The sequence below is a fragment of the Thermomonas sp. HDW16 genome, assembly GCF_011302915.1.
In the GTDB taxonomy this organism is placed as follows: Bacteria; Pseudomonadota; Gammaproteobacteria; order Xanthomonadales; family Xanthomonadaceae; genus Thermomonas.
The window spans coordinates 854,257-909,601 of record NZ_CP049872.1; the positions used below are offsets into that span (position 1 = coordinate 854,257).

Sequence of the window (55,345 nt, forward strand, 5' to 3'; positions counted from 1 at the left end):
ATGACGATGTCACTGGCGGCATCGGCCGTCGTGCCGGCCGACTACGCGACGCAATGGCCGCTCACGTTGGGGCGCGATGACGGCGGCGCGTACCGGGTCGTGCTCGATGCCTCGGTCTATCGCCAGACCCAGGATCCGCAACTGCGCGACCTTGTCGTGCTCGATCACGATTCCGCCGCGGTTCCTGCCGCATTGTTCGCGCCGCAGGATGCGTTGGCCAAGCCCGCCGCGCGCATCGCGGTGCCGTGGTTCGCGCTGCCGGCCGTGCGAAACGATGGTGGGGCGCAAGGTTGGGAGCTGGTCAGCCAGGTCGATGCCGATGGCCGCCTGCGTCGCGTGGAAGCGCGCATCACCGACGAGGCCGCCACGGCCTTGGCGCGCACGGCACTGCTGGTCGACATCAGCCGCGTGCGCGAGGCGATCGTCGCGCTGGAGCTGCAATGGCAGCCACTCGATGCGCTCGATCTCGGCTATCGCGTCGAGGCGAGCGACGACCTCGAGCATTGGCAGCCGCTTGCCACGCGCGGCCGCATGGTCGATCTGCAGCGCGACGGGCGGCGCCTTCTGCATCGACGCATCGAACTGTACGGGTTGCTTCCGCAATATCAGAAGGCCCGCTACCTGCGGCTCACTCCCGATCGAAGCGATCAACCCGTTGCGATCACCGGTGTGCTCGCCGAATTGGCCGTCGCGCGCACGGCGGTCGCGCCGGAATGGATCGAACTTGCCGGGCGGCGTGCCGATGCCGGCAGCGACGTCGCCTTCGAGTTCGAACTCGATGGCCGTTTCCCGGTGCAGCTGGCCGACGTGACGCTGACCGGCAACCATGCCGTGGAGTGGCGGCTTGAAAGCCGCGACGATGGCGATGTGCCATGGCGGCTGCGCACCGGGCCGTGGATGGCCTATCGCGTGGATGCCGCAGGCGTCGGCGGCAGTTCGCCGGCACAGGCGTTGGGCGGCAATGTGCGTGATCGTTATTGGCGGCTGCATGCGAACACGGCGGTGGCCGAAGCACCGAAGCTTCGTCTGGGCTACCGGCCGGAAACCGTGGTGTTCCTCGCCCAGGGGTCGGCACCTTACGCGCTAGCGGCGGGCAGCGCCCGCGCACACCGTACCGACGCGCCGGTCCCGCAACTCGTGGCCGAACTGCGCCGCCTGCACGGCGAGGAATGGCAGCCATCGCCTGCCTACCTGGGCACGGCCAAGCCGTTGGCCGGCGAGGCGGCGCTGAAGCCCGCCTACGACTGGAAGTCTTGGCTGCTGTGGGCGGTGCTGGTGCTGGGTGCACTGGTGGTGGCCGGCTTCGCCTTCAGCCTGCTGCGCGGCAAGTCGACCGGCTGAGCCGGTTTGCGGCGGCCGCGCGTGGCCGGGACAATAGCGTCTTTCCCCTGCAGGAATACCCATGTCCATCGTCCGCATGACCGACCTCGACCTTGCCGGCAAGCGCGTGCTGATTCGCCAGGATCTCAACGTGCCGGTCGCCGATGGCAAGGTCACGTCCGACCAGCGCATCACTGCTTCCCTCCCGACCATCAAGCTGGCACTGGAAAAGGGCGCGGCGGTGATGGTGACGTCGCACCTCGGTCGGCCCAAGGAAGGCACCTGGACGGAAACCGATTCGCTGGCGCCGGTTGCCGCGCGGTTGTCGGAGTTGCTCGGTTTTGAAGTGCCGCTGCTGCGCGATTACCTCGATGGCGTGGACGTCAGGCCGGGCCAGCTGGTGCTGCTGGAGAACTGCCGAATGAATGTCGGCGAGGGCAAGGACGATGAAGCCCTGTCGAAGCAGTACGCCGCGCTGTGCGACGTGTTCGTGATGGACGCCTTCGGCACCGCGCACCGCGCGCAGGCGTCGACCCATGGCGCGATCCGTTTTGCCAAGGTTGCCGCCGGCGGCCCGCTGCTGATGGCCGAGCTCGACGCACTCGACAAGGCACTCGCCAGCCCGGCCCGTCCGCTGCTCGCCATCGTTGCAGGTTCGAAGGTTTCGACCAAGCTGGAACTGCTGTCCTCGCTGGTGGGCAAGGTCGATCAGTTGATCGTCGGCGGTGGCATCGCCAATACCTTCATCGCCGCGATGGGCCATGGCGTCGGTAAGTCGCTGGTGGAAATGGATCTCATCGGCACTGCCAAGCAGATCATGGCCGATGCCAAGGCGCGCGGCGCAGATATTCCGCTGCCGAGCGACGTGGTGGTCGCCCCGGCCTTCGCCGCCGATGCGCCGGCCACGATCAAGCGCATCGACGAAGTCGGCGCGGATGACATGATCCTCGACATCGGTCCGCAGACTGCGCAGGCCTATGCAGCATTGATCGCCAAGGCAGGAACAGTGGTCTGGAACGGCCCGGTCGGCGTGTTCGAATTCGACGCCTTCGGCCACGGCACCGAAGCGGTGGCGCGCGCCATTGCCGCATCGCCCGCGTTCTCCATCGCCGGCGGCGGCGACACGCTGGCGGCGGTGGACAAGTACGGCATCGAGGACGAAGTCTCCTACATCTCCACCGGCGGCGGTGCATTCCTCGAGTTCCTGGAAGGCAAGGAACTGCCTGCCGTGGCGGCATTGAAGGCGCGCGGCGACTGAAGTCGATTGCAGCGGCCGCGGCGTCGTTTGCGGTCGTTGTGCTGTGCTAGCGTGCGGGCAACAGGAGCCTGCATACATGACACAGCCTCACCACCGCCGCACCCGCATCGTCGCCACCCTTGGCCCGGCGACAGATTCACCCGAAGTGCTTGAAGCGGTGTTGCGCGCGGGGGTGGACGTCGTTCGTCTGAATTTCTCGCATGGCGATCCGTCCGCGCAGGTCGCGCGTGGTGATGCGGTGCGTGCGATGGCCGCGAAGATAGGCCGCGAGGTCGGCATCCTCGCCGACCTGCCAGGGCCGAAGATCCGCGTCGAGACGTTCGCGGCAGGCAAGGTGCAGCTCAAAGCCGGCAATCGTTTTGATCTCGTCGCCAGTCTCGATGCACCGCCCGGCGATGAAACCCAGGTGGGCGTGAGTTATCTCGAATTGACCGGCGACGTGAAGCCGGGCGACGTGTTGCTGCTCGATGACGGCATCGTGCAATTGCAGGTCGACGCGGTGCAGGGCGAGCGTATCGTCACCACCGTGCTCAACGACTGCGTGCTGTCCAACCGCAAGGGGCTGAACAAGCAAGGTGGCGGCCTGTCGCTGGGCGCGATCACCGAAAAGGACCGCGAGTTGATCGCGATCGCCGCCGGAATGGACGTGGATTTCATCGCGGTTTCGTTCTGCCGCAATGCAGAGGACATGCATGAAGCGCGTCGGGTGGCGAAGGCGCACGGCAGCAGCGCGGCGCTGGTGTCGAAGATCGAGCGTGCCGAAGCCATCGAGAACCTGGTCGAGATCGTCGATGCCAGCGACGTGGTGATGGTGGCGCGTGGCGACCTTGGCGTGGAAATCGGCGATGCCGAGTTGCCCGGCTTGCAGAAGAAGATCATCCGCGAGGCGGTGGCGCAGGAGAAGGTGGTGATCACCGCGACGCAGATGCTGCAGTCGATGGTCGACAGCCCGATCCCGACCCGTGCCGAAGTGCTGGACGTGGCCAATGCGGTGATCGACGGTACCGATGCGGTGATGCTCTCGCAGGAAAGTGCCGCCGGCAGTTGGCCGGTGAAGGCGGTCGAAGCGATGGCGCGGATCTGCATGGGTGCAGAGAAGCAGTTCGTCGCCGATACCGATTTCGAACAGGCGCAGCGCGGCTTGGAACGCGCCGACCAGGCCATCGCGATGGCCACCATGTTCCTGTCCGAACACATCGGCGTGCGCGGCGTGGTGGCGATGACCGAGTCCGGCGGTACCGCGCGCTTCCTCTCGCGCTTCCGCTCGGCTGTACCGATCTTCGCTTTCTCCCGGCACGCGCCGGCGCGCCGCAAGATGGCGCTGATGCGCGACGTGTTCCCGATGGATTACGACAGCCGCGGCCAGACCCCGCGCGAAGCCGCCCGCGGTGGCGTGGAGCTGCTGGTGAAAGCCGGGTTGCTGCAGCCCGGCGATCGCATCGTGTTCACCAGCGGTGAGCACATGGAGACCCGCGGCGCGACCAATACCTTGCGCCTGCTGCAGGTTGGGGCGGATGGACGGGCGGAGGGGCTGGGGGAGCTGTAAATACCTGATTGACTACGATTTCACGGCCCCAGCGGGCGGCTATAATTGCGGATCACCACCGCCACAGCCTGCAGGAACCCCATGAGCATCGAACAACTCGCCGAAACCGCCCGTGCCATGGTCGCCCCGGGCAAGGGCATCATCGCCATCGATGAGTCTGGCGCCACCTGCGCCAAGCGTTTCGCCGGCGTCGGCATCGAGAATACCGAAGAAAACCGCCGCGCCTACCGCGAGCTTTTGCTGACCGCGCCGAACGCCAACCAGTACCTGTCCGGCGCGATCCTGTTCGACGAAACCATCCGCCAGTCCACCAAGTCCGGCATCCCGTTCGCCAAGTACATGCTGGACAACGGCATGATTCCGGGCATCAAGGTCGACAAGGGCACGCACGCGCTGGCCGGCTTCCCCGGTGAAGTCGTGACCGAGGGCCTGGACGGCCTGCGCGAGCGCCTGGCCGAGTACTACAAGCTCGGCGCCCGCTTCGCCAAGTGGCGTGCGGTGATCAATATCGGCGAGGACATCCCGTCCGGCACCTGCATCGAGGCCAACAGCCATGCGCTGGCGCGCTATGCGGCGCTGTGCCAGGAGCAGGGCCTGGTGCCGATGGTGGAGCCGGAGGTCATCATGGACGGCGACCACGACATCGAGACCTGCTACGAAGTCACCGAAGTCGTGCTGCGTTCGCTGTTCGACGCGCTGTACAACCAGAACGTGATGCTGGAAGGCACCATCCTGAAGGCCTCGATGGTCGTTCCCGGCAAGGATTGCGAGGAACAGGCCAGCGTCGAGGAAGTGGCCGAAGCCACCCTGATGTGCCTGAAGTCCGCGGTGCCGGCGATCCTGCCGGGCATCGTGTTCCTGTCCGGCGGCCAGAGCGATGAAGCGGCCACCGCGCACCTCGATGCGATGAATCGGATGGGCCCGAACCCGTGGCCGCTGAGCTTCAGCTACGGCCGCGCGATGCAGCAGGCCGCGCTCAAGTCATGGTCGCAGGACATGGTCGGCAATTACGCCAAGGCGCAGCAGACCGTGTTCGAGCGCGCCAAGGCCAATGGCCTGGCGGCGCTGGGGCAGTGGGAAGGGTAAGCGTGACGGTACATTGATCGAACGAAACGCCGGCATTGGGCCGGCGTTTCGCGTTTGGACGGCAGGCGCAGTCCGTCGGGCGTAAGCTGCCGGCATGATCATCCTGCCGCCGCCACCCAGTCAGCGTCGCAAGCCGGATCGCCAGCAGGTGCAGGAAGCCGCGGCGGGTGCCGGCCTGATCCTGCCGGACGTGGCGGTGCTGGCCTTGCAACAGGGCCGCGTGATCGAGGCGATCAAGCTGATTCGTGGTGCCAATCCCGGGTTGGACTTGACGCGCGCAAAACAGGTGATGCAGCGGATGCAGGCGCAGGCACATTCCGCTGTCGCTGAGGCGGGGGTGCGTTCCATCGGCGGCAGCAAGCCGTCGTTGCAATTGCACTCGCGTCGGCCACCGACGGTGGCGATGGGCGATCCGCCTGGCCAGCTGCGCTGGCTGTTGCTGGTGGTGGCGCTGCTTGTGGCAGCGGTGTGGATCGGCTTCGGCGGCGCGATCTGATCGATGGCGTAACGCACGCATGCGGCATCGGTTGACGCTGTTCATGCGTTGATCCGCCCCAGCCGATGGCACACGGGCTTGACGCCACCGGCAGCTAGAATCGCGTATCCCCGCGACGAGCCCCATCGATGACACCGAGCTTCCGCCGTTCCCTGTTTCCGTGCCTGTTGCTGGCCATGCTGCTGTCGGCGTGCGGCAAGGATGAGGCCGCCAAGCAGGGTGGCCCTGGCGGTCGTGGTGGCGGCCCGGTGCCGGTGGTGGTTGAAACCGTACGCATGCAGGATTGGACGGACGCATTGCGCGCGCTGGGCACGGTGCACGCGCGCGAGGCGGTGACCGTCACCGCCAAGGTCAGCGAGACCGTGCAGCAGGTGCATTTCGACAGCGGCCAGCAGGTCGCGCGCGGTGCGCCGCTGGTGACGCTCAGCGGCCAGCAACAGCTGGCCTCGCTGGCCTCCGCCGAGGCCACCGCAAAAGAAGCCGAGCAGTTGTACAAGCGGCAGGAACAACTGGCGAACCAGCAACTGGTCGCGCGCGCCTCGCTCGACGCGCAGCGCGCCACCCGCGACGCCGCGCGCGCGCAGGTCGCGCAGATCCGCGCCAACCTGTCCGACCGGGTGATCCGTGCGCCGTTCGCCGGCGTGCTCGGCATTCGCCAGGTCAGCCCGGGCGCGCTGGTCACCCCGGGCACGATGATCGCCACGCTGGACGACATTTCGCGCGTCTATGTCGACTTCCCGGTGCCGGAGACCGAGCTGGCCGAGGTCGCGCCGGGGCAGGCGCTGAGCGGCCGCGTCGGCACCTATGGCGATCGCGTGTTCAACGGCACTGTCGATACCGTGTCCGCGCGGCTCGACACCGCCTCGCGCGCGGCCACCGTGCGCGGCGATTTCCCGAATCCGGAGCGCGCGCTGAGACCGGGCATGTTGGTCGAAGTCAGCGTGGCGCGCGGCACCCGGCCCGCATTGGTGGTGCCGGAAATCGCGGTGCAGCAGATCGGCAGCGAGACCTTCGTGTGGCGGGTGAAGGCCGACGACACGGTGGAGAAGGCGAATGTGGTGGTCGGTGGTCGCGTGCCGGGCAAGGTCATGCTCACCGGCGGCGTGCAGGTCGGCGAGCGCATCGTCACCGAAGGCGTCGGCAAGCTGCAGGCCGGGGCGAAGATCGCCGCAGGCAAGGCCGATGTCGCACCCGCGACCGGCGCGACAAACATGCCGTCGAAGAGCTAAGCGATGAAGCTCTCCGATCTCTCGATCAAGCGGCCGGTGCTGGCCGTGGTGATGAGCCTGCTGCTGATCGTGCTCGGCACGATGTCGTTCCTGCGCCTGACCCTGCGCGAACTGCCGGCCATCGACCCGCCGATCGTCTCGGTGCAAGTGGACTATCCGGGCGCATCGGCCAGCGTGGTGGAAACCCGCATCACCCAGACGCTGGAGGATGCGCTGTCCGGCATCGAGGGCATCAACACCATCGATTCCAGCAGCCAGAACGGCGCCTCGCGGATCAGCATCGAGTTCTACGCCAGCCGCGACATCGAGGCCGCCGCCAACGACGTGCGCAACGCAGTCAGCCGCGTCGCCGACCGCATGCCGGAAGAAGCGGATGCACCCGAGATCAGCAAGGTCGAAAGCGATTCCGACCCGATCATCTGGCTCAACCTGCGCTCGGCCAACATGGACCAGCTGCAGTTGTCCGATTACGCGCAGCGCTACCTGGTCGATCGTTTCTCCAGCCTGCAGGGCGTGGCACAGGTGCGCCTGGGTGGCAGCCAGCGCTATGCGATGCGGGTGTGGCTCGATGGCGACGCGATGGCTGCGCGCGGCCTGACCACCGCCGACATCGAAAGCGCGATGCGCGCGGAAAACGTCGAGCTGGGCGCTGGCCGCATCGAATCGAAGGATCGCGATTTCATCCTCCGCGTGGCGCGCGACTACACCACCGACGCGGCGTTCGCGCAGATGCCGATCGCCAAGGGCGCGGATGGCTACGTGGTGCGCCTCGGCGACGTGGCCAAGGTGGCGCTGGAGTCGTCGGAACGCCGCGCCTACTACCACAGCAACGGCGAACCCGCGCTCGGCATCGGCATCGTCAAGACCTCGACCGCGAACAGCCTGGACGTTGCCGACGAAGCCAAGGCCGAGGCGGATCGGATCCGGCCGACCCTGCCCAAGGGCACCGATATCTACGTCGCCTTCGATACCACCACCTTCATTTCCGCCTCGGTCGAGCGCGTGTACGAAACGCTGCTGGAAGCGGTGGTGCTGGTGCTGATCGTGATCTGGTTGTTCCTCGGCAGCGTGCGCGCCGCATTGATTCCGGCGGTGACGGTGCCGGTGTGCGTGATCGCTTCGTTCATCGCGCTGTACGCGTTCGGCTTCTCGATCAACCTGCTGACCTTGCTCGCGCTGGTGCTGTGCATCGGCCTGGTGGTGGACGATGCCATCGTGGTGGTGGAGAACATCCAGCGTCGCGTGGACCTCGGCGAGCCGCCGCTGGTCGCCGCGCGTCGCGGCACCGCGCAGGTCGCGTTCGCGGTGCTGGCGACGACGGCGGTGCTGGTCGCGGTGTTCCTGCCGGTCGGCTTCCTGCAGGGCAATACCGGCCGCTTGTTCCGCGAGTTGTCGGTGGCGCTGGCGGCGGCGGTGGTGATCTCGGCCTTCGTCGCGCTGACATTGACGCCGATGATGGCGAGCAAGCTGCTGCGTCCGCATACCGGGCCGCATGCGGTCCACGGCAATCGTGTCAGCGAATGGCTCAACGCGCGCTTCGAGCGTTTCGCCGCCGGCTATCGCGGGGTGCTGGATCGCCATGTGCATCGCATCTGGTTGTTCGGCGGGCTGATGCTGGCGGCGGTAATCGCGCTGGTGCTGCTGTTCAAGCTGCTGCCCAGCGAACTTGCGCCCGCCGAGGATCGCGGTTCGTTCCAGTTGATGATGGAAGGCCCGGAAGGTGCGGGCTTCGACTACACCGTCGCGCAGATGAAGCAGGTGGAGGCGATCCTGGCCGGCGAGATCGGCCCGGGCAAGCTGATCGAACGCGCGAATCCGCGCGTGCCCGGCGGCTTCGGCGCCAGCGAGGAAATGCATACCGGCCGCGCCAGCATCTTCCTGGTGGATTGGGACAAGCGCACGCAAAGCACCGCGGAGGTCGCGGCGGACCTCGAGAAGAAATTCGCCGGCCTGACCGGGGTGCGCGTGCGCACGCAAGTCGGCGGCGGGCTGGTGCGCACTCGCGGCCAGCCGTTCCAGATGGTGCTGGGCGGGCCGGATTACGCCGAACTCGCGCAGTGGCGCGACATCATGCTGGCGAAGATGGCGGACAACCCCGGCTTCGTCGGCCCGGATTCGGACTACAAGGAAACCCGGCCGCAGATGCGCGTGGTCGTGGACAAGGCGCGCGCTGCCGACCTGGGCGTGTCCGCCACCGCGATTGGTACTGCGCTTGAAACCATGATGGGCGGCCGCCGCGTGACCACCTTCGTCGACAACGGCGAGGAGTACGACGTGATGCTGCAGGCCGACCGCAAGGGCCGCGCGTCCACGGCGGATCTCGATGCCTTGCAGGCGCGCGCGAAGGACGGTTCGCTGGTGCCGCTGTCCAACCTGGTCACGCTGAAGGAAATCGCCGAACCCGGCACCTACAACCGCTTCAACCGCCTGCGTTCGATCACGCTGAGCGCGCGACTGGCGCAGGATTACCCGCTTGGCGAGGCCGTGGCATGGGCGCAGCAGACTGCGGACGCAAGCCTGCCCGACTATGCGCAGATCAGCTGGAAGGGCGAATCGCGCGAGTTGCAGCAATCGGGCGGCGAGGTGCTGATCACCTTCGCGCTGGCGCTGCTGATCGTGTACCTCGCGCTTGCCGCGCAGTTCGAGAGCTTCCTGCATCCGCTGGTGATCATGCTGACCGTGCCGCTGGGCGTGCTCGGTGCGCTGCTCGGGTTGTGGGTGACCGGCGGCACCATGAACCTGTTCTCGCAGATCGGCATCGTGATGCTGGTCGGGCTCGCGGCCAAGAACGGCATCCTGATCGTCGAGTTCGCCAATCAGTTGCGCGATGCCGGCCGCAGCGTGCATGACGCGATCATCGAAGCCGCAAGCGTTCGCCTGCGCCCGATCCTGATGACCTCTATCGCCACCATCATGGGTGCGCTGCCGTTGGTGATCTTCGGCGGGCCAGGCTCGGCCAGCCGCGGCACCATCGGCGTCGTGGTGGTATTCGGCGTGGCGTTCTCGACGTTGTTGTCGCTGTTCGTGGTGCCGGCGTTCTACGCCTTGCTGGCGAAATACACGCGTTCGCCGGAGGAGCTGGCGCACCAACTGGATACACTGGAAGCCACGACGCCGGAGGCAGGTGGCCATGCATGATTCGGGTTCTCCGTGGAAACCGCGCCCCCGTGGCCAGGTTCCTTCAACCCCGCGTCCGCGAACGGAGCGCGTCGAGCAACCGATGGACGCGCCTGCGAATCCGCAGCGCGAACGTCGCGACATCGAGTTGCGCCTGTATGGCCTGAACGCCGTGCGCGCGGTATTCGCCAAGCGCCCGCAAGCGATCCGCAAGTTGTACCTGCTCGAAGCGCGTATCCCGCAATTGCAGCCGCTGCTGAAGTGGTGCGTCGCCAACCGCGTCGGCTACCGCGTGGTGGAAGAGGGTGATCTGCAGAAGCTCGCCGCCAGCGCACACCACGAAGGCGTGGTGGCCGACGTGCTGCGCGAGGAAGCACAACCATTGACCGCATGGCTGCGCGACTTGCCCGAAGGGCCGCTGTGCGCGCTATGGCTGGATGGCGTGGGCAATCCGCATAACCTCGGCGCGATCCTGCGCAGTGCCGCGCATTTCGGCGTGAGCGCGATCCTGCTGCCCAAGCAATCCACGCTGGCCCTGTCCGGTGCGGCGGCGCGGGTGGCCGAAGGCGGCGCGGAAGCGGTGCCCTTCGTGCGCCTGGGCCGCGACGACAATGCCATCGCGCAATTGCATGGTGCGGGTTTCCAGCTGGCCGCCACCGTGGTGCGTGGCGGCAGCGACCTGTTCAAGGCGAAGCTGCCGGAACGTATCGTCTACGTGCTGGGTGCGGAAGACGAGGGCATGTCTAGCGAACTCGCCGCCGCCTGTGATCTGCGCGTTTCGATCCCGGGCAGCGGCGCGGTGGAAAGCCTCAACGTCGCCTCGGCGACGGCGGTGTTGCTGGCGCAGTGGGCGCGCGATCGATGAACTAAATGCCGCCATCCCGGCGCGTGCCGGGATGGCGATGCCGCCTTACTTGCCGGCTTCGAGCGCCTTAGCCTCGCTGCCGAATCCGCCTTGCGCCTGCGCGGCGAGGTAGGTGAACACCGCATACGCGGCCACGTTCTGCGCCAGGTCCTTCGGGTCGATCTTGTCCAGGGTGTCGTCGGCGTTGTGGTGCAGGTCGAAGTAGTGGGTGCCGTCGTGGCCCAGCCAAGCCCATGCCATGCCGCGCTGGGCCATCGCGCCGATATCGGATTCCGGGTCGCCTTCATTCGGCTTCCATTCGATCCCCAGCGGGGCCAGCACCTGCATGAATTGCTGAATCGCTTCCGGTTGCGCGTCGCGCGCGCTGGAATCGAAGCCGTAGATATGGCCCGCGCCGAAATCGCTTTCCGCGGCGATGACGTGGTTCACCACGTCGCCAGCGTGCTTGTCCGCATACGCGCGGCCGCCGTACAGGCCTTGTTCCTCGTTGGCGAACGCGACCACGCGGATCGTGCGCGCCGGCTTCAGCGGTTTCAGCAACGCGCCGGTGGCCATGGTGATGGCGATGCCGGCGCCATCGTCGATCGCACCAGTGCCGTGGTCCCAGGAATCCAGATGCCCTCCGATCAGCACGACTTCCTTCGGATGCTTGCTGCCGGTGATTTCGCCGATGACATTCTGCGAGGTGTATTCGCCGTCGAACCCGCAATCCAGCGCCAGTTTCACCCGCGTGGGGCCAAGCGCGACCAGACGCGCCAGTTGCGCGGCATCGATGGTCGAAAGCGCGGCGGCGGGAATCGGCGTCAGGCCCCGTTCGTAACGCGTGTTGCCGGTATGTGGCAAGCGCGAGGTCTCGGTGCCGGCCGAACGCATCAGGAAGCCGATGGCACCCTTGTGGATCGCCACCGACGGGCCACCGCCGCGGATGCCGCCGCCGTTGCGGTAATCGTGCCCGTCGCGGAACGGCTGCATCTGGTAATCGACGAAGGCGATCTTGCCGGCCAGCGAGCCATCCGGTGCCGCCTGCAATGCGGCGAGGTCGGGGAAGCGCATGACCTCGCCCTCGACAGTGCCGCCGGCGCTGCCACCGAGTGCGGTCAGCACCAGCTTCTGCGCATGCGTGCCCAGCACTTCGCCGTGCTCGCTGCGGCGCTCCCATTTCGGGAAGGTCACCGGCTCGGTCCACACCTTGTCGTAACCGAGCTGCTTGAACTTGGCTTTCGCCCATGCGACCGCGCGGGCATCGGCCTCACTGCCGGCCACGCGCGGGCCGACTTCGGTGGTCAGCGATTCGACCACCTTCCAGCCGGTGTCGTCCTTCAGCGCGGCATCGCGTAGCTGCGCGGCGCGCGTCATCGAGGCATCGTCAACACGCGTTACAGAGGCGTGGCTGGCCTGTTGCGCCTGCAGCGGAAGCGCAACCAGCAGGGACAAGGCGAAGGCGAGGGCAGTACGGCGCATCGTGCAGTCTCCAGTCGCCAGAAATGACGAAGCCGCAGCGTAGCAGGCTGCGGCTTCGGGTCATGTGCCAGTGGTTGGCCTATTTCTTGAGCGAATCGCGGATCTCGCGCAGCAACAGGACGTCTTCCGGGGTCGCGGCAGGCGCTTCCACGGCAGGCGTGCGCATGCGATTGACCGCCTTGACCACCAGGAAGATGGCGAAGCCGACGATCAGGAACTGCACCACCGCATTGAGGAACGCACCGTAGCCGATGACCACGGCGGGGATTTCCTTGCCGGCGGCATCAAGCGATGCGGCCTTCAGGGTGATCGCCAGCTTGGAGAAGTCGATGCCGCCGATCAGAAGGCCGATGGGCGGCATGATCACGTTGTCGACCAAGGTGGTGACCACCTTGCCGAACGCGGCGCCGATCACCACGCCCACCGCCATGTCGATCACATTGCCCTTGGCGATGAATTCCTTGAACTCGCTCATCATGCCCATCGTGCACTCCTTAGGTATGAGGATTCCCCGTGGGCCGAAGCCTACACCGCCGCAGGCACGATGTGGCCGTCCAATTGCAGCAACGCACCCAGCGTTGCGCGATAGTGATCGCCGGGCCGCAGCGGTGCCACGCCGGCCGGCGTGCCCATGAACACCAGGTCGCCTGCGCGCAGCGCGTACAGCTTCGACAGTTCGTGGAGGATGTCGGCCACGTTCCAGATCAGGTCGCCAAGATCGCCTTGCTGGCGGGTGTCACCATTCACCTGCAACGCGATCCGCGCATGCCCGATATCGCCCGCTTCGGCGATGGGCAGCAATGCGCTGACCGGTGCGGAATGGTCGAAGCCCTTGCCGGTATCCCACGGCAGGCCCTTGGCCTTGGCCGCGGCCTGCAGGTCGCGACGGGTCAGGTCGAGGCCGATGGCGTACCCGAACACCAGCGACATCGCATCGGCGGCATCCAGCACGCCGGCGGGTGCATCGCGGCCCAGCGCGACCACTAGTTCCACTTCGTGTTGCAGGTCGGTCGTACCGGGCGGATAAGGCACCGTGCCATCGACGACGACGGCATCGGCCGGTTTCATGAAAAACACGGGCGTGCCGCGTTCGGCCTTCGATGCAGGTGCCGTGGCCCCCATCTCGCGTGCGTGGTCGGCGAAGTTGCGGCCCACGCAATAGATGCGGCGCACCGGAAACTGGCCGAGCAAGCGGCTGGTGCGATCGCGGACGGGAATGCGCGGCGCGGGTGTGACGGGAACCAAGTCGCCGGTGGCACCTGCCACTTAGCGTGCCAGCGGCAGTTGCGCCTTGCCGACCACGCGGTACGTACCATCGATGCTGCCCGCGCGTGCGCTGCGGGTGATCGGCTTGCCGCGCTGCGACCACAGCCGCCACAGCATGCCGGCGGCAAGCATGGCCACGCCGACGAACAGGCCGAGGAACAACAGCGCCAGCAGCAAGCCGACGCCTACCACGCCCAACACGATGCGCAGCATCGGATGACGCGGACGGCGCGGTGCGGCGAACGAAGCGAAGCGGATGTTGCGGAAAAAAACGGGGCGACGGAATGCGGACATATGCGCGTGGATTCCTGCGGCGTGCGAGCGCCATGACACAATGCCGACAAGTATCCCGGCAGTGCGAGCACGAGTTGTGAGCAGATCGTTAAACCGTGATGGCGACGACCGTTTCCCGAGCACCCTGCTGCGGTTGGACGCCATGCCGACGGACAGCCTGCATGAGGTCGAGGCGATGGTGGACGGCGATGGCGAGTCGCTGATCCTGCATCGCGATGCGGCCGGCAATGTGCGTGCCTGGCTGAACGTGTGCCCGCACGCGGGGCGTCGCCTGGATTGGGCGCCGGGGCAGTTCCTGCGCAGCAAGGACGGCCTGCTGGTGTGCGCGGTGCACGGCGCCAGCTTCGAGCTGCGGGGCGGCGGTTGCGTGGGCGGCCCGTGTCGTGGCGAATCGCTGCGCGAGGTCGCGGTGGAGGTGCGCGATGGCGAAGTCCGCCTGCGCGAAACCCGCACCTAGTACAACAGGTTGATCACCACCACGATCACCGCGAGGTAGATCAGCGACATCGGCCCGCCAACGCGCCACAGGTCGCGGCTGGTGTAGTTGGCGGGGCCGGTGATCATCGACATCACTGGGTTGGAGACGGTCATCAGGTTGTTGGAGGCGGACAATGCCACGATCAATGCAAACGCGGTGGGGTCGCCTCCGGCGGCCAGCGCGATATTGATCGCGATCGGCACCATGATGATGGTCGCGCCGACATGGCTGATCGCCAGCGAAAACGCGGTGGTCAGCAAACCGATCAATATTTGCAGCAGCCATAGCGGAATGCCGTCTGGCAGCTGCTGCAAGCTATGGCCTGCCACCCATGCAGCGGCACCACTGGAATCCATCGCCCAGCCCAACGGGATCAGGCAGGCCATCAGGAATACGGTCTTCCAGCTGATCGCGGCGTAGGCCTCGTCGATGTTGATCACGCCGGCCACCAGCATGCCGGCCACGCCGGTCATCAGCGCGATCGGCACCGGGATCTTCGAGCTCAGCGCCAGCAGCATGGAAATCGCGAAGATCGTCATCGCGATCTTGAATTTGTGCGGGCGCTGCTCGCCCTTCGGGTAGTCGGTGACCACCACGAAGTCCTTGCCCTTGGCGGCCTGCGCCAGGTCGGTCCAGATGCTGTGCAACACCAGCATGTCGCCAGCGCGGATCGGCGTGCTGCGCACGTCCGCGCGCAGCACGTCCTTGTCGCGGTTGATCGCCAGCAGGCTGATGCCGAGCTGTTTGCGCAGGCGCAGTTGCGCGGAGGTCTTGCCGATGAAGCCGGAGGTCGGCGGCACCACGGCTTCGGAAATACCCGCTCGGCTGGGGTTGAACAGGTCGCCGAAGGTGCGCAGCCGCGACGACAGTCGCAGGAAATTGTTCTGCGCGAAGTCGGTGACTTGCTCCTTCGCACCCATCATGCCGAGTACGCTGCCGACCCAGATCCGCGCGTCCGCCGGTGGCGACAGCCGCGATTCCTCGCCCGTGCGCAGCGCCAGCAGCAACGGCGCGCCCGGCATGGTTTCGGTATCGCCCACGCTCATGCCGACCAGCGGGCTGTCGGCGGTGACCGTGAGTTCGTACACGTCACCGTCGATGCCGTAGGCACGAGCGAAATAACTCTGCGTGCGCGACGGAGTGACCGCGTCGCCTTCGTCCTCGCGCAATCGCCTGCTACCGAAGAAGTGGAAGTAGGCCAGCGAGGCGGCGAGCAGGCACAAACCGATCGGCATCGGCGCGAACATGTTCAGCGGTTCCAGCGTGGCCGCGCCCGAGGGCAGGTTGGCATTGGCGGCCACCAGCAAGTCGTTGAGCAGGATCAGCGGCGAGTTGCCGACCATGGTCAGGCCGCCGCCCATCACGATCGCCGCCGCCAGCGGCAGCAGCATGCGCGACAGGGTCAGGCCGGTGCGCGAGGACAGTCGCGAGGCCACCGGCAGGAACAGCGACATCACCGAGGGATTCTGCATGATCGAGCTGGTCAGGCCGGCCATGCCGGTGGTCAGCAGCAGCAGGCGCGATTCGACGCCATGCGCGCGCCGCAGCAGCCAGCCGGACAGCCGGTTGAGTGCACCGGTGCGATCCAGCCCCGCGCCCAGGATCATGGTGGCGATGATGCTCATCACCGCGTTGCCGGAGAAACCGCCGAACAGGTCTTCGCGCGGCACCAGCCCGGTGAGGCCCAGCACCACCAGCACCACCAGCGCGACCACGTCGGCGCGGATGCGCTCGAACAGGAACATCACCATCGTGAAGAACACCAGCCCGAGCACCAGCTCCATGTCGGTGGTGAGCGTCAGCGTGGTATCCATGTCGTGCCGTGCGTTCCTTTGCTGTCAGCAGCGGTCGTACAGCAGGTCCCAGACGCCGTGGCCCAGCTTCTGGCCGCGGGTTTCGAAATGCGTCTGCGGGCGCCAGTCCGGCCGTAGCACCGTCCCGCGCAAGCCTGCGCGGTTGGCGATGCCGACGGTCGCGTCCAGTACGTCCCACATCTGCTCGGCATAGTCCTGCCAATCGGTGGCGAGGTGCAAGCGCCCGTCCGCGGCCAGCTTGCGCACCAGCAACGCGGCGAACTCGGCATTCACCAGCCTGCGCTTGTTATGGCGCTTCTTGTGCCAGGGGTCGGGGAAGTAGATGCGGATCTCGTCCAGCGCGCCATCGGCGACTTCGCGCTCCAGCACTTCCACCGCATCATGGTGATAGAGCTTCGCATTGCGTGCATCGTCCGTCGCCAGCGCGTTGAGCAGGCGGCCGACGCCGGGGGCATGCACTTCGATGCCGATATGGTCGCGATCCGGATCGCGCTGCGCGGAGTAGCGGAACGCTTCACCGTTGCCGAAGCCGATTTCCAGGATGCGCTTTGCCTTGCGCCCGAACGCGGCATCGAAATCGCGCGGCGTGCCGGTGTAATTCAAACCGAAACGCGGCCACAGTTCGTCGAACGCACGCTGTTGCGCCTCGGTGAAGCGGCCCTGGCGCAGCACGAAGCTGCGCACCTTGCGGTGGCCTTCCTCGATGGTGAACGGCTTCGGCGGTGACTTGGCGCCGGCGCTGGAAAACGGATCGGACATCTCAGCCGATCAACCCGTCGACCGGCGACGAGGCACTGGCATAGCGTTTGCGCGGAATGCGTCCAGCCTTGAACGCGGCGCGGCCGGCTTCCACCGCCAGCTTCATCGCATGCGCCATCAGCACCGGATCCTTCGCGCCGGCGATCGCGGTGTTCATCAGCACGCCATCGCAGCCCAGCTCCATCGCGATGGCCGCGTCCGAAGCAGTGCCCACGCCGGCATCGACGATGATCGGCACCTTCGCGCTTTCGATGATCTCGATCAGGTTGTACTTGTTCTGCACGCCAAGACCGGATCCGATCGGCGCCGCCAGCGGCATCACCGCCACGCAGCCGATCTCCTCCAGGCGCTTGCACAGGATCGGATCGTCGCTGGTGTAGACCATCACCTCGAAGCCGTCCTTGACCAGCGTTTCGGCGGCGGCGAGTGTGGCTACGACATCGGGGTACAACGTCTTCTGGTCGCCCAGCACTTCCAGCTTGACCAGGTTGTGGCCGTCGAGCAGCTCGCGCGCAAGACGGCAGGTGCGCACCGCGTCGTCGGCGGTGTAGCAGCCTGCGGTGTTGGGCAGGATCGTGTAGCGATCCGGCGGCAACACGTCGAGCAGGTTGGGCTCGCCCGGGTTCTGGCCGATGTTGGTGCGGCGGATGGCGACGGTGACGATCTGCGCGCCGGCGGCATCGGTGGCGCGGCGGGTTTCGTCGAGGTCCTTGAACTTGCCGGTGCCGGTGAGCAGGCGCGAGGCGTAGGGCTTGCCGGCGATGAGGAGGGTGTCGGAATTGGGCGATGCATTCATCGCATTAGTTTAGCCGCCACCCAGCGCATGCACGATCTCGATCTTGTCGCCATCGCGCAGTGCGTGTTCGGCGTGTCGGCCGCGCGGGACGATCTCGCCATTGACCTCCACCGCGACCCGGCGTTCGGCCAGGCGTTCGGCTTCGAGCAAAGCGGTGATGGTGGCACCGGGTTCAAGGCGGCGGGTTTCGCCGTTCAACTGCACGTGGAGTGTCTCGCTCATCTCGGCATTTTCGCCCGTTTTGCCGCAGTTGCGTCGTGCGGCGGCGCAGCTTGTTGTTGTTACTATTTCGTGAAACCATCGGCACCATTCGCCGTCGTACTGTCGGCGACCACCTGAGGAATCCACGATGAAAGCCAAGTTCCGCCGTTCCCTGCTGACCACTGCGCTGGCTCTGGCTGTTCTGCCGGCTGCCGTTCAAGCGACCGACTCGCCGTTCACCAAGACCGTCTTCTTCGGCGACAGCCTGACCGATGGCGGCTTCTTCCGCCCACTGCTTCCCGCCAGCGTGCAGTCTGTGACGGGTCAGTTCACCACCAACCCGGGTTATGTGTGGTCGCAATACCTGGCGGATTACTACGGCAGCAATGCGCAGAGCGCATGGTTCGGTACCGGCGCTGGCACGCGTGACGGTGCTGGCAACAACTGGGCTGTGGGTGGCGCTCGCGTCGGCACGAATTCCGCAGGCGCACTGGGCTACACGCCGTCGATGTCGTCGCAGCTGACCAATTACCTGTCGCGCAATGGCGGCCATGCCGATTCGGGTGCGCTGTACACCGTTTGGGGCGGCGCCAACGACCTGTTCACGATCACCAGCCCGGCGCAGGCCCCGACCGTGATCGGCGCGGCAGTGACCGCACAAGTCGGCATCGTGGGTGCACTGACCCAGGCCGGTGCGCAATACATCCTGGTGCCGACCCTGCCGGATCTCGGCCTGACCCCGTCCTCGCGCGCGGGCGGCGCGGCGGCAATGGCGCAAGGCACCGCGCTGTCCACAAACTACAACACGGCACTGTTCGGGGGGCTGGCCTCAGCCAACCTGCGAGTCATCCCGTTGGATACCTTCCACTTCCTGCAGGAAGTGGTGGCCAACCCGTCGGCGTTCGGCATCACCAACGTCACTGGCACCGCCTGCCAGCCGCAGATCACCGCGCAATCGCTGACCTGCAATCCGACCTCGCTGGTGAATCCGTCCGCACCGAACACCTACCTGTTCGCCGATGGCGTGCACCCGACGAGCGGTGCACACAAGGCATTGGCCGATTACGCCGTCTCGGTGATTGAAGGCCCGCGCCAGATCGCGATCCTGCCGCATTCCGAAGTGGTGGTCGGCCGTGCGCGTGCGGAGATGGTCGATCTCGCCATTACCAGTTTCGACAAGGAAGACGGCATGCGTTGGTGGGCTGACGTGCGCGGCGACCAGCAGCGTTACGACGCCCCGTTCAACTACGACGGCATCGGCCCGGCCGCTTCGTTCGGCATCGGCTGGACCCGCGGCAACCTGGTCTACGGCGGTTTCGCCGGTTATGGCCAGCAGAAAAACGATTTCGGCAACAGTCGCGGCAAGTTCAAGCAGAAGGACGCCGGTCTCGGCGGTTTCGTCGGCTGGCGCAGCGGCGCGTTCTGGGCGAACGGCCAGCTGGGTTGGACCAAGGTCAGCTACGACGTCGATCGCGTCGTGCACCTCGGCCAGGCCACCCGTGTCCACACCGGTTCGCCGGATGGCGACAACCTGAGCGTCGGTGCCAGCGCCGGCTGGAACTTCGAGCATGGCGCGCTGACCCACGGCCCGGTGATTTCGGTGCTGTCCCAGCAGGTCAAGGTCGACGGTTTTGCTGAAAGCGATCCCACCCTGTCCACCTCGCTGGCCTATCCGGAACAGAAGTTCGATTCGCTGATCGGCAGCGCGGGTTGGCAGGCCAGCTACGCGATCAACGACCATGTCCAGCCCTACGCCAAGCTGACCTACGACCGCGAGTTCGAGGATCAGCCGGCGCATGCCTACGCGCAGTCGCAGTCGATGCCGACCACGCTGCCGTACGCGGTGCCGGGCCTGCCGTTCGACGACAGCTACGGCACCCTGGTGTTCGGCGTGCGCAGCAAGCTGCTGGGCCTGGAGACCAACGGCGGCGCCAGCCTGACCGTGGGTCAGAAGGGCGGCAACGATGCAACCTTCTTCCTCAGCGTGGGCCGCAAGTTCTGATCGGCTGATCGCCGCATCGACGCAACGCACGCCATGCGTGCGTTGCGTCGCCCGCGCGGGGCGGCATAGACTTGCCGCGAACGCGGGTGTAGTTCAATGGTAGAACTGCAGCTTCCCAAGCTGCTAGCGTGGGTTCGATTCCCATCACCCGCTCCATATTCGGCAAGCGACGGTAACGGCGGTGTTCCTCGGGATGCCGCCGTTCCTGTCTGGCGGCGACGGAGCGAAGGATGACGGCGATCGCGGTCGGTTGGCGCGAGTGGGTGCTCCTGCCGGAGCTGGGCCTGCCGCGGCTGCGCGCCAAGGTGGATACCGGCGCGCGCAGTTCCGCATTGCACGTCGAGCGGCAGTGGCGTTTCGTCGAAGGCGGCGTGCCGTGGGTCGGCTTCGTGCTGGTGCCGCGGCGGCATGCGGTTGCGGTCGCGGCCAGCGCGGCGGTCGTCGATGAAAGGATGGTGACCGATTCCGGTGGCCATCGAACTTTGCGCGTGTTCGTGCGCACCAAGTTGCGATTGGCCGGGGTCGAACGTGAAATTGAAATCAACCTGGCGGATCGTTGCGGGATGCGCTTCCCGCTGCTGCTGGGGCGCACCGCGCTGGCGGATGCGTTCGTGGTCGATCCCGCCGGTTCGTACCTGCATCGCCGCCGCCGTCGCAGCGCCGAAACCTTGCAACACGCCTGAAACACCCAAGAGCACGCACGCATGAAATTGGCGATCCTCTCCCGCAACGGCAAGCTGTATTCGACCCGGCGCCTGGTCGAGGCCGCGCGCGAACGCGGGCACACGGTGCGCGTGCTGGACCCCTTGCGTTGCTATATGCGGATCAGCAACGACGGCTTCGAGATGCATTACAAGGGCGCGCACATCGCCGGCTACCACGCGGTGATCCCGCGCATCGGTGCGTCGGTCACCCGCTACGGCTGCGCGGTGCTGCGCCAGTTCGAACTGATGGGCAGCCACACGCCGAGCAGCGCCGCGGCGATCGCCCGCGCGCGCGACAAGTTGCGCTGCCACCAATTGCTGGCGGCCGAAGGTATCGGCTTGCCGGTGACGGTGTTCGGCGACAACCCGGACGACACGGTCGACTTGCTGTCGATGCTGGGCCCGCCGCCGCACGTGATCAAGCTCAACGAAGGTACCCAGGGCACCGGGGTGATGCTGACCGAGAAGCTGTCGGCCTCGCGCGGGGTGATCGAAACCCTGCGCGGCCTGTACGCGCATTTCCTGGTGCAGGAATTCATCGGCGAAGCAAAGGGCGCCGACTTGCGCTGCTTCGTGGTGGGCGGCCAGGTAGTCGCGGCGATGCGCCGGCAGGCACCGAAGGGCGATTTTCGCTCCAACCTGCATCGCGGCGGCACCGCCAAGGCGGTGCGCGCCAGCAAGGCCGAGATCGAGACCGCAGTGCGCGCGGCGCAGGTGTTGGGCCTGGGCGTGGCGGGCGTGGACCTGATCCGCAGCAAACGAGGGCCACTGGTGCTGGAAGTGAATTCCTCACCGGGGCTGGAGGGGATCGAATCGGCGACCGGCATCGATGTCGCCGGCCGCATCATCGAACACATCGCCACCGCCATCACGGCCCGGAAACATCATCGCAACACGGATTTGACGGATTCTTAATCGCGGCCTGCGTAGTGTGAACCTGCGGCGCGTCCCCATTCCCCCGGATCAGCGCCGCGCAGGGCAGCAGTGACCTCGGCCCAGGCGTTTCCCCCGCCTGGGCCTTTCTTTGTCCGTGGATCGTTGCCATCGGGTTCCGTGACCGCAACGTCGCTGTGCCAGAATCCCGGAACCCTCACCCCGACCAGCGGTCACAATGAGACCGCGGGAAACCGCAAGGATCAATGCATGCGCATCCTGGTGATCGAAGACAATCCGGACATCGCCGCCAACTTGGGCGACTACCTGGAGGATCGCGGCCATACCGTCGATTTCGCCGCCGACGGCGTGACCGGCCTGCACCTGGCCGTGGTGCACGATTTCGATGCCATCGTGCTCGATCTCAACCTGCCCGGCATGGACGGCCTGGAGGTCTGCCGCAAGCTGCGCAGCGAGGCGCGCAAACAGACCCCGGTGCTGATGCTGACCGCACGCGATTCGCTGGACAACAAACTGGCCGGCTTCGATTCCGGTGCCGACGACTACCTGATCAAGCCGTTCGCGCTGCAGGAAGTGGATGTGCGCCTGGGCGCGCTGGCGCGTCGCGGGCGCGGTCCGCAGGCGCGCGTGCTCAACGTCGGCGATCTGGAATACAACCTGGACACGCTGGAAGTGCGGCGCGAAGGCAAGCTGCTGCAGCTCAACCCGACGGCGTTGAAGATCCTACAGGCACTGATGGAAGCCTCGCCGGCAGTGGTTACCCGGCAGGAGCTGGAAACCCGCGTGTGGGGCGAGGAACTGCCGGATTCTGACTCCCTGCGGGTGCATATCCACGGCCTGCGCGCGATGGTGGACAAGCCGTTCGCCACGCCGATGATCCAGACCCGCCATGGCATCGGCTACCGGATCGCGCCGCCCGATGCCGACGGCTGACGCGTCGCCGGACACGCGCGTTGCGCCCCGTCCTGTGCCGCGCGCGCGGCGACGGCTGCGCACCCGCATCATCCTGTCGTTTGCCCTGCTGGGCCTGAGCCTGACCCTGCTGCTCGCATTTGCGACCAACTGGGTCCGCGGCAAGGTCGAGGAGGACATGATCGCCGACGTGATGAACCGCAATATCAATGCGTACTCGCAGCGGTATTACAACAGCGGCGGGCGCGATATCGGCCTGCCCGTGCAGCAGATGTACGGGCGCGTGGTGTCCAGCGCCAAATTCGAATCCCTGAAGGAAGACCAGCCAGATTGGTACAGCCTGGGCGATGGCATCTGGCCCATGGCCGGCCGCAACGAGGACGGCACGCCCTTCGCCTACAAACTTGCCGTGCGCAAGACGCCGGACACGTGGTTCTTCCTGGCCTACGACATGCAGGAAAGCGTGCGCAGGACCGAGAAGTTCGAGAAGGCGTTGTACATCGTGGTACCGGTGTTCACCCTGTTTTCGCTGTTGCTGGGCTGGTGGTCGGCATCGCGGGTGATGGCGCCGGTGTCCGAGCTTGCGCGCAGGCTGCGGCGCAGCGGCACCAACTCCGACCCGGAAGCGCTGGCGCCGCATTTCGCCGGAGACGAAGTGGGCGAGTTGGCCAAGGCGCTGGACGATTATTCCGATCGCCTGACCGACGTCGTGCAGCGCGACCGCGAATTCAACGCCGACGTCAGCCATGAATTGCGCACGCCGCTGGCGGTGATCCGCGGTGCCGTCGAGCTGCTGCTGTCGAAGCCGGAGCTGGACGAACGCACGCGCACTCGCCTGCAGCGCATCCAGCGCGCGGAGCAGCAATGCACCGACCTGATCAGCGCGTTGCTGCTGCTGTCGCGCAACGAACGAGCAGTGGGCGAATGCGACGTGGCCAAGGTGGCGCAGCAACTGCTCGATAGCCATCGCGCGCAGCTGGCAGGCAAGCCGTTGCAATTACGCCTGGATGGCGAACGCAAGCTGGTGGTGGATGCGCCGGAGTCGGCGGTATCGGTGGCGCTGGGCAACCTGATCGGCAACGCGGTGAAGTACACGCAAAGCGGCGAGGTAATCGTGCGCATGCATGGCAACGCGGTGGACGTCATCGATTCCGGCCCCGGCCTGAGCGCGGAAGACGCCGCCAAGCTGTTCGAGCGCGGTTACCGCGGCACCCATGCCGGCCATTCGCAGGGCGGTGGTATCGGCCTGTCGATCGTGCGCCGGTTGTGCGCGCTGTACGGTTGGGACGTGCAGGTGCGCCCGGGCGAAGAACGTGGGGTGGTGGCGACGCTGCGGTTCTTGCCAGCGTCCTGATGTGGCAGCCCGGATAAGGCCGAAGACCGCATCCGGGGGCGCAGAACCGATTCCGGATGCGTTGTGCTTGTCCGGCTACCGCGGCTTCGACGGCATAATGTGCGGGCATTGTTTTCGAAGGATGTCCGCATGAACACCCCTGCAGCGCTGGCCTACCAGGTCGCCCTTTCCGACCATGTCCGCAGTGATGCGCAACGCATGGCGATCCTTGCCGGCGAACTCGGCTTCGGCAAGGTCTTCACCGACCACATGGTCGCCATCCAGTGGGACAAGGCGAAGGGTTGGCATGACGCGCAAGTTCGCGCCTACGGCCCGCTGGCGCTGGATCCGGCCGCGTCGGTGTTGCACTACGGGCAAGAAATTTTCGAGGGAATCAAGGCCTATCGCCATGACGATGGTTCGATCTGGACGTTCCGTCCCGATGCCAACGGCGCGCGCCTGCAGCGTTCGGCCGCCCGCCTGACCTTGCCGCAGCTGCCGGTGGCCGAGTTCACCGAATCGCTGCGCCGGCTGATCGCCGTCGACCACGCCTGGGTGCCGTCGGCGCCGGAAAGTAGCCTGTATTTCCGCCCCTTCATGATCGCCACCGAAGCGTTTCTGGGCATGCGTGCGGCGCAGGCGGCGGCGTACTACGTCATCGCGAGTCCAGCCGGCGCGTATTTCGCCAAGGGCGTGGCGCCGGTATCGATCTGGCTGTCCGAGGACTATGCGCGCGCCGCCAAGGGCGGCACCGGCGCGGCGAAGTGCGGGGGCAATTACGCCGCTTCGCTGCTGCCGCAGATGGAAGCCCAGGCGCTTGGGTGCTCGCAGGTGCTGTTCCTCGATCCGGTCGAAGGCAAATACCTGGAGGAACTCGGTGGCATGAACGTGTTCCTGGTCTACAAGGACGGCCGCATCGTCACCCCGGAACTCTCAGGCAGCATCCTCGAGGGCATCACCCGCGAAAGCATCCTGCAGCTGGCCCGCGACCGGGGCCTGAAGGTGGAGGAGCGCAAGGTGTCCGTCGACGAGTGGAAGGACGGCGTGGCGTCTGGCGAGATCACCGAGGTGTTCGCCTGCGGCACCGCGGCGGTGATCACCCCGATCGGCGAACTGAAGGGGAATGGCTTCGCGGTGGGCGACATCAACGCACCGGCCGGCGAAGTCACCATGGCGATCCGCAAGGAGCTGACCGACATCCAGTACGGCCGTGCGCCCGACCGCCACGACTGGCTGGTCAAGCTGCGCTAACGGCTCCGTTTACAGGCGCACCCACCAGCAGCCGAGGTTCTTGCGCAGGGCGAACACGGTGCGTGATGGCGTGCTGTTGTTGCCCAGCGTCTGCTCCACGCGCAGGCCGATCAGGTGCGGCTTGCGTGGCGGTTTGCTGACCACGGCGCCGGTGTCCGCGTCGAATTCGACCACGGCGTAGCCGTATTCGTTGGTGCCGCCCGCGTACATCGGTTGCACGTCCACCAATGGGCGCTTGGCGATGGCTTCCAGCCGCGACATCAACCGGTACGCATTGCCGGTCGACATCCCGGCCCAGTCGTATACGCCGGCGATCTGGTTGGCGTCGCCGGACTGGATCGCACTGCTCAGCGAATAGACGAGATCTTGCACGCTGCGCGAACAGCCGCCGCGATACAGGCGTTGCCCGCTGATGCCGACCGCGGCCTGCGAGGCTGGGCGTTCGGTACCGCCGATGTCCGCGCATTGGCGGTCGGTGTACACCAGCGAGCCATCGCTGGCGATGCATTGGCGGACTTGCGCATCGGCCGTGCGCGGCCAACAAGCGCAGGCGAGCAGGAGCGACGCGATAGCGAGGAAACGCAGCATGCATGCAGCCTACGCGCGCCGCATCGATGAAGAAAGTGCGGTCAGCGCAAACGCTGCAGCACGGACAGCGTCGGTTTCGACAGGTTCAGGGTGTAGAAATGCAGCGCGGGCGCGCCGCCGGCGACCAGGCGTTCGCACAACTTGGCGACGAAGTCTGCGGCGAATTCGCGGATGCTGACGGCATCGTCGCCATACGCGCGCATGCGCTGGCCGATCCAGCGCGGGATCTCCGCGCCGCAGGCTTCCGAGAAGCGCTTCAGTTGGCTGAAATTGGAGATCGGCATGATGCCCGGGATGATCGGTACGTCGATGCCCAACGCGCGCGCGTCTTCTACGAAACGGAAATACGCATCCGTGTTGTAGAAATATTGAGTGATTGCGCTGTCAGCACCGGCATCGACCTTGGTCTTGAAGTTGCGCAAATCCACATGCGCGTCATCGGCTTGCGGATGCGTTTCCGGATAGGCCGCGACTTCGATCTTGAAGTGGTCGCCGTGTTCGGCGCGAATCAGGGCGACCAGTTCGCTGGCGTAGCGCAGGTCGCCGCTGCGCACCATGCCGGAAGGCGTGTCGCCACGCAGGGCGACGACGCGATCGCAGCCGAGTGCGCGATACAGCTTGAGCAACTGGCGGATTTCCTCGCGACTGCCCCCCACGCAGGTGATGTGCGGCACGCCGGCAACGCCGTGCTCGCTGCGCAGGCGCTGCACGGTTTCCGGGGTATGGCTGAGGGTGGAGCCACCGGCGCCGAAGGTCACCGACATGAACTGCGGCGCATGCGTCTTCAGCTTCTGCACGCTGCGGTCGAGCTGTGCGCGCTGCTCGTCGGTCTTGGGCGGGTAGAACTCGAAACTGATCGGCAGCATGCGCATGACCTGTGTCGTCGATGCAGTCATTGTATCCATCTCTTCATCCGGATGAAAGAATTAATTCATTTCCGGGTTCGATCCGTCTTGACCATGCGATTGGCTTATCGCATGGTTGAGCGAGGGGGGAACACATGCAGGAACGCACGGGCGGCGCGGCACCGACAGTGATGGCGGCGCCTCGCTTGTCGCAGGAGTTGGCCGACACACTGCTGCGCCTGCGCCTTGGTGGTCCGTTCTATGTGCTGTTGTGGTTGCTGGCGGGGAGCGCAAGTGGCCTATGGCACCAGGCCCGTGGGCCGTTCCTGCTGATAGCGGCCGTGTTCGCCGTGTTGGTGGCCGTTCGCTTCCGCATCCACGGGCTTCCAGCGGAGGCCGGCGAAGTGGCCGTGCGCCGACGCCTGGATCGGATCTGGGCGTTGTTGTTGATCAATGCAGGGGTCTGGGGTGCCGCCAGTGCGTGGCTGCTGATGGTCACTCCGAACGAGAGCGCACGCACGGTCGCCGCGATCAGTTCCTATGCCTTCTCGACCGCCTTCGCCCACAACTATTCGATGCGGCAGGGGCGGGCATTGCTCGCCGTGCTGCTGACCTCCCTGCCCACGCTGGTCGCCTTCATCGCCAATGGGTCGCGCTACCAGCTGGTGGCGGTCAGCGTGCTGTACCTGCTTTACATCTTGCTGGCGCTGCGCCGCAGCCATGGCGAGTACCTGCAACGACTCGACCTGGAGGACGAGTTGCGCGAGCAGCGCGACCTGTTCGAACAGCAGAGCCGGCGCGACGGTTTGACCGGCCTTGCCAACCGGCGCCGGTTCGCCTCGGTGCTGGTGGAATGGATGGCGCTGGCGCATGCCGGACAGGCGCGTCTTGCGCTGCTGATCTTCGACATCGATCACTTCAAGGCGATCAACGATCGCCATGGGCATGCGGTGGGCGATGCCTGCCTGACCGCGCTTGCCGACGAGCTGCGGCAAGCGTTTCCCTTGGCGGAAACCGAGCTGACGGCGCGGCTGGGCGGCGAGGAGTTCGGTGTGCTCCTGCGCGATGCCGCGCCAGGCGATGCGATGAGGCGTGCGGAGCAGTTCCGTCGCCGGCTTGCGGAACATGCACTTGCCATGCGAGCGGGCGAAGTCCGTATCCGCGTCAGTGCCGGCGTGGCCGAATACGATCCGCGGCGCGATGTCGATGGCGACGCGTTCTACCACGCCGCCGACATCGCGCTGTATCGCGCCAAGGCAAGCGGGCGCAACGCGGTGGAGGTCGCGGAAGCCGGCTGAACGCGCGATGCCGAACGAAAACGGGCGCCTTGCGGCGCCCGTTTTCGTATCGCCCGTGTTGCTGCGATCAGTAGCGGTAGTGCTCCGGCTTGTACGGGCCTTCGACCGCCACGCCCAGGTAGTCGGCCTGTTCCTTGCTGAGCTTGGTCAGCTTCACGCCGATCTTCTCCAGGTGCAGTCGCGCCACTTCCTCGTCCAGCTGCTTCGGCAGGATGTAGACCTTCGGGTCGTAGAAGTCCTTGTTCGCCCACAGGTCGATCTGCGCCAGCGTCTGGTTGGAGAAGCTGTTGCTCATCACGAAGCTCGGGTGGCCGGTGGCGCAGCCCAGGTTCACCAGGCGGCCTTCGGCGAGCAGGAAGATCGCGTTGCCGTTGGCAAACGTGAACTTGTCCACCTGCGGCTTGATGTTGGTCTTCACCGCGCCGCTGGCATACAGCGCATCGACCTGGATCTCGTTGTCGAAGTGGCCGATGTTGCAGACGATGGCCTGGTCCTTCATCACCTGCATGTGCTGCAGGGTGATGATGTCCTTGTTGCCGGTGGTGGTGACGTAGATGTCGGCGCGGCCGAGGGTGTCCTCGAGCGTGGTGACTTCATAGCCTTCCATCGCCGCCTGCAACGCGCAGATCGGGTCGATCTCGGTGACGATCACGCGGGCGCCGTAGGCACGCAGCGAGGCCGCCGAACCCTTGCCCACGTCGCCATAACCGCAGACCACCGCGACCTTGCCGGCCAGCATCACGTCGAGCGCGCGCTTCAGGCCATCGGCCAGCGATTCGCGGCAACCGTACAGGTTGTCGAACTTGGACTTGGTGACCGAGTCGTTGACGTTGATCGCGGGCACCAGCAGCTTGCCTTGCTCGGCGATCTGGTACAGGCGGTGCACGCCGGTGGTGGTCTCTTCGGAAACGCCCTTCCAGTCCTTGACCACACGGGTCCAGAAGCCGGGGCGCTCGGCGGCCACGCGCTTGAGCAGGTTCTTGATGATCTGCTCTTCATGGCTGCCCGAAGCGGAATTCACCCAGCTGTCGTCGCCCTGTTCCAGCTCGTAACCCTTGTGGATCAGCAGGGTGACGTCGCCGCCATCGTCGACCACCAGTTCCGGACCGGTCTGGGTGCCGTCGGCCAGGGTGAAGGTCAGCGCGTCCAAGGTGCAGTCCCAGTATTCCTCCAGCGACTCGCCCTTCCAGGCGAATACCGGGGTGCCGGTGGCGGCGATGGCCGCGGCGGCATGGTCCTGCGTGGAGAAGATGTTGCAAGAGGCCCAGCGCACGTCGGCGCCGATGTCCTTCAGCGTCTCGATCAGCACGGCAGTCTGGATGGTCATGTGCAGCGAGCCGGTCACGCGCACGCCCTTGAGCGGCTTGGTGGTGGCGTGCTTCTTGCGGATCGACATCAGGCCAGGCATTTCGTGCTCGGCGATGTCGAGTTCCTTGCGGCCCCAATCGGCCAGGGTGATGTCGGCGACCTTGTAGTCGCCTTCGGTGGAGAAGGTCTTGAGTTGTGCGTTCATGGTGTTGCTCCGTTGTCGGGAGTCCGTGTCGGGACTCGCAGTAACGGGCGCCGTTGCATCGTTCGCTGCCATCGAGCCTGTTCCCTTGCATCGCGTGCCGGGCTTGCAGCGCCCCTCGATGGAGCAGGGCGCGCGGCATTGCACCGCGCGCCCGATTTCGTGTCGCTTGTTACAGCTTCGCGGCCTTCTTCAGCTCGGCGGCCTTGTCGGTCTTCTCCCACGAGAAGGTGGTGGCCTTGTGCTTCTTGCCGGCGCCGTCGGTGTAGCTGATTTCCTTCGGCTTGCGGCCGAAGTGGCCGTAGCTGGCGGTCGGCTGGTAGATCGGGTGCTCCAGATCCAGCATCTTGGTGATGCCGTACGGGCGCAGGTCGAAGTGGGCGCGGATCAGCTTCTCGATGGTGTCGTCGCTGACCTTGCCGGTGCCGAAGGTGGTGACCGAGATCGAGGTCGGCTCGGCCACGCCGATGGCGTAGGAAACCTGCACTTCGCACTTGTCGGCCAGGCCGGCGGCGACGATGTTCTTCGCCACGTAGCGCGCGGCATAGGCCGCCGAACGATCCACCTTGGACGGATCCTTGCCGGAGAACGCGCCGCCGCCATGGCGGGCCATGCCGCCGTAGCTGTCGACGATGATCTTGCGGCCGGTCAGGCCGCAATCGCCCACCGGGCCACCGATCACGAACTTGCCGGTCGGATTGATGTGTACCTTGTTCTTCGGCAGCGCTTCCAGCCACTTCTTCGGCAGCACCGGCTTCAGGATTTCGTCGTAGACGGCTTCGACCAGGTGCTTCTGCTTGACGTCCTCGTCGTGCTGGGTGGACAGCACCACGGCGTCGAGGCCGACGATGTCGTGGCCGTCGTAGCGCAGGGTGACCTGCGACTTCGCATCCGGGCGCAGCCACTTCAGCTTGCCGTTCTTGCGCACCTTGGCCTGTTGCTCGACCAGGCGGTGGCTGTAGTACAGCGGCGCGGGCATGTGCTCCGGCGCCTCGTTGCAGGCATAGCCGAACATCAGGCCCTGATCGCCCGCGCCCTGTTCCTCGGGCTTCTTGCGGTCCACGCCCTGGTTGATGTCCGGCGACTGCTTGCCGAGCATGTTGATGATCGCGCAGGTATGACCGTCGAAGCCGACGCTGGAATTGTCGTAGCCGATGCCGTTGATCACGTTGCGCGCCAGCGCCTCGATGTCCACCCATGCGGAGGTGGTGACTTCACCGGCGACGATGGCGGCACCGGTCTTGACCATGGTTTCGCATGCGACGCGCGCGCGCTTGTCCTGCGCGAGGATCGCATCGAGCACCGCGTCCGAGATCTGGTCGGCGATCTTGTCCGGATGGCCTTCGGAGACCGATTCGGAGGTGAACAGGTAGCTGGACATCGACTTTATATCCTTCAATCTGGATGAAAAGATGGCCGCGCATGATACAGCCTTGCGGGCAGGCGTGCATCTTGCGGCAAAACGGCGTAGCGGGGTGTTGATCTGGCGTTAAGCGGGTGTCGTCATGTGGCTGCAACAGCGGTGCAATCCGGACGTCGCATGCGCCATGCAGGCTGCCGGCCAACCCGGCACGTAGCGCCCGCGATGATCCAGCTAGAGCAACGCCTGCAGCAGCGATTCCCGCAATGGTTCCGTGGTCGCCGGGCCGCCATCGCCAAGCCGTTGCTGCGCGGGATCGAGCGCTGGTCGCGGCTGGACGTGATAGACGCCTTCCTGGCCGCCAACCGGACGGTGCGCGGCTTCGCCTTAATCGCGGCGGCGTTGCAGTTCCTCGGTGCCCGCTATGAGGTGGACGACGCCGCGCTGGCGCGAATCCCCGCGCAGGGCCGCCTGCTGGTCATCGCCAACCATCCCAGCGGCGCGCTGGATGCATTGGCTTTGCTGGATGCGGTTGGCAAGGTGCGGCGCGACGTGCGGATCGTGGCCAACGATGTCCTGTCGGCGCTCGACAACATCGGCGAGCTGTTGCTGCCGGTGCGCATCCTCGGTGGGCGGCCGAGCGCGGACAGCCTGCGCGCGGTCGACGCGGCGCTGGCGCGCGGCGAGTGCGTGATCGTGTTCCCGGCCGGCGAGGTCTCCCGGCTCGGGCCGCGCGGCGTGCGCGATACCCGCTGGCGACGCGGCTTCCTGCGCTTCGCCCGCGCCTGCGATGCACCGGTGCTGCCGGTGCGCATCCAGGCGCGCAATTCGGCGCTGTTCTATGGCGCGTCGGCCCTGTTCAAGCCGGCCGGCACTGCATTGCTGGCGCGCGAGATGTTCGCCCGCCGCGCGCGGCGGATCGTGTTGCGGGTCGGGCAGCTGCGACGCATTCCAAGCGATGTCGATGGCGCAGCCGTGCTCAAGGCCATCCGCCGCGAGCTGTACGCGATCGGCACCCGCAACGAACGCAGCGTGCCCGTGAACGAAGCTGGGCCGGAGCCGATCGCCGATGCGATCGATCCCGCCGTGGTGCGTGCCGGCATCGATGCGATGCATTCGCTCGGCGCGACCAGCGACGGCAAGCAGATCCGTGTCGGTGCGCTGTCAGCCGATGCGCCGTTGCTGCGCGAGATCGGCCGCCTGCGCGAGCTGACCTTCCGCGCGGTGGGCGAGGGCACCGGCCGCAGCCTGGACGTGGATGCCTGGGACAGCTGGTACGAGCACATCGTGCTGTGGGACGACGCGGCGTCGAAGATCGCCGGCGCCTACCGCATCGCCCGCGGCGCGCCGGTGCTGGCGGCGCACGGCATCCGCGGCCTGTACACGGCTTCGCTGTTCGACTACGCGGATGACGCGATCGCGCGCATCGCGCAGGGCATGGAACTCGGGCGCAGTTTCGTCGCGCCGGAGTACTGGGGCGGCCGCAGCATCGACTACCTGTGGCAGGGCATTGGTGCTTACCTGCGCGCGTATCCGAAGGTGCGTTACCTGTTCGGTGCGGTCTCGATCAGCGCCGCATTGCCAGTTACTGCTCGCGAGCAGATCGCCGCGCACTACGCGCATTACTTCGGTGCCTCCGGCGAGGCGATCTCGAAGCGGCCATTCGCCTACGGGGCCACGATGCCGCACGACGCGGCGATGGACGCGGACACTGCGTTCCGCGTACTGAAGGCGAACCTGGATGCGCTCGGTGCGCAGGTGCCGATGCTCTACAAGCAGTACACGGAGCTGTGCGAACCCGGCGGCGCGCGTTTCCTCGCGTTCGGCGTCGATCCCGATTTCAGCGATGCGGTGGACGGCCTGATCGAAGTCGACATCCAGCGCATGCGGGCGAAGAAGCGCCAGCGTTACCTCGGCGAGACGCCGCACGGCATCGAGGCGGTGGCATGAGCCCGCTCGCCGCGTCGCCGATGCGTCGCGCGGTGTTCATCTCCGACGTGCACCTGGGCTCGCGCCACTGCCATGCGGCGGAACTCGCGGCGTTCCTTTCCACCCTCCGCTGCAAGCGCCTGTACCTGGTCGGCGACATCATCGACCTGTGGTGGATGGCGCAGCGGCGCGCGTTGTGGGGCAGCACGCAGAACGGCGTGGTCGAGGCGCTGCATGCCTTGCGCCGCGCCGGCGCCGAGATCATCTACATCCCCGGCAACCACGACCGCCCGATCCGCAGGTTCTGCGGCCTCGCCCTGCCGGCGATGCAGGTGCGCCGCCGCGCGATCCACGTCACCGCCGATGGCCGCCGCCTGCTGGTCGTGCACGGCGACGAGTTCGACAACATCACCCACTTCGGCACCTTGCAGGAAAAGTTCGGCGACTGGCTGTACTACCGCATCCTCACCGGCAACAAGCTGCTGAACTTCGTCCGCGCCCGCTGCGGTTTGCGCTACTGGTCGCTGTCGGAATTCCTCAAGCGGCGCAGCGGCGCGGCGGAGCGCTACATCGGCCGCTTCGTGCAGGCCTGCCTGGACGATGCGAAGCGCCGCGGACTGGACGGTATCGTCTGCGGCCATATCCACCGCGCCGCGCTGGTGCAGCGCGATGGCCTGGTCTACGCCAACGACGGCGATTGGGTGGAAAGCCTGAGTGCGTTGGTCGAGGAAGCGGACGGCACCCTGCGGCTGCTCACGCATGGCGGCGAAGTGCTGGCGGAGCTTCCGTCGTGCCTGCGCCTGTTGGCGGACGAACCATTGCAGTGCGCAGCGTGACCCGCGGGATTCAGGCTGCAACGGACAGCGCGGGCGGAGCGCCGGCGATCAACGCATCGAAATAATCGCGGGTCAGCTGCAACTGTTCCTGCGCGGTCTGTGCGCGATTGACCACCGCGCGGAACGCGGTGTTCTCGGGCCGGTCCTTCGCATACCAGCCCAGGTGCTTGCGCGCGATGCGCACGCCGGAGACTTCGCCATAGAACGCATGCAGCTGCTCGAGGTGGCCGAGCAGGATGTCGCGCACCTCAACCAGCGAGGGCTCCGCCAGCAGTTCACCGCACGCGAGGTAGTGTGCGATGCGCCCGAAGATCCACGGCCGCCCCTGCGCCGCGCGGCCGATCATCACCGCGTCGCAGCCGGTGGCATCCAGCACGGCCTTCGCCTTTTGTGGCGAATCGATATCGCCATTGGCGATGACGGGAATCTTCAGCATCGCCTTGATCGCGGCGATGGTCTCGTATTCGGCAATGCCGGTGTATTGCTGGTCGCGGGTGCGTCCATGCACCGCCAACGCGGCGATGCCTGCGTCTTCGGCGATGCGGGCGATCTCGGGCGCGTTTTTGTGGTCCGCATCCCAGCCGGTGCGGATCTTCAGGGTGACCGGCACGTCGACCGCCTTGACCACCGCTTCGACGATGCGCGCGACCAGCAGTGGCTCGCGCATCAGCGCAGAGCCGGCCCAGGCGTTGCACACCTTCTTGGCCGGGCAACCCATGTTGATGTCGATGAGTTGCGCGCCGTGGTCGACGTTGTAGCGCGCGGCCTCGGCCATCACCTCCGGCACGGTGCCGGCGATCTGCACGCTGATCGGGTCTGGCTCGTCGACATGATCCATCCGGTGCAGCGATTTCACCGTGTTCCAGAAGCGCGGATCGCTGGTGGTCATTTCAGACACCGCCAGTCCCGCGCCCAGCCGTTTGCACAGCAACCGAAACGGCTTGTCGGTCACCCCCGCCATCGGCGCCAGGAGTACCTTCGGTTCGATGCGGTAGGGGCCGATCTGCATGCGCCGCATTCTACCGGCCAACAAGCGAAAGGCCCGCCGGAGCGGGCCTTTGTGCATTCACATGCGATGGCATCAGGCGGTGGTATCGGCCACGCTGGCGCTTGGTGCGTTCTCCATCACCGAGCGGATGCCGTTGTCGCGCGCGGCGTCTCCGCTGTACATCTCGCTCTTGCCGATGATCTGGCCGTTGCTGGCCTTGAGGTTGAAATAGGGGCTGCCGTCCTTCGCGGACTTGCGCTCGAAGTTGGCATCGTCCTGTGCGTGCTTGCGCACGGAGTCGATCCCGTTCGTGCAGCCGTCCTTGTCGCCGTAACCCTCGCTGGTCAGGATGACCTGGCCGTTGCCGGCCTTGAGGTTGAACTGGTAATCGCCATTGCTGCGCTTGCTGATCTCGAACTTGCCGGCCATGCTGCCTCCGAGTGAGTGACGTGAGCTTCCTGAGCCCACGGCGAGGGTAGGACAGACGAAGTGAGCGCGAAGTTAAGAGCCGTACTTCGCCAGCAATTCGTCTTCGCGAGGCATCGCCAGTGCGGCACCGGCGCGTTCGGTGGAGAGCCCGGCATAGCGGCTGGCGAAGCGCGTGTGTTCGGCGAATGCGCGTTGCGGCCGCTGTGCGAGCGAGGCTGCCAGCGAACCGTTGAAAGCGTCGCCGGCGCCAGTGGTGTCGATCGCGCGCACCGCTTCGGCAGCGATGCGGTAACACGCGGTTTCGTCGCCCCGCAGGTTGGTTTCCGGGTGCGAAACGAAGCAGCCGCTTGAGCCGAGCGTCACGACTACGGTGCTGTCGTGGCCCAGCTGGCGGCACAGGGCATGCAGCCGGGCCTGGTCGATGCCGGCAACCGCATCGGCCTCGATCCGTTCGCCGACATGGCGGCCGAGCAGGGCAACGAACTCGGTTTCGTTCGGGGTCAGGATGTCGGCGAGTTCGAGCATCGCGCCGGGCGCGGCGACATTCGCCGGTGCCGGGTTGAGGATGGTTGTTGCGCCCAATGCACGCCCCCGTTCGAGTGCCTGGGCAATCGCGTCGATGGGCGACTCTAGCTGCGCCAGCACTACGGCCACATCGTCGAACGCCGCCAGCGATGCGGCAACGAACTCCGCGCCCAGCGCCGCGTTCGCGCCTGGCCCGATCACGATGCTGTTGCGGCCTGCGGCATCCACGTAGATGCCGGCAGTGCCAGTGGGTGCGCTGCTTTCGGCATCGCGCAGGTCGATGCCGTCCGCTACGCACAGCGCACGCGCGAGCTGCGCGCCGAGGTCGCCACCAAGGGCGCAGATGAAGCTGGTCTTCGCACCGGCGCGGCGCGCGGCCATCGCCTGGTTGAAGCCTTTGCCGCCCGGGCCGCTGGCGTATTCGCCGCTGAGCGTGGCACCGGGTTGCGGCAATGTCGCCACGCGCCAGACATGGTCGACATTGAAGGAGCCGACGACAGTGACGCGTGGCATGCGATCAGCCGCCGAACGAGCTCAGCACGCCGGCGATCGTCGCGGTCATGAAGGTGGCGATGGAGCCGCCCAACACCGCGCGCAGGCCGAACTTGGCCAGGTCGCCACGACGTTCCGGCGCAAGGCCGCCGATGCCGCCGATCTGGATCGCGATCGAGCTGAAGTTGGCGAAGCCGCACAGCGCATAGGTCGCGATCAGGCGGCCCTGGTCGGTCAGTGCCACGCCGGCGACCTTGCCGTTGACGATGTCGGCCAGCTGCAGGTAGGCGACGAACTCGTTGATCACCACCTTTTGGCCGATCAGCGAACCGACGGTGGTCGCGTCCTGCCACGGCACGCCGATCACCCACGCCAGCGGCGCGAGTATCCAGCCGAAGATCGCGGCGAGGTCGGTCGGCTTGCCCAGCGCGGCCGACAGGCCGGTGACGTCGCCCAGCCAGGTCAGCGGCGCGTTGAGCATCGCGATCAGGGCGATGAAGGCCAGCAGCATGGCGGCAATGTTCAGCGCCAGCTTCAGGCCGTCCGCGGCGCCGCCAGCGGCGGCGTCGATCACGTTGCTGGCGGTTTTCTCGACTTCCATCTTCACCGTGCCGCGGGTCAGCGGTTCGCCGGTTTCCGGGATCAGCAGCTTGGCGACCACCAGCGTCGCCGGTGCGGCCATGATCGATGCGGCCAGCAGGTGCTTGGCGTAGAACGCCTGCTGTTCGGGATCGCTGCCGCCTAGCATGCCGACGTACGCGGCCAGCACGCCGCCGGCGATATGGGCCATGCCGCCGATCATCATCGTCAGCAATTCGGAATTGGTCATCCGCGCGATGTAGGGGCGCACGGTCAACGGTGCCTCGGTCTGGCCGATGAACACGCTGGCGCAGACGCTGGTGGTCTCCGCGCCGGACACGCGCATCACCTTGGTGATCGCCCAGGCCATGATCCGCACGATGAACTGCATCACCCCGAGGTGGTACAGCACGCCCATCAGCGCGGCGAAGAAGATGATCGTCGGCAACACCTGGAAGGCGAAGATGAAGCCGAACTTGCTGGTGTCCATCAGGCTGCCGAAGATGAAATTCGAGCCTGCGGCGACGAAGCTGAGGATCTTCACGAAGCCATGGCCGAGGGCATCGAACACCTCGCGCCCACCCGGCACCAGTAATACCAATGCGGCGAAACCGATCTGCAGGGCGACGCCGGTGGCCACCAGCTTCCAGTCGACCGCGCGCTTGTTGTTGGAGAACAGCCATGCGATGCCAAGCAGCACCGCAAGGCCGAACAGGCCGAAGCCGATCCGCCCGAGAGCTTCCATCCGAATCCCCGCCTGCATTCATCGATAAGTCGGTGCAGGGTAGGTCAGGCCCCGCGACCCGGCAAGCGCCGCGGTGGTTCAGGGGTCGCGTGCCAGCACCCGGTTGCGGCCTTCCTGCTTGGCATGGCGCAGGCGCAGGTCGGCACGGCGCAGCAATTGCGAGAGGTCGGCACCGTCCTGCGGCCAGCTGGCCACGCCGGCGCTGAAGGTCAAGCGCATCAGCTCGGCACCGTGCTCTGGCAGGAACGGTTGCGATGCGACCGTGCGGCGCATCGTCTCCAGGCGCTCCCAAGCACGACCGGTCGGCAATGGCAGCAGCAACGTGAATTCCTCACCGCCCAATCGAGCCAGCCAATCGCCGTCCTGCATCTGCTGGTTCAGCACGTCGACCACGTGCTTGAGTGCCCGGTCTCCAGCGAGGTGGCCGAGTTCGTCGTTGATCCGCTTGAAATAATCCAGGTCGATCAGGCACACCGACAGGGAGCCGCCGTTGCTGCGGGTGGCGTCGAGCATGCCCGGGAAACGGTGTACCAGCCACGTCCGGTTGGGGAGTCCGGTCAGTCCGTCGGTGCCGGACATGTCCACCAGCTTCTGCATGCGGTAGACGATCGTGGCGGTGATCGCGGTCATCAGCGCCAGCAGCACCAGCCGCTGGATCTGGTTGGATGCAGTCGCGGTGCCGTAGTCGATTGAAGCCAACTGATCCGGGTTGCGCACCAGCGCGAAGACCGTGACCGACAGCAGTGCATATTGCGCGAGGGCCAAGGTGCCGCTGTACAGGGTCAGGCGGCCGTCGTTGCGCAGGGCGGTCATGCCGATGGCGATCAGGTAGAACACCCAAACAACCATGCTGTTGAGCCCGGTGACGGGCGAATCGAGAGCGAATCCCGCCAGCACCAGGGTCGTCAGGCTGATGTCGTAGGTAGTCGTGGCCCAAGGCAGCCAGCGATAACGTTGCGGCTGCCTCGCGAGCGCCAGCCAAACTTGCGACATCACGATCGCCATCACCGCACCGACCAGGCCGATCATGGTCTCGCCGTACTTGCCGCCGCCCACCAGGTTGATCAGCGGCAGCAACAACAGGAACAGCGACAACGCCGCTCGCAGCCGCGCCACCAGCAGCTCGCCGCCGGCACCCAGTTCCAGCATCAGCGCGTCAGGTCGTGCCAGCAGGCGACACCAGGAATCGCGCAGATCGGAGAGCGTGTGAGTCTCGAAGTCACCCATGCGCGCGGAGCATAGCGTGCCCGGGATGTATCAGGTCGGCAGACCGGAAAAAGCAGCCCACAGTCCCAGCGCCAGGAACACGCAGGCTGCGGTGATGCGCGCGGCTTTCAGCGGCAGTTTGGCGGCGAACTTGCTGCCTAGTGCGACCACCGGCACATTCGCCAGCAGCATGCCGATGGTGGTGCCGGAGACCACCTGCCACAGCGAGGAATACTTCGCGGCCAGCAGCACGGTAGCGACCTGGGTCTTGTCGCCGATCTCGGCGATGAAGAATGCGATCACGGTGGCGATGAAAGCGCCATGCGCCGGCAGTTTCTCGTCCTCGTCCAGTTTGTCCGGCTTCAGCGTCCACAGGGCGATGCCGATGAAACTGGCGGCGACGATCCAGCGCAGCGTCTGCGCAGTCAGCCAACTGGCGGCGAGCTGGCCGATCCACGCGGCCAGCGCGTGGTTGAGCAGGGTGGCCACCAGGATGCCGGCGATGATCGGCCACGGTTTGCGGAAACGTGCGGCCAAGAGCAGCGCCAGCAACTGGGTCTTGTCGCCGATTTCGGCGAGCGCCACGGTGCCGGTGGAAACGAGCAGTGCATCCAACATGGGAACTCCGGGGCCGGGCGTTGCGGATGGACGCGAAAGCAAACGCCACGTCGCCCGGCCGGGTGCGCGGCGCCTGCCTTCGGTCTTGCCCTGCCGGCATCGCTGCCGGAATCGTGCGCCATGGCCTGCCGACCAAGTGTGTTGACGCACGGGCCGCGACATCGCATCACGGCGGGCTACTCCCCGGAGGAAGAGTCCGCACATTATAGAGGAAGTACGTGAATGCGCCTCGACGTGTTGCCGGCGCTGCCTACAATGCGGGTTCCGCACCATTTGGATCATCCGCCATGCAGTATCGCCGCCTCGGTTCCTCCGGCCTGCAACTCTCGGCGCTGTCGTTCGGCGCCTGGGTGACCTTCGGCAACCAGGTCGGCCGTGGCGCGGCGCGCGAGATGATCGCCGCCGCCTGGGATCATGGCGTCAATTTCTTCGACAACGCCGAGGGCTATTCCAACGGCGAGGCGGAAAAGGTGATGGGCGATGTGCTGGCCGACCTGCGCCTGCCGCGCGATGGCTGGTGCGTGTCGAGCAAGGTGTTCTTCGGCTCCGCCGTGGATCCGCGGCCGACCCAGAAAGGCCTGTCGCGCAAGCATGTGCACGACGCGTGCCACGCCGCGCTGAAGCGGCTGCGGGTCGATTACCTCGATCTGTATTTCTGCCATCGTCCGGATCCGCAGACGCCCATCGCCGAAACCGTGTGGGCGATGGACACCCTGATCCGCCAGGGCAAGGTGCTGTACTGGGGCACCTCGGAATGGAGCGCCGAGGAAATCCGCGAGGCGCACCGCGTCGCGCAGGCGCACAACCTGGTCGCGCCGACGATGGAGCAACCGCAGTACAACCTGCTGGATCGTCAGCGCGTCGAAGTGGAATACGCGCCGCTGTACGCCGACTACGGCATGGGCACCACCATCTTTTCGCCGCTGGCGTCGGGCCTGCTCACCGGCAAGTACAACGATGGCATCCCGGCGGATTCGCGGCTCGCGCAGGATGGCTACGAGTGGCTGCAACGCAACCTGCGCGGCGACCGCATCGAAAAATTGCGCGCTTATTCGGCGCTGGCGGCGGAGCTTGGCGTGGCGCCTGGCACGCTGGCCATTGCCTGGTGCCTGCGCAATCCGCATGTCTCCACGGTGATGCTGGGCGCATCGAGGTTGTCGCAGCTGTTGCAGAACTTCGAAGCGCTGGAGGTTTCGCAGCGTTTCGATGACGCCACATGGCAAAGGATCGCTGCATCGGCAGCCTGAAGCAGGGCGCTTGACTCGATAATGAGAATCATTATCATCAATGCGACTGTCAATGGAGTGCCGCCGTGTCCGCCATTCTCGAATCGGTTTCGATCCGTCATCGGTTGCAGCTGGTCAAGCCTGCCGCGAAGCAAGCGGTTGCGACCCCCGAACTAGCCGTCGACAGCCGCGGCCTGTTGCAAGGGCGCAACGAAGTCCTGATCCGCCACGGCAACGAAACCTATCGCTTGCGGCATACCCGCAACGACAAGCTGATCCTGACCAAGTAGGGAGTACGTCCCCTGCTGGAATACGAAGCCCCGTGATGCGGGGCTTCGTCATTCCGGAGATCACCCGCCCTTCGGTGGCGCAGGCGGTGGCGGCAGCGGCAGTCCGTCACCCTCGATGATGGTCTTGTTGCCCTTGTCGTCCACGATCACCTGCACGCGTTTCTCGACGCGCTTGCCATCCTTCGGCATGGCCTGCACCCAGGCGGGTGGTGTGTCATCGGCATCGCCTTCCCATTCGCTGCGCTTGCCGTCCTTGTCGACCATCACGAACCTGCGCTTCTGGATGCGTTCGCCATCCTTCGACATCGACGCGGTACGGGCACGGGGCGCATTGCCGTCGCCATCTTCGAAGGTCTGCACCTTGCCGTCTTCGCCCACGAAGATCATCTTGCGATGCTCGATGGCACCCGGCATGCCGGGTGCGCGCGGTGCCGCGATTCGCGGCACCGCGAACGGCAGCGCTTTCGGCACGCTGACGTGTGCAGTGGCGCTGTTGCGGTCGCGCAGGTAGTCCACTGCGACCTTGGCATCGGCGGGTTGCGCACGCAGCGCTTCCATCGCTTCGCGTGGGTTGTTGACCGACTTGCCACCGATCCTGCGGATCACGTCGCCGGCCTGCAGGCCTTCCAGGTCATTGCCGGTGCTGAGCACCAGCACGCCTCCGCTGGTGCCGAAATAGCGGCCCAGTTGTGCATCGACCGCGGCGAGGTTGAGGCCGTTCCAGCGGAAGGCTTCGGCCAGCACCGGGAACTTGCAGTTCTCGCCTCTGCAGTCATTGCCCAGGCGAATGACTTCGGTGCGCACGTCGGGTGCGATCATCGCCCAGTCGGCACGCGGCCCGTCACCGATACGAACAAACTGCAGGTGCCTTTCGGAGCGGGGCTGATGTTCGGTGATGCGGTCGGCTTCGACATCGATCCGTCCATCGGGCGTTTCGATGATGTGCACGTCGTCGTCGAAGTTCGGAACAGCATCGGCATCGAGGCCGGGAAACACCACCAGGCGGTCTCCCACTTTTGGCGTCAACGCCACGACTTGCGTCTTGCCATCGCGTTCATAGCCAAGCTTGATCATGGTCTTGGCATCGAGTGCCGCCAATCGTTCGCGTACTTCGTCGACGCGTGCCGTGCCGTTGGCGGCCTTGATCGCCATGCCGTCGATGCTGACGATGCGGTCGCCGCTCTTCAGCCCGCCCGCGGCGGCGGCGCTGTCCGGGGTGACGCCGGCGATGCGCACGCCGGCTGCGTCATCGGGCGCCAGCAACACGCCGATCACCGGCTTGCGCAGTACCCGCTTCTCGATGCGGATTGGCGCATCGGCACCGCCGTATTCGCGTTGCAGTTCGGCGAAGCGTTGCGCGGCCTTGTCGAGATCGGCGCGGGCGGCATCGAGTTGTTTCTGCTGCGCCGGCGTTGGCGTGGATTGGGCGATGGCGGCCCCGGACAACGCCACGCCCAGTGCAAGCGCGAGCAGGGTGGGTTTGGACAGCCATTCGGCTGTTGGACGCGGGGTCGAAGTGTTCATGCGGGCCTCGTGGCGATGAAGAAGAATTGGCGGATTAATCGATGCTGACCAGTGCGGCGTCGTAGGTCTGGCCACGGGCGGCGTACAGGCGGTTGGTGGTTTCGATGCCGACCAGTTGTTGCAGTGTGTCCACCCGCTGGCCCCACAGGTTGGCGCGTTGCGCATCGCTGAGTCCGGGCTGGATCAAGGTGGCATCGATGGCGGCGACTCGGCCGTCGAGTTCGTCGCTCAGTGCGGCGCTGGTGCCGCTGGCAACGCGGTCATCCCGCGCCATCGCCAGCAGGCTTTCCAGTTGCGCGGACTGTGCGTAAAGCGGTTCCATGTCGATGGACATCGATGTGCCTGGTGTATCCGTTCCGGCGACGCGGCTGGCATCCGTTGGTTGTTCGGCGCTGCGGATCGGACGCTGCGAAGGTGATGGCTGGCTGGCGCGGCGCGGCCGGTCGCGGTTGGCGACAGGTGTCGATACCGTTTGCGCTGCACTGGCGATGGAAGGCGGTGGCGTGATCGGTGCGATAGCCGTGACGGTGGACGGCGTTGCTGCCGCTGCAACGGCTTGAGGCGTAGGCGCGAGCGCGGGTTCCGCTTGCCGCAGCATCCGCAACGGGATCAGCACGACCAATGCGAGCGTAGCCGCCGTCGCCAGCCACAGTGGCCAGCGCGTGCGCGGACGTGTTGCGGGCGATGGCAGGCGCGCTTGCACGCGTTGCCAGCCGCCGTTGTCAGGCGCTTCCTGCGGGAGGGCGGCGAAGGCGTCGCTCCAGCTGCGGGTCTTGTTTCGATCGAAGTCTCCGGCATCAGGCATGTGCCTGCTCCTTCCTATCAATATGTGCAGCCGCAGGTTCGGTCACCTGCAGCAAGGCACGCAGGCGGCGGGTGCCGCGCGCCAGCTGCGATTTCGAGAAGCTCACGCTGCGCTCCACCGCGGCGGCGATCTCTTCGTGCGTATAGCCTTCTGCGTGGTACAGCCAGAGCACGCTGCGGGTGGCGGCCGGCAATTCGCCTAGCGCGCGCTGCAGCAGCACGGCATCGGCGGCAGCCGGCGGTGGCGGTGCATGGTCTTCGGCGATGTCGTCGGTCTCCACGCCACCCAGTTCCAGCGACAACCGGCGCTCGCGCCGTAGCCGCTGCAATGCTTCGTTCACCGCGACCTGCCGCAGCCAGCCCCAGAACGGGCTGCCGCCGTCGCCACGGAAGCTGCCGATGCCGGACCATAGTTTCAACATCGTCTCCTGCAGGATCTCGTCGGCCTCGTTGCGGCTGCCGCAGATGCGCAGCGCCAGGGTGAACACCGGCCGTTCGAACCAGCGGTAGAGCTGCTCGAACGCGGCCGGATCCCCGGCCCGCGCACGCGCGAGCAGGGAGGCGGGGACGTCGATCGCGAAGCTCGAACGGGTGGTCATCTAACTGTCTGGATGCTGCCGGAGGTAAAAAGGTCGCAAACGGGATGAAATATCGTCCGCCAACGGCGACGCCTATACTCGACACATTCTTCGGGGAGAAAATTCCATGGGCTCGATTCTCGCGCTGATCCTGCTGTTCGCCGGCATCGTGATCCTGTTCAAGACCGTGCGCATGGTGCCGCAGGGCTACGAATGGACGGTGGAGCGCTTCGGCAAGTACACCCACACCATGAGCCCCGGCCTGCACTTCCTGGTTCCGGTCGTGTACGGCGTGGGCCGCAAGATCAACATGATGGAACAGGTCATGGACGTGCCCAGCCAGGACGTCATCACCAAGGACAACGCGGTGGTGAAGGTCGATGGCGTGGTCTATTTCCAGGTGCTGGATGCGGCCAAGGCGGCGTATGAAGTCGCCACGCTGGAAATCGCGGTGCTGAACCTGGTGATGACCAATATCCGCACCGCGATCGGGTCGATGGACCTGGACGAGTCGCTGTCCAAGCGCGACGAGATCAATACCAAGGTGCTGCATGCCGTCGACCAGGCCACCCATCCGTGGGGACTCAAGGTCAATCGCATCGAGCTGAAGGACATCCAGCCGCCGCGCGACCTGGTCGATTCGATGGCCCGGCAGATGAAGGCCGAGCGCGAAAAGCGCGCCAACATCCTCGAAGCCGAAGGCTTCCGCCAGGCCGCGATCCTCAAGGCCGAGGGTGAGAAGCAGTCGGTGATCCTGGAAGCCGAAGGCGGCCGCGAAGCCGCGTTCCGCGAAGCCGAAGCGCGCGAGCGTCTGGCCGAGGCGGAAGCCAAGGCGACCCAGATGGTGTCCGACGCGATCGCTTCGGGCAACGTGCAGGCGATCAACTACTTCGTGGCGCAGAAGTACATCGAGGCGTTCAAGGCGCTGGCCGAAGCGCCGAACCAGAAATTCGTGATGATGCCGATGGAGTCGGCCGGCGTGATCGGTTCGCTGGGCGGCATCGCCGAGCTGGCGAAGGAAGCGATGGAGCGTCAGCCGAGCGGCAAGCTGCCGAAGGCGGGAGGCTGAGCCATGCGTTGGGACGTATTCGCCTGGGCGGCGTTCGCGCTGCTGCTGTTCGCCGCCGAGGCGTTGGCGCCCGGTGCCTTCATGCTGTGGCTGGGCTTCGCGGCCGTGGCCGTGTTCGTCGGCGTATTGCTGATCCCGGGCATCCCGGTGTTGGCGCAGGCCGCGGCGTTTGTCGTGCTCGGTTTCGTGTCGATCCAGGTCTATCGCAAGTGGTTCCGTACGCGCGAACGCCAGAGCGACCAACCCGCGCTCAACCGCCGCACGGCGGCGCTGGTCGGGCGGGTGGTGTCGCTGGAACGGGCGATCGTCGATGGCCGCGGCCGTGTGCAGATCGCCGATGCGTATTGGGACGTTACGGGGGCTGATTTACCCGTAGGAGCCGCGGTGCGGATTGTCGGTGGCGATGCGATGAGCCTGCAGGTCGAGGCGGCCTGATTTGATCGCGAGCGCCGTTGGCATGGGCATGAAGCGAATCATGTTCGGGTTGGTGGTGATGCTTGCGGTAGGCGGTGCCCCGGCGCAGGAGCGCGCGCACGGCTGGATCGGCAAGGCGGTACCGCCGTATCCGGAAGGCGTGGAGCAGCAGCAGGGCAGCTGCATCGGCGACGGTGCGGGCGGCGGGCCGGAGCGCATCTGTCATCACATGGTGAGCGTGGTGTTCGACCCGCAGTCGAAGCTGCGCACCTTGCTGGTTGTGCAGGAACTGCCGCACTTCGGGAAAAACAGCATTGGCATCGTGACCGATGCGTTCGAGCCCGAGGAACTTGACGATGCCGCATGGCAGGTATCGGTCGGTGCCTGCCAGCAGACGGGGCAGGACGACGGGCGCATCGTCGCCATCGTCAAGCCGCATGACGTCGAGTGGCTTGGCGCACGGCGCGCCTGGCGCGTGGATGGCGAAGGCCGGATGCAGACGCTGCCGGCCAAGGGCGTGCGTTGCCGCAACGAAGGCTACGGCTACGACGGCTGACGGGCGGGGAAATCGCCGGTGCGGTACTGCATACCGGCGCGTAGGGCGCACCCAGTCTGGGATAATGCCCGCCCCACGCAGGCAGGCAGCCCGATGACCCAGAAGACGATCCTCAATGAGACCCATCGTGCGCTCGGCGCCAAGATGGTCGACTTCGGCGGCTGGGACATGCCGATCCACTACGGCTCGCAGCTCGACGAACACCATCTGGTGCGCACGGCTGCCGGCATGTTCGACGTCAGCCACATGACCGTGGTCGACCTCACCGGCACCAAGGTGCGCGAGTTCCTCCGCCACCTCGTCGCCAACTCAGTGGACAAGCTGCAGAAGCCCGGCAAGGCGTTGTACACCGCGATGCTCAACCCGCAGGGCGGGGTGATCGACGACCTGATCGTCTATTACATGTCGGAAGACTGGTTCCGCCTGGTGGTGAACGCCGCTACCCGCGAGAAGGACGTCACCTGGATCACCGAACAAGCCAAGGCCTTCGATGTCAGCGTGCGCGAACGCCCCGAGTTCGGCATGGTCGCGGTGCAGGGCCCGACCGCGCGCGAGAAGGTGGTCGGCCTGCTGCGCGAGGAAGACCGCACGCCGGTGTCCAAGCTGCTGCGTTTCTCCGCACGCGAGGCGAAGACCATTGGTGGCGTCGAGGTATTCGTCGCCCGCACCGGTTACACCGGCGAGGATGGCTTCGAGGTGATCGTGCCCGAGGCGCAGACCGTGGCGTTCTGGAATGAACTGCTGGCCGCAGGCGTGAAGCCGGCTGGCCTGGGCGCACGCGACACGCTGCGTCTTGAGGCCGGCATGAACCTGTACGGCCAGGACATGGACGATACGATTTCGCCATACGAGGCGGCATTGGGCTGGACCGTGGTGCTCGACGAGGGCCGGGACTTCATCGGTCGCAGCGTGCTGGAAGCGCAGCAGGCCGATGGTGTGCCGCGGCAGATGATCGGCTTGGTGATGGACGAGAAAGGCGTGTTGCGCCACGGCCAGAAGGTGGTCACCGCCAATGGCGAGGGTGAGATCCTGTCCGGTACCTTCTCGCCCAGCATCGGCAAGGCGATCGCTTTCGCCCGCGTGCCGGCCGGCGAGCCCGGCGACGTGCGCGTGGATATCCGCGGCAAGGAAATCCCGGTGCGCGTGGTCAAGTTCCCGTTCGTCCGCGAAGGCAAGATCCAGGACGGCATCCTCTGATTGCGTCATGGGTGAATTTTCACCCGCAGCTTCGCTAGACTTTCCCCAGCCCATCCCCCGCAACGTTCCACTGGAGCCACAGCAATGAGCGAAATCCCCGGCGACCTCAAGTTCCTCAAGTCCCACGAATGGGCCCGTGTCGAAGGCGACGGCAAGGTCACCGTTGGCATTTCCGATCACGCCCAAGGCCTGCTCGGCGACCTGGTCTACGTCGAACTGCCAAATGTCGGCGATACCGTCCAGGTCGGCACCGCATGTGCGGTGGTGGAGTCGGTGAAGGCTGCGTCCGACGTGTACGCGCCGGTCAGCGGCAAGGTGGTCGAGGTCAACGCCGCACTGGTCGACAAGCCGGAAACGATCAATGAAGACGCCTACGGCGACGGCTGGTTGTTCACGATGGAGATCGATGATGCCGAGCAGCTCAACGAGCTGCTGAGTCCGGACGACTACGCCGAATTGCTGGAAGACGAAGACCACTGACATCGCCTCCTGCCCCTGGAAGCGGCATCGGAACCCGCGGCTAACACCGCGGGTTTTTCGTTTCCCGGGTTGCAAAAAACCGCGAACGAGACGCGTCGGCGGTTCGCGATTCGCGAAAAAAGTTCGCGCAGTTTTGCGCAATCGGGCTTGTGCGACGCGCAAAGGTGAGGTTGTGCGTGCTGTGGCGAACGCGGCGTGGCGAGCTTGTTCGCGCGCTCGTGCATGGGTAATCGATGACGCGTGATGTCATCCGTGCGCGTGCATGCGCGAACGATGAGTATCGAAGAAAGTCGCTTTTTTCCCTGCGTTTTTGCATTTGCTTCCCAATGTCCGCGTATCGACGCGCGTGCACTGCATGCTGCGTGCGAGTGGCCGCGACGAGGCGCGCGGCACCCGGCGCACAAGCGAGGCGAAAAAAAATTGCGACAGGTTGTTGACAGTCGGAAAAACCGTGATTAGGTTTCGCCCAAGCAGACGTTCCCTGCAGAAGCGAGTGAGAAAACAAAACGCGATCACCGGCCGCATCACATGCACCTCCACCAGCAGCATCAAATGGTGGACGCCGGCATCGCCATCCCTCGCGGAAACGGGAAGCGCCCATGATCGAAACCTGCAGCGTCAGCCGCCGCAGGTTTTTTATTGGGTGCGGGACGTCGTCAGCGGCATTGCAGTGGATCGCAGGTCGCCAACCCATCCGACCGGTGCGCCTGGCGCGTCGGCGGTCGCTCGCGGGTCCGATACCCGTGGTGTTTTTTGAAACTGGGCTTTACCGAAATACCCATTGACGAGGAGCCATACCATGGCCGTTAAGAAAGCTGCAAAGAAGGCTGCTAAGAAGCCGGCCGCCAAGAAGGCGGCGAAGAAAGTCGCCAAGAAGCCGGCGGCGAAGAAGGTAGCGAAGAAGAAGGTTGCCAAGAAGCCGGCCGCCAAGAAGGCTGCCAAGAAGGTCGCGAAGAAGCCGGCCGCCAAGAAGGCCGCCAAGAAAGTAGCGAAGAAGGTAGCGAAGAAGAAGCCAGCCGCCAAGAAGACTGCCAAGAAGGCCGTCAAGAAGGTCGCGAAGAAGGCTGCCAAGAAGGTAGCGAAGAAGCCGGCCGCCAAGAAGGCCGCCAAGAAGCCTGCTGCGAAGAAGGCTGCCAAGAAGCCTGCTGCGAAGAAGGCTGCCAAGAAGCCTGCTGCGAAGAAGAAGGCTGCCAAGAAGGCCAAGCCGGTTGCAATGCCGGCGATGCCCGCTCCGATGATGTAAGACGCACTGGTCGGGATCACCCGATCAGGCAGTCGCTGCACCCTGAAGACCCTTCCCGTTGCCCAGGCGGGAGGGGTTTCTTTTTTGCTGCCGTGTGCGATGCACGCCGGCGGATCGAAGCGTCGGGAATGCCGACTTTTTTGCCGAACCGTTCGAATGCTTCAGTTTATTCCGGCGATGCGGTTGCGGCGGAGGCATCCACGCCAGCCGGTCCGGATTCATCGGCATACATCGTCGGTTCCGGTGCCGTCACGTCGTCATCCAGCCACTGGCCGCCGGTCAGCCCCAGCACGTTGTCGATGATGGTCGGCAGCAGCCCGGAAGGCAGGGCGCTCTCGCTGTTCCACAGGATCGCGATACCGATGTCGTGGTCGGGCAGGAGGGCCATCGCGCCGCGATAACCCTGCACCGCGCCGCCGTGGAAGACCAGGTCATGGCCCGCGTAGTTGAAGGCACGCCACCCCAACGCATACCCAGCGGAACTCAGGCGCGTGCGGCGCCACGAGGAGCCACGCAATTCGCTTGGAGTGGAGATCACCGGCGCGTGCAGCGTGGCCAGCAGCGGGGCAGGCAATACATCCGGACGATGGCCTGTCTGCGCGATCAGCCACTGCGCCATGTCGCTGATGCTGGCGTTGACGCCTGCGGCAGGTGCGACGCGGTAGTAGTTCGGCTTCGGCATCAGCGGCACCCAGCCGCCACGGCCGCGTACATGCGGCTTGGCCCAGCGCGCACTGGCTTCGATGCCTTCCAGTCCGTAGCTGGCGTCGTGCATGCCCAGCGGCTTGAAGATGCGGCGCGCGACTTCTTCGCTGTAGAACTGGCCGGTGGCGGCAAACACCACGTCGCCGACCAGGCTGAATGCCACGTTCTGGTAGGCGTAGCACTGGCCAGGCGCGCAGGTCATCGGCGCATTCGCCATCTTCATCGTCAGCGCATGGAAATCGGCATTGCCTTCCAGGTCGCGGTCATAGGCGTTGCGTGTGAGACCCACGCGATGGCTGAGCAAGTCCGCCACGGTGACCTGTTGCGCGGCATTCGGTTGCGACAGTTTGAAATCGGGGACGTAATCGGTCAGCTTGCTGTCCCAGCGCAGCACGCCGTCGTTGACCAGGATGCCGGTCACGGTGCCGGCGAAGGATTTCGACAGCGAGGCCAGGCGGAACACGGTATGCGCATCCACCGGTTCGCCGTTGCGCGCGTCGGTGACGCCGTAGCCGCGCGCGCTCAGCACGCGGCCGTTCTGCACGATGGCCACGGCAAGACCGGGGATGCGGCCGCCGGCGACCATCTGCTGCGCCATCGCCTCGAAGCTGCGCACGTCGATCGGATGCGCTGAGGCCTGCACCGCGTTCGATGGGTAGGTGGGCGCGTTGGCGGAGTGCGCGATTGTTGGGGATGCTGGTGGGCTGTGCCACTTCAGCCCGCTCTGCGCGGCTGAGCCCAAGGCCATTGGCAGCAGTGCCGCCACTAGCCCGATACGCCAAGCCTGCCGAGTGCTGTTGTCTTTCATCGGCCTTGCCCCCTGCGTATGCTGCGAACTGCGCCTGATTCTAGCGCCTGTTTCCACGATTGCATGAATGAGGGGAGCTTTGATGCTTACGCTTTTGATATTGCTGGTGATTGTGGCCGCCGTCGCATTCTGGGGCGTGGGTATCTATAACGGACTGGTGACCGCGCGGAATGCGTTCAAGAATGCCTTCGCGCAGATCGATGTGCAGTTGCAGCGGCGCTTCGACCTGATCCCGAACCTGGTGGAAGTCGCCAAGCAATACATGAGCCACGAGCGCGAAACGCTGGAAGCCGTGATCGCCGCGCGTTCAGCCGCACAATCCGGTCTGTCCGCAGCGAAGGCGAAGCCCGGAGATCCGGAGGCGATGGCCACGCTTGCCGTCGCACAGGGTCAGTTGAATGCTGGCCTGGGTCGTCTGCTGGCAGTGGCCGAGGCCTACCCGGATCTCAAGGCCAACCAGAACATGATGCAGCTCACCGAGGAGCTGACCAGCACCGAGAACAAAGTCGCGTTCGCGCGGCAGGCGTTCAACGATGCGGTGATGGCCTACAACAACAAGCGCGAAGTGTTCCCCAACAGCATCTTCGCCGGCATGTTCAATTTCGCACCGGCCACCCTGCTGGAGATCCCGGCGGACAAGCAGGTCGAAGTGCGCGCCGCGCCGAAAGTGCAGTTCTGATCCAAGTTAACGCCGGCCGCGCGCGCGCGACTGGCGTCGTTCGGGGGCGACACGGATGAATTTCTTCGAACAACAGGCCGCCGCGCGGCGCCACTCGTCGCGGTTGGTACTCCTGTTCGCGCTGGCGGTGGTCGGCATCGTGATCGCGGTGGACATCGCCACATGGGCGACCACCGGCTCCACCGGCGCGTTGGCGTTCAGCACCATCGCCACGCTGGCGGTGATCGGGTTTGGCTCGATGTACCGCATCGCCAGCCTGCGCGGCGGCGGCGAGCCGGTCGCCTTGCAGATGGGCGGAGTGCCGGTGTCGGAAGACACCACTGACTTCAATTTGCGCCGGTTGCGCAACGTGGTGGAGGAAATCGCCATCGCTTCCGGCGTGCCGGTGCCGAAACTCTACGTGCTGGAGCACGAGGCCGCGATCAATGCCTTCGCCGCCGGCTACTCCACGTCCGATGCCGTGGTCGCGGTCACCCGAGGCGCATTGGACAAACTCAATCGCGACGAACTGCAGGGCGTGATCGCCCACGAGTTCAGCTACATCCTCAACGGCGACATGCGCCTGAATATCCGCCTGATCGGCGGACTGTTCGGCATCCTGATGATCGGCTTGATCGGTCGCAAGATCCTCTGGCACGGGCGCTTCAGTGGCCGTAACAAAGGAGCCGGCGCGGTGCTGGGGGCGGCGATCGTGGCGATGGCGGTCGGCTACGTCGGCCTGTTCTTCGGCCGCATGATCAAGGCCGGCGTAAGTCGTTCGCGCGAGACCCTGGCCGATGCCAGTGCGGTGCAGTTCACCCGACAGGCGCAGGGATTGGCGGGTGCGCTGAAGAAGATCGGCGGCCTGCACGAAGGCGCGAAATTGAACGACCGCAGCGATGCCGAGGAAGTCAGCCACATGCTGTTCGGCGACGGCGTTGGCTTCTCCGGATTGTTCGCCACCCATCCGCCGCTGCTCAAGCGCATCCAGGCGCTGGAGCCCGGCTTCAACAGAGAAGCGCTGGAGCACCTGCAGGCGAAGTGGCTGGCGTCGCCGCCCAGTGGCCTGGACGAAGACGTGCAGCTGGGGTTGAACGGGGCGAGCGGCTCGTGCCTGCCCGGCGTATCGCAACAAATCGATGTGACACCACCGATGGTCGCCGCGCAGGTCGCCTCACCGGCTGCCGACGACTACAAGCGCGCCGACGCCATCGTTGGCAGCATTCCCGAAGCGCTGCGCGATCTTGCCGGGCAACGCGATGCGGTGATGCCGTTGCTGCTGGCCTTGTTGCTGGCCGACGATGAGGCGCTGGCGTCGTTGCAGCAAGAAGAGGTCGCCGCGCGCATGGGCGCTTCAGCCGCCGAGCACGCTATGCGCATCCACCAGCAACTGACCGCCGACCTGCATCCGATGTTGCGCTTGCCGCTGGCGGCATTGGCCTTCCCGGTGCTGCGGCTGCGCCCGCGACCGGAACTGGGGACATTCCTCGATGCCGTGCATGCGGTGGTGAACGCCGACGGGCAGGTCTCGCTGTTCGAGTACTGTCTGGGCCGGTTGCTGACCGTGCAGGTGGTGGAATCGCTGGATCCGTCGCGTTATGCACGCTTCGGCCGGAGAAAGCCCGGTAACGTGCGCAACGAATTCGCCACGCTGCTGGCGGTCGTCGCGCAGGCCGGCCATGACGATGCCGCGTCCGCGCAACGCGCCTACCTTGCAGGCTTGCAGCGCGTGCTGCCGCGCGACCACCTGCCGTACGCGCCGCCGGCCAACGGCGTGTTGGCGCTCGACGCCGTGTGGGAGCCGCTGGATGCGCTGGATCCGCTGGCCAAGCAGGCGATGGTGGAAGCCGTCACCGCCTCCGTCAGCCACGACGGCCGCGTCAGCGTGGCCGAATCCGAACTGCTGCGCACCATCTGCGGCGTGTTGCATTGCCCGTTGCCGCCGATGCTGGAAAGGGGGTGATATCCCGATTCCGCTGGTTGTCAGACGCAGCCAGCGTCGCCCGGGTAGAGCCAAAGGCGAAATCCGGGATTCTTTGCGTCATCCAAGAAACGACGGTTCGATTGCGGTGCATTCCCGGGTTTCGCTGTGCTCTACCCGGGCCATGTGTTGGATCTCGCGTTGATCAACCCGCATTGATCAGATCCGCCGCACGCTCCGCGATCATGATCGTCGGCGCGTTGGTGTTGCCGCCGATCAGGCTTGGCATCACCGAGGCATCGACTACACGCAGGCCATCGACGCCACGCACGCGCAGGCTGGCATCGACCACCGAAGCCTCGTCGTCGCCCATCCGGCAGGTGCCGACCGGGTGGTACACGGATTCGGCCTTGGCGCGGATGAATTCGATCAATTCGGCATCGGACAGGTCGTTGCGCTTGGGGAAGATCGGCGCGCCGCGGTAGGGGTCGAACGCGCGCTGGGCAAAGATCGAGCGGCTGATCTTGGCGCACTCCAGCATCATCTTCAGGTCGAAGCCTTCGGCGTCGCTGAGGTAATTCGCCTGGATGCGCGGCTTGTCGCTGGCGCGGTTGCTGGCAAGCGTCAGCCGGCCGCGGCTGCGCGGGCGCAGGAAGCAGGCGTGCAGGGTGTAGCCGTCGCCCGAGAGACGGTTGCGGCCGTGGTCGTCGAGCATCGCCGGCACGAAGTGGAACTGGATGTCGGCGCGTTCGTCCGGTGCCAGTGGCGAGCGGAAGAAGCCGCCGGCCTCGGCGAGATTGCTGCTGCCCGCGCCCTTGTGGCCGCGCAGGAAGTAGTCGAACGCCATCTTCGGTTCGTTGATGCGGTCGTAGGTGATGCGCCGGGTCGAGTGCTGCAGCGTGCAGACATCGAGGTGGTCTTGCAGGTTGCCGCCAACACCTGCTGCATCGTGCACCACGTCGATGCCGAGCCGGCGCAATTCATCGGCCGGGCCGATGCCGGACAGCATCAACGTCTGCGGCGAATTGATCGCGCCACCGCACAGGAGGATTTCGCGCGCGGCGGGCTGGTGGAAGGCCTTGCCCAGCATCGAATAAGTCACGCCGTTGGCACGGCGACCGTCGAAGGTGATGCGGCTGACCAACGCGCCGGTATGCACGGTCAGGTTGGGCCGCGGCTTGGCCGGATCGAGGTAGGCAACCGCGGACGAGCAGCGCGCACCATCGCGCTGGGTGACCTGGTACAGGCCGGCGCCCTGTTGTTGCGGGCCGTTGAAATCGTGGTTGGCGGGGATGCCGGCCTGGCCTGCGGCATCGATGAACACCTGCGACAAAGGATTGCTGTGGCGCAGGTCGCTGACGCTGAGCGGCCCATCGCCGCCGTGCAGCGCATCGCCGCCACGCGTGTTGCCTTCGGAACGCTTGAAGTAGGGCAGCACCGCGTTCCAGTCCCAGCCGGTGGCTGTCTGCGCCCAGTCGTCGTAGTCGCGCGGCACGCCGCGGATGTAGCACATCGCGTTGATCGAACTGGAACCACCCAGAACCTTGCCGCGCGGCCACCACAACGTGCGGTTGTCGAGCTGCGGCTCCGGCGCGGTGTCGTAGTCCCAGTTCACGCCCTTGCGGTTGACCAGTTTGGCCAGCCCGGCGGGCATGTGGATGAAGGGATGCCAGTCGCGCGGGCCGGCTTCCAGCAGCAGCACCTTGACGTTGGGGTCTTCGCTCAGGCGATTGGCGAGCACGCAGCCGGCGGAACCGGCGCCGATGATGATGTAGTCGAACACTGACCGTCCCGCAACGATGACCCGTGGACGCTATGCGCCATCGCTAGAGCAAATGCTCGGTGGAATGCAAGGGTGGTGCGGTTGCGTGCGCCGGGTTACCGTTGCGCAACGCCGCGTTCGGGTTCGATGCACGCCATGACGGAAGCCACCGCCACGACCGGACGATTCGGCCGTTTTCGCAACGCGCTTGGCGAATCGCCGCCGCTGCTGTGGTCGTTCCTGTATTTCTTCTGCCTGCTGAGCGGCTATTACGTGCTGCGCCCGGTGCGCGAGGCGATGGGTGCCTCCAACGACGTCGCCACCGTGTTTCCGCCGGCGATGATCGAGTTCTTCACCGCGCGCGGCATTTCGCTGAAAGACCTCACCCTGCAGATCCTGTTCACCTGCACCTTCCTGATCATGCTGGTACTGCAGCCGGTCTATGGCTGGCTGGTCAGCCGCTATCCGCGCCGGATCTTCCTGCCGGTGGTGTACGGCTTCTTCATCGTCACACTGCTGGGGTTCTACGTGATGTTCGACAGCGGCGTGCCTGGTCGCGGCATGGCGTTCTTCCTGTGGATCACCGTGTTCAACCTGTTCGCGGTGGCGGTGTTCTGGAGCTTCATGGCCGATGTCTACGACAACGTCGAGGCGCGTCGCTACTACGGCTACATCGGCGCGGCCGGCACCATCGGCGCGATCGTAGGTCCGATGCTGACCCGCGCATTGGTCGAGCGCATCGGCATCGCCAACCTGATGTTGGTTTCGGCCGGGTTCCTGCTGATGTGCATCGTCTGCCTGCTGCGACTGCGCGCGCATGCAGTGCAGCGCGAGGCGCAGCGCAAGATCACCAGTGGCGAAGTACCGATGGGCGGCACCGTGTGGGCCGGCCTGAAGTTGGTGGTCAAGGAACCGCTGCTGCGCTGGATGGCGGTGCTGACCCTGTTCGGCGTGGGCGTGGGTACGCTGCTGTACAACGAGCAGGCGGCGATCGTGCGCCAGTTCTATCCGGATCCGGAATTGGCGACCGCGTACTACGCCAACATCGACCTAGCGGTGAACGCGCTGACCCTGTTCGTG

At 65.8% G+C, this 55,345-nt stretch carries 53 protein-coding genes, 1 tRNA gene and 1 riboswitch (2 of these 55 running past the window's edge); of the genes, 30 read left to right on the forward strand and 24 right to left on the reverse strand.

Annotated features, from left to right (window positions below; all coding sequences use genetic code 11):
- From G7079_RS03810 to G7079_RS03845, 8 genes are all read left to right on the forward strand, one after another.
- Window positions 1–1,341 carry the 3' portion of a DUF3999 domain-containing protein gene (locus G7079_RS03810; RefSeq protein ID WP_166055716.1) on the forward strand. 39 nt of this gene lie to the left of the window's left edge, so only the last 1,341 of its 1,380 coding nucleotides appear in the window; its start codon lies off the left edge, out of view; its stop codon occupies window positions 1,339–1,341.
- 61 nt (window positions 1,342–1,402) lie between these two features.
- The gene (locus tag G7079_RS03815; protein WP_166055718.1) at window positions 1,403–2,578 is read left to right on the forward strand and encodes a phosphoglycerate kinase; all 1,176 of its coding nucleotides are present in this window, start codon (window positions 1,403–1,405) and stop codon (window positions 2,576–2,578) included.
- A gap of 76 nt (window positions 2,579–2,654) precedes the next feature.
- Window positions 2,655–4,124, forward strand: coding sequence for a pyruvate kinase (pyk, locus tag G7079_RS03820; protein WP_166055721.1), 1,470 nt, complete (start codon window positions 2,655–2,657; stop codon window positions 4,122–4,124).
- An 81-nt stretch (window positions 4,125–4,205) separates the two neighbouring features.
- Window positions 4,206–5,210 (forward strand): class I fructose-bisphosphate aldolase, encoded by a 1,005-nt coding sequence (locus G7079_RS03825; protein ID WP_166055723.1) that lies wholly within the window; start codon window positions 4,206–4,208, stop codon window positions 5,208–5,210.
- A gap of 94 nt (window positions 5,211–5,304) precedes the next feature.
- The gene (locus G7079_RS03830; RefSeq protein WP_166055726.1) at window positions 5,305–5,706 is read left to right on the forward strand and encodes a hypothetical protein; all 402 of its coding nucleotides are present in this window, start codon (window positions 5,305–5,307) and stop codon (window positions 5,704–5,706) included.
- Window positions 5,707–5,834: 128 nt separating this feature from the next.
- The gene (locus tag G7079_RS03835; protein WP_166055728.1) at window positions 5,835–6,935 is read left to right on the forward strand and encodes an efflux RND transporter periplasmic adaptor subunit; all 1,101 of its coding nucleotides are present in this window, start codon (window positions 5,835–5,837) and stop codon (window positions 6,933–6,935) included.
- Between the two features lie 3 nt (window positions 6,936–6,938).
- Window positions 6,939–10,073, forward strand: a complete 3,135-nt coding sequence (locus G7079_RS03840; protein WP_166055730.1) for an efflux RND transporter permease subunit — start codon at window positions 6,939–6,941, stop codon at window positions 10,071–10,073.
- On the forward strand, window positions 10,066–10,917 hold the full coding sequence (locus G7079_RS03845) for a TrmH family RNA methyltransferase (RefSeq protein ID WP_166055733.1): 852 nt from the start codon (window positions 10,066–10,068) through the stop codon (window positions 10,915–10,917). The genes G7079_RS03840 and G7079_RS03845 overlap by 8 nt, the downstream gene beginning before the upstream one ends.
- A 45-nt stretch (window positions 10,918–10,962) precedes the next feature.
- Here the strand turns inward: G7079_RS03845 and G7079_RS03850 are convergent, their stop codons facing one another.
- The 4 genes from G7079_RS03850 to G7079_RS03865 all read right to left on the reverse strand — a co-directional run bounded on the left by G7079_RS03850 (window position 10,963) and on the right by G7079_RS03865 (window position 13,938).
- Window positions 10,963–12,378: a M28 family peptidase gene (locus G7079_RS03850; protein ID WP_166055735.1), complete on the reverse strand. Its 1,416-nt coding sequence runs from the start codon at window positions 12,376–12,378 to the stop codon at window positions 10,963–10,965.
- 79 nt (window positions 12,379–12,457) lie between these two features.
- Window positions 12,458–12,862 carry a large-conductance mechanosensitive channel protein MscL gene (gene mscL, locus G7079_RS03855; protein WP_166055737.1) on the reverse strand — a complete coding sequence of 135 codons (405 nt, stop codon included), beginning with the start codon at window positions 12,860–12,862 and terminating at the stop codon, window positions 12,458–12,460.
- 41 nt (window positions 12,863–12,903) lie between these two features.
- The gene (locus G7079_RS03860) at window positions 12,904–13,644 is read right to left on the reverse strand and encodes a fumarylacetoacetate hydrolase family protein (RefSeq protein WP_166055739.1); all 741 of its coding nucleotides are present in this window, start codon (window positions 13,642–13,644) and stop codon (window positions 12,904–12,906) included.
- Window positions 13,645–13,938, reverse strand: a complete 294-nt coding sequence (locus G7079_RS03865; RefSeq protein ID WP_166055741.1) for a hypothetical protein — start codon at window positions 13,936–13,938, stop codon at window positions 13,645–13,647. It abuts the gene before it with no gap.
- Window positions 13,939–14,080: 142 nt separating this feature from the next.
- Here G7079_RS03865 and G7079_RS03870 point away from each other — a divergent pair, with 142 nt between their 5' ends.
- Complete coding sequence (locus G7079_RS03870) at window positions 14,081–14,395, forward strand: Rieske 2Fe-2S domain-containing protein (protein WP_206203263.1); 315 nt, start codon at window positions 14,081–14,083, stop codon at window positions 14,393–14,395.
- Here G7079_RS03870 and G7079_RS03875 read toward each other — a convergent pair.
- Genes G7079_RS03875 through thiS form a run of 4 tightly spaced genes read right to left on the reverse strand, consistent with a single transcriptional unit; the run spans window position 14,392 to window position 18,007 of the window.
- Window positions 14,392–16,230 (reverse strand): SLC13 family permease, encoded by a 1,839-nt coding sequence (locus G7079_RS03875; RefSeq protein ID WP_166055745.1) that lies wholly within the window; start codon window positions 16,228–16,230, stop codon window positions 14,392–14,394. The genes G7079_RS03870 and G7079_RS03875 overlap by 4 nt on opposite strands.
- Before the next feature lie 24 nt (window positions 16,231–16,254).
- Window positions 16,255–16,989 carry a tRNA (guanosine(46)-N7)-methyltransferase TrmB gene (gene trmB / locus G7079_RS03880; protein ID WP_166055747.1) on the reverse strand — a complete coding sequence of 245 codons (735 nt, stop codon included), beginning with the start codon at window positions 16,987–16,989 and terminating at the stop codon, window positions 16,255–16,257.
- A 1-nt stretch (window position 16,990) separates the two neighbouring features.
- The gene (locus G7079_RS03885) at window positions 16,991–17,785 is read right to left on the reverse strand and encodes a thiazole synthase (protein ID WP_166055749.1); all 795 of its coding nucleotides are present in this window, start codon (window positions 17,783–17,785) and stop codon (window positions 16,991–16,993) included.
- Between the two features lie 9 nt (window positions 17,786–17,794).
- Window positions 17,795–18,007 (reverse strand): sulfur carrier protein ThiS, encoded by a 213-nt coding sequence (gene thiS / locus G7079_RS03890; RefSeq protein WP_166055751.1) that lies wholly within the window; start codon window positions 18,005–18,007, stop codon window positions 17,795–17,797.
- Window positions 18,008–18,161: 154 nt separating this feature from the next.
- Between thiS and G7079_RS03895 the strand changes: the two genes are divergently transcribed.
- From G7079_RS03895 to G7079_RS03925, 7 genes are all read left to right on the forward strand, one after another.
- A complete protein-coding gene (locus G7079_RS03895; protein WP_206203264.1) occupies window positions 18,162–19,988 on the forward strand; it encodes an autotransporter domain-containing protein in 1,827 nt (608 codons plus the stop codon).
- A gap of 82 nt (window positions 19,989–20,070) precedes the next feature.
- A tRNA-Gly gene (locus tag G7079_RS03900) sits at window positions 20,071–20,144 on the forward strand.
- 74 nt (window positions 20,145–20,218) lie between these two features.
- Window positions 20,219–20,671: a RimK/LysX family protein gene (locus G7079_RS03905; RefSeq protein WP_166055755.1), complete on the forward strand. Its 453-nt coding sequence runs from the start codon at window positions 20,219–20,221 to the stop codon at window positions 20,669–20,671.
- Window positions 20,672–20,692: 21 nt separating this feature from the next.
- Window positions 20,693–21,607 carry a 30S ribosomal protein S6--L-glutamate ligase gene (gene rimK / locus G7079_RS03910; protein WP_166055757.1) on the forward strand — a complete coding sequence of 305 codons (915 nt, stop codon included), beginning with the start codon at window positions 20,693–20,695 and terminating at the stop codon, window positions 21,605–21,607.
- A 228-nt stretch (window positions 21,608–21,835) separates the two neighbouring features.
- Window positions 21,836–22,519, forward strand: a complete 684-nt coding sequence (locus tag G7079_RS03915) for a response regulator transcription factor (RefSeq protein ID WP_166055759.1) — start codon at window positions 21,836–21,838, stop codon at window positions 22,517–22,519.
- The gene (locus G7079_RS03920) at window positions 22,506–23,852 is read left to right on the forward strand and encodes a HAMP domain-containing sensor histidine kinase (protein ID WP_166055761.1); all 1,347 of its coding nucleotides are present in this window, start codon (window positions 22,506–22,508) and stop codon (window positions 23,850–23,852) included. The genes G7079_RS03915 and G7079_RS03920 overlap by 14 nt, the downstream gene beginning before the upstream one ends.
- A gap of 129 nt (window positions 23,853–23,981) precedes the next feature.
- Window positions 23,982–25,082 carry a branched-chain amino acid aminotransferase gene (locus G7079_RS03925; RefSeq protein WP_166055763.1) on the forward strand — a complete coding sequence of 367 codons (1,101 nt, stop codon included), beginning with the start codon at window positions 23,982–23,984 and terminating at the stop codon, window positions 25,080–25,082.
- A 9-nt stretch (window positions 25,083–25,091) separates the two neighbouring features.
- Here G7079_RS03925 and G7079_RS03930 read toward each other — a convergent pair whose 3' ends face one another.
- On the reverse strand, window positions 25,092–25,670 hold the full coding sequence (locus G7079_RS03930; RefSeq protein WP_166055765.1) for a hypothetical protein: 579 nt from the start codon (window positions 25,668–25,670) through the stop codon (window positions 25,092–25,094).
- A 41-nt stretch (window positions 25,671–25,711) separates the two neighbouring features.
- Window positions 25,712–26,536: a methylenetetrahydrofolate reductase [NAD(P)H] gene (gene metF, locus G7079_RS03935; RefSeq protein WP_166057826.1), complete on the reverse strand. Its 825-nt coding sequence runs from the start codon at window positions 26,534–26,536 to the stop codon at window positions 25,712–25,714.
- 134 nt (window positions 26,537–26,670) lie between these two features.
- Between metF and G7079_RS03940 the strand changes: the two genes are divergently transcribed.
- Complete coding sequence (locus tag G7079_RS03940; protein WP_166055767.1) at window positions 26,671–27,813, forward strand: GGDEF domain-containing protein; 1,143 nt, start codon at window positions 26,671–26,673, stop codon at window positions 27,811–27,813.
- Between the two features lie 67 nt (window positions 27,814–27,880).
- Here the strand turns inward: G7079_RS03940 and ahcY are convergent, their stop codons facing one another.
- Entirely contained in the window at window positions 27,881–29,326 is a 1,446-nt protein-coding gene (gene ahcY / locus G7079_RS03945; RefSeq protein WP_166055770.1) for an adenosylhomocysteinase, read from the reverse strand.
- Between the two features lie 38 nt (window positions 29,327–29,364).
- Window positions 29,365–29,449, reverse strand: a riboswitch (S-adenosyl-L-homocysteine riboswitch).
- Between the two features lie 46 nt (window positions 29,450–29,495).
- Window positions 29,496–30,704 (reverse strand): methionine adenosyltransferase, encoded by a 1,209-nt coding sequence (gene metK / locus G7079_RS03950; RefSeq protein ID WP_166055772.1) that lies wholly within the window; start codon window positions 30,702–30,704, stop codon window positions 29,496–29,498.
- A gap of 204 nt (window positions 30,705–30,908) precedes the next feature.
- On the opposite strand from metK, the gene G7079_RS03955 reads away from it, so the two are divergent.
- The gene (locus G7079_RS03955) at window positions 30,909–32,633 is read left to right on the forward strand and encodes a lysophospholipid acyltransferase family protein (protein WP_166055773.1); all 1,725 of its coding nucleotides are present in this window, start codon (window positions 30,909–30,911) and stop codon (window positions 32,631–32,633) included.
- On the forward strand, window positions 32,630–33,448 hold the full coding sequence (locus tag G7079_RS03960; RefSeq protein ID WP_166055777.1) for a UDP-2,3-diacylglucosamine diphosphatase: 819 nt from the start codon (window positions 32,630–32,632) through the stop codon (window positions 33,446–33,448). Before G7079_RS03955 ends, G7079_RS03960 begins: the two co-directional genes overlap by 4 nt.
- Window positions 33,449–33,458: 10 nt before the next feature.
- Here G7079_RS03960 and dusB read toward each other — a convergent pair whose 3' ends face one another.
- The 6 genes from dusB to G7079_RS03990 form a co-directional block, all read right to left on the reverse strand.
- Window positions 33,459–34,457, reverse strand: a complete 999-nt coding sequence (gene dusB, locus G7079_RS03965) for a tRNA dihydrouridine synthase DusB (protein ID WP_166055779.1) — start codon at window positions 34,455–34,457, stop codon at window positions 33,459–33,461.
- Window positions 34,458–34,529: 72 nt separating this feature from the next.
- On the reverse strand, window positions 34,530–34,865 hold the full coding sequence (locus G7079_RS03970) for a YegP family protein (RefSeq protein WP_166055781.1): 336 nt from the start codon (window positions 34,863–34,865) through the stop codon (window positions 34,530–34,532).
- Window positions 34,866–34,937: 72 nt separating this feature from the next.
- On the reverse strand, window positions 34,938–35,903 hold the full coding sequence (locus tag G7079_RS03975; RefSeq protein WP_166055782.1) for a ribokinase: 966 nt from the start codon (window positions 35,901–35,903) through the stop codon (window positions 34,938–34,940).
- 4 nt (window positions 35,904–35,907) lie between these two features.
- Window positions 35,908–37,206: a nucleoside transporter C-terminal domain-containing protein gene (locus G7079_RS03980; RefSeq protein ID WP_166055784.1), complete on the reverse strand. Its 1,299-nt coding sequence runs from the start codon at window positions 37,204–37,206 to the stop codon at window positions 35,908–35,910.
- A gap of 78 nt (window positions 37,207–37,284) precedes the next feature.
- Window positions 37,285–38,433, reverse strand: a complete 1,149-nt coding sequence (locus G7079_RS03985) for a GGDEF domain-containing protein (RefSeq protein ID WP_166055786.1) — start codon at window positions 38,431–38,433, stop codon at window positions 37,285–37,287.
- Between the two features lie 30 nt (window positions 38,434–38,463).
- On the reverse strand, window positions 38,464–39,030 hold the full coding sequence (locus tag G7079_RS03990; protein ID WP_240906234.1) for a TMEM165/GDT1 family protein: 567 nt from the start codon (window positions 39,028–39,030) through the stop codon (window positions 38,464–38,466).
- Between the two features lie 287 nt (window positions 39,031–39,317).
- Between G7079_RS03990 and G7079_RS03995 the strand changes: the two genes are divergently transcribed.
- Window positions 39,318–40,277: an aldo/keto reductase gene (locus G7079_RS03995; protein ID WP_166055788.1), complete on the forward strand. Its 960-nt coding sequence runs from the start codon at window positions 39,318–39,320 to the stop codon at window positions 40,275–40,277.
- 104 nt (window positions 40,278–40,381) lie between these two features.
- Entirely contained in the window at window positions 40,382–40,546 is a 165-nt protein-coding gene (locus G7079_RS04000) for a hemin uptake protein HemP (RefSeq protein ID WP_240906263.1), read from the forward strand.
- 60 nt (window positions 40,547–40,606) lie between these two features.
- On the opposite strand, the gene G7079_RS04005 is transcribed toward G7079_RS04000, so the two are convergent.
- The 3 genes from G7079_RS04005 to G7079_RS04015 are packed head-to-tail and all read right to left on the reverse strand — an operon-like array spanning window position 40,607 to window position 43,473.
- Window positions 40,607–42,070, reverse strand: a complete 1,464-nt coding sequence (locus tag G7079_RS04005) for a PDZ domain-containing protein (RefSeq protein WP_166055790.1) — start codon at window positions 42,068–42,070, stop codon at window positions 40,607–40,609.
- A gap of 34 nt (window positions 42,071–42,104) precedes the next feature.
- Complete coding sequence (locus tag G7079_RS04010; protein ID WP_166055793.1) at window positions 42,105–42,875, reverse strand: hypothetical protein; 771 nt, start codon at window positions 42,873–42,875, stop codon at window positions 42,105–42,107.
- Window positions 42,868–43,473: an RNA polymerase sigma factor gene (locus G7079_RS04015; RefSeq protein WP_166055794.1), complete on the reverse strand. Its 606-nt coding sequence runs from the start codon at window positions 43,471–43,473 to the stop codon at window positions 42,868–42,870. The genes G7079_RS04010 and G7079_RS04015 overlap by 8 nt, the downstream gene beginning before the upstream one ends.
- Window positions 43,474–43,579: 106 nt before the next feature.
- Here G7079_RS04015 and G7079_RS04020 point away from each other — a divergent pair, with 106 nt between their 5' ends.
- The 5 genes from G7079_RS04020 (at window position 43,580) to gcvH (ending at window position 47,168) form a co-directional block, all read left to right on the forward strand.
- On the forward strand, window positions 43,580–44,521 hold the full coding sequence (locus G7079_RS04020) for an SPFH domain-containing protein (protein WP_166055796.1): 942 nt from the start codon (window positions 43,580–43,582) through the stop codon (window positions 44,519–44,521).
- 3 nt (window positions 44,522–44,524) lie between these two features.
- Window positions 44,525–44,956, forward strand: coding sequence for an NfeD family protein (locus tag G7079_RS04025; protein WP_166055798.1), 432 nt, complete (start codon window positions 44,525–44,527; stop codon window positions 44,954–44,956).
- A 28-nt stretch (window positions 44,957–44,984) separates the two neighbouring features.
- The gene (locus tag G7079_RS04030; RefSeq protein ID WP_166055799.1) at window positions 44,985–45,491 is read left to right on the forward strand and encodes a hypothetical protein; all 507 of its coding nucleotides are present in this window, start codon (window positions 44,985–44,987) and stop codon (window positions 45,489–45,491) included.
- A gap of 93 nt (window positions 45,492–45,584) precedes the next feature.
- Complete coding sequence (gene gcvT / locus G7079_RS04035) at window positions 45,585–46,688, forward strand: glycine cleavage system aminomethyltransferase GcvT (RefSeq protein ID WP_166055800.1); 1,104 nt, start codon at window positions 45,585–45,587, stop codon at window positions 46,686–46,688.
- An 84-nt stretch (window positions 46,689–46,772) separates the two neighbouring features.
- On the forward strand, window positions 46,773–47,168 hold the full coding sequence (gene gcvH, locus G7079_RS04040) for a glycine cleavage system protein GcvH (RefSeq protein WP_166055801.1): 396 nt from the start codon (window positions 46,773–46,775) through the stop codon (window positions 47,166–47,168).
- Between the two features lie 246 nt (window positions 47,169–47,414).
- Here the strand turns inward: gcvH and G7079_RS04045 are convergent, their stop codons facing one another.
- Entirely contained in the window at window positions 47,415–47,717 is a 303-nt protein-coding gene (locus tag G7079_RS04045) for a hypothetical protein (protein WP_166055802.1), read from the reverse strand.
- A gap of 250 nt (window positions 47,718–47,967) precedes the next feature.
- Here G7079_RS04045 and G7079_RS04050 point away from each other — a divergent pair, with 250 nt between their 5' ends.
- A complete protein-coding gene (locus tag G7079_RS04050) occupies window positions 47,968–48,411 on the forward strand; it encodes a histidine biosynthesis protein HisIE (protein WP_166055803.1) in 444 nt (147 codons plus the stop codon).
- Between the two features lie 166 nt (window positions 48,412–48,577).
- On the opposite strand, the gene G7079_RS04055 is transcribed toward G7079_RS04050, so the two are convergent.
- The gene (locus G7079_RS04055; RefSeq protein WP_166055804.1) at window positions 48,578–49,924 is read right to left on the reverse strand and encodes a serine hydrolase domain-containing protein; all 1,347 of its coding nucleotides are present in this window, start codon (window positions 49,922–49,924) and stop codon (window positions 48,578–48,580) included.
- 82 nt (window positions 49,925–50,006) lie between these two features.
- Between G7079_RS04055 and G7079_RS04060 the strand changes: the two genes are divergently transcribed.
- Together G7079_RS04060 and G7079_RS04065 are read left to right on the forward strand one after the other, a co-directional pair.
- Window positions 50,007–50,603, forward strand: a complete 597-nt coding sequence (locus tag G7079_RS04060) for a LemA family protein (RefSeq protein WP_240906235.1) — start codon at window positions 50,007–50,009, stop codon at window positions 50,601–50,603.
- A 55-nt stretch (window positions 50,604–50,658) separates the two neighbouring features.
- Window positions 50,659–52,545 carry a M48 family metallopeptidase gene (locus tag G7079_RS04065; protein WP_166055806.1) on the forward strand — a complete coding sequence of 629 codons (1,887 nt, stop codon included), beginning with the start codon at window positions 50,659–50,661 and terminating at the stop codon, window positions 52,543–52,545.
- A 163-nt stretch (window positions 52,546–52,708) separates the two neighbouring features.
- Here the strand turns inward: G7079_RS04065 and G7079_RS04070 are convergent, their stop codons facing one another.
- Window positions 52,709–54,286, reverse strand: a complete 1,578-nt coding sequence (locus tag G7079_RS04070; RefSeq protein WP_166055807.1) for a choline dehydrogenase — start codon at window positions 54,284–54,286, stop codon at window positions 52,709–52,711.
- 135 nt (window positions 54,287–54,421) lie between these two features.
- Here G7079_RS04070 and G7079_RS04075 point away from each other — a divergent pair, with 135 nt between their 5' ends.
- A protein-coding gene (locus tag G7079_RS04075) for an MFS transporter (protein WP_166055808.1) crosses the window boundary here: on the forward strand, window positions 54,422–55,345 show its 5' portion. Its footprint extends 432 nt past the window's final position; the window shows 924 of its 1,356 coding nt (coding positions 1–924); its start codon is at window positions 54,422–54,424; its stop codon lies off the right edge, out of view.

What these genes read in the sequence shown, in the direction of transcription:
- G7079_RS03815 (WP_166055718.1), top strand. Translation starts at nt 1,403, where the DNA reads ATGTCCATCGTCCGCATGACCGACCTCGACCTTGCCGGCAAGCGCGTG.
- pyk (WP_166055721.1), top strand. Translation starts at nt 2,655, where the DNA reads ATGACACAGCCTCACCACCGCCGCACCCGCATCGTCGCCACCCTTGGC.
- G7079_RS03825 (WP_166055723.1), top strand. Translation starts at nt 4,206, where the DNA reads ATGAGCATCGAACAACTCGCCGAAACCGCCCGTGCCATGGTCGCCCCG.
- G7079_RS03830 (WP_166055726.1), top strand. Translation starts at nt 5,305, where the DNA reads ATGATCATCCTGCCGCCGCCACCCAGTCAGCGTCGCAAGCCGGATCGC.
- G7079_RS03835 (WP_166055728.1), top strand. Translation starts at nt 5,835, where the DNA reads ATGACACCGAGCTTCCGCCGTTCCCTGTTTCCGTGCCTGTTGCTGGCC.
- G7079_RS03840 (WP_166055730.1), top strand. Translation starts at nt 6,939, where the DNA reads ATGAAGCTCTCCGATCTCTCGATCAAGCGGCCGGTGCTGGCCGTGGTG.
- G7079_RS03845 (WP_166055733.1), top strand. Translation starts at nt 10,066, where the DNA reads ATGCATGATTCGGGTTCTCCGTGGAAACCGCGCCCCCGTGGCCAGGTT.
- G7079_RS03850 (WP_166055735.1), bottom strand. Translation starts at nt 12,378, where the DNA reads ATGCGCCGTACTGCCCTCGCCTTCGCCTTGTCCCTGCTGGTTGCGCTT.
- mscL (WP_166055737.1), bottom strand. Translation starts at nt 12,862, where the DNA reads ATGGGCATGATGAGCGAGTTCAAGGAATTCATCGCCAAGGGCAATGTG.
- G7079_RS03865 (WP_166055741.1), bottom strand. Translation starts at nt 13,938, where the DNA reads ATGTCCGCATTCCGTCGCCCCGTTTTTTTCCGCAACATCCGCTTCGCT.
- G7079_RS03870 (WP_206203263.1), top strand. Translation starts at nt 14,081, where the DNA reads ATGCCGACGGACAGCCTGCATGAGGTCGAGGCGATGGTGGACGGCGAT.
- G7079_RS03875 (WP_166055745.1), bottom strand. Translation starts at nt 16,230, where the DNA reads ATGGATACCACGCTGACGCTCACCACCGACATGGAGCTGGTGCTCGGG.
- trmB (WP_166055747.1), bottom strand. Translation starts at nt 16,989, where the DNA reads ATGTCCGATCCGTTTTCCAGCGCCGGCGCCAAGTCACCGCCGAAGCCG.
- G7079_RS03885 (WP_166055749.1), bottom strand. Translation starts at nt 17,785, where the DNA reads ATGAATGCATCGCCCAATTCCGACACCCTCCTCATCGCCGGCAAGCCC.
- thiS (WP_166055751.1), bottom strand. Translation starts at nt 18,007, where the DNA reads ATGAGCGAGACACTCCACGTGCAGTTGAACGGCGAAACCCGCCGCCTT.
- G7079_RS03905 (WP_166055755.1), top strand. Translation starts at nt 20,219, where the DNA reads ATGACGGCGATCGCGGTCGGTTGGCGCGAGTGGGTGCTCCTGCCGGAG.
- rimK (WP_166055757.1), top strand. Translation starts at nt 20,693, where the DNA reads ATGAAATTGGCGATCCTCTCCCGCAACGGCAAGCTGTATTCGACCCGG.
- G7079_RS03915 (WP_166055759.1), top strand. Translation starts at nt 21,836, where the DNA reads ATGCGCATCCTGGTGATCGAAGACAATCCGGACATCGCCGCCAACTTG.
- G7079_RS03920 (WP_166055761.1), top strand. Translation starts at nt 22,506, where the DNA reads ATGCCGACGGCTGACGCGTCGCCGGACACGCGCGTTGCGCCCCGTCCT.
- G7079_RS03925 (WP_166055763.1), top strand. Translation starts at nt 23,982, where the DNA reads ATGAACACCCCTGCAGCGCTGGCCTACCAGGTCGCCCTTTCCGACCAT.
- G7079_RS03930 (WP_166055765.1), bottom strand. Translation starts at nt 25,670, where the DNA reads ATGCTGCGTTTCCTCGCTATCGCGTCGCTCCTGCTCGCCTGCGCTTGT.
- metF (WP_166057826.1), bottom strand. Translation starts at nt 26,536, where the DNA reads ATGCTGCCGATCAGTTTCGAGTTCTACCCGCCCAAGACCGACGAGCAG.
- G7079_RS03940 (WP_166055767.1), top strand. Translation starts at nt 26,671, where the DNA reads ATGCAGGAACGCACGGGCGGCGCGGCACCGACAGTGATGGCGGCGCCT.
- ahcY (WP_166055770.1), bottom strand. Translation starts at nt 29,326, where the DNA reads ATGAACGCACAACTCAAGACCTTCTCCACCGAAGGCGACTACAAGGTC.
- metK (WP_166055772.1), bottom strand. Translation starts at nt 30,704, where the DNA reads ATGTCCAGCTACCTGTTCACCTCCGAATCGGTCTCCGAAGGCCATCCG.
- G7079_RS03955 (WP_166055773.1), top strand. Translation starts at nt 30,909, where the DNA reads ATGATCCAGCTAGAGCAACGCCTGCAGCAGCGATTCCCGCAATGGTTC.
- G7079_RS03960 (WP_166055777.1), top strand. Translation starts at nt 32,630, where the DNA reads ATGAGCCCGCTCGCCGCGTCGCCGATGCGTCGCGCGGTGTTCATCTCC.
- dusB (WP_166055779.1), bottom strand. Translation starts at nt 34,457, where the DNA reads ATGCAGATCGGCCCCTACCGCATCGAACCGAAGGTACTCCTGGCGCCG.
- G7079_RS03970 (WP_166055781.1), bottom strand. Translation starts at nt 34,865, where the DNA reads ATGGCCGGCAAGTTCGAGATCAGCAAGCGCAGCAATGGCGATTACCAG.
- G7079_RS03975 (WP_166055782.1), bottom strand. Translation starts at nt 35,903, where the DNA reads ATGCCACGCGTCACTGTCGTCGGCTCCTTCAATGTCGACCATGTCTGG.
- G7079_RS03980 (WP_166055784.1), bottom strand. Translation starts at nt 37,206, where the DNA reads ATGGAAGCTCTCGGGCGGATCGGCTTCGGCCTGTTCGGCCTTGCGGTG.
- G7079_RS03985 (WP_166055786.1), bottom strand. Translation starts at nt 38,433, where the DNA reads ATGGGTGACTTCGAGACTCACACGCTCTCCGATCTGCGCGATTCCTGG.
- G7079_RS03990 (WP_240906234.1), bottom strand. Translation starts at nt 39,030, where the DNA reads ATGTTGGATGCACTGCTCGTTTCCACCGGCACCGTGGCGCTCGCCGAA.
- G7079_RS03995 (WP_166055788.1), top strand. Translation starts at nt 39,318, where the DNA reads ATGCAGTATCGCCGCCTCGGTTCCTCCGGCCTGCAACTCTCGGCGCTG.
- G7079_RS04005 (WP_166055790.1), bottom strand. Translation starts at nt 42,070, where the DNA reads ATGAACACTTCGACCCCGCGTCCAACAGCCGAATGGCTGTCCAAACCC.
- G7079_RS04010 (WP_166055793.1), bottom strand. Translation starts at nt 42,875, where the DNA reads ATGCCTGATGCCGGAGACTTCGATCGAAACAAGACCCGCAGCTGGAGC.
- G7079_RS04015 (WP_166055794.1), bottom strand. Translation starts at nt 43,473, where the DNA reads ATGACCACCCGTTCGAGCTTCGCGATCGACGTCCCCGCCTCCCTGCTC.
- G7079_RS04020 (WP_166055796.1), top strand. Translation starts at nt 43,580, where the DNA reads ATGGGCTCGATTCTCGCGCTGATCCTGCTGTTCGCCGGCATCGTGATC.
- G7079_RS04025 (WP_166055798.1), top strand. Translation starts at nt 44,525, where the DNA reads ATGCGTTGGGACGTATTCGCCTGGGCGGCGTTCGCGCTGCTGCTGTTC.
- G7079_RS04030 (WP_166055799.1), top strand. Translation starts at nt 44,985, where the DNA reads ATGAAGCGAATCATGTTCGGGTTGGTGGTGATGCTTGCGGTAGGCGGT.
- gcvT (WP_166055800.1), top strand. Translation starts at nt 45,585, where the DNA reads ATGACCCAGAAGACGATCCTCAATGAGACCCATCGTGCGCTCGGCGCC.
- gcvH (WP_166055801.1), top strand. Translation starts at nt 46,773, where the DNA reads ATGAGCGAAATCCCCGGCGACCTCAAGTTCCTCAAGTCCCACGAATGG.
- G7079_RS04045 (WP_166055802.1), bottom strand. Translation starts at nt 47,717, where the DNA reads ATGCTGCTGGTGGAGGTGCATGTGATGCGGCCGGTGATCGCGTTTTGT.
- G7079_RS04050 (WP_166055803.1), top strand. Translation starts at nt 47,968, where the DNA reads ATGGCCGTTAAGAAAGCTGCAAAGAAGGCTGCTAAGAAGCCGGCCGCC.
- G7079_RS04055 (WP_166055804.1), bottom strand. Translation starts at nt 49,924, where the DNA reads ATGAAAGACAACAGCACTCGGCAGGCTTGGCGTATCGGGCTAGTGGCG.
- G7079_RS04060 (WP_240906235.1), top strand. Translation starts at nt 50,007, where the DNA reads ATGCTTACGCTTTTGATATTGCTGGTGATTGTGGCCGCCGTCGCATTC.
- G7079_RS04065 (WP_166055806.1), top strand. Translation starts at nt 50,659, where the DNA reads ATGAATTTCTTCGAACAACAGGCCGCCGCGCGGCGCCACTCGTCGCGG.